This window comes from Pseudomonas sp. PS1(2021), from assembly GCF_020405165.1.
In the GTDB taxonomy this organism is placed as follows: domain Bacteria; phylum Pseudomonadota; class Gammaproteobacteria; order Pseudomonadales; family Pseudomonadaceae; genus Pseudomonas; species Pseudomonas aeruginosa.
Genome location: NZ_CP084484.1, coordinates 112,541 through 170,211, shown reverse-complemented (window position 1 = coordinate 170,211; position 57,671 = coordinate 112,541). Strand labels below are relative to the sequence as shown.

Annotated in this window: 46 protein-coding genes (2 of these 46 running past the window's edge); 29 read left to right on the top strand and 17 right to left on the bottom strand. The window is 67.0% G+C overall.

The window, feature by feature from the left end; all coding sequences use genetic code 11:
• From LE197_RS00750 to mexP, 7 genes are all read right to left on the bottom strand, one after another.
• Positions 1-808, bottom strand: the 5' portion of a protein-coding gene (locus LE197_RS00750) for an HOASN domain-containing protein (RefSeq protein WP_003110004.1). It extends 179 nt beyond the left edge of the window; 808 of the gene's 987 nt are visible here — the first part of the coding sequence; its start codon is at positions 806-808; its stop codon lies off the left edge, out of view.
• Between the two features lie 32 nt (positions 809-840).
• A complete protein-coding gene (locus LE197_RS00745) occupies positions 841-1,833 on the bottom strand; it encodes an HOASN domain-containing protein (RefSeq protein ID WP_058202242.1) in 993 nt (330 codons plus the stop codon).
• Entirely contained in the window at positions 1,769-1,972 is a 204-nt protein-coding gene (locus tag LE197_RS00740) for a hypothetical protein (protein ID WP_226034122.1), read from the bottom strand. The genes LE197_RS00745 and LE197_RS00740 overlap by 65 nt, the downstream gene beginning before the upstream one ends.
• 306 nt (positions 1,973-2,278) lie before the next feature.
• A complete protein-coding gene (locus tag LE197_RS00735) occupies positions 2,279-2,473 on the bottom strand; it encodes a heavy-metal-associated domain-containing protein (protein ID WP_003092060.1) in 195 nt (64 codons plus the stop codon).
• 597 nt (positions 2,474-3,070) lie between these two features.
• Entirely contained in the window at positions 3,071-4,546 is a 1,476-nt protein-coding gene (gene opmE, locus LE197_RS00730; RefSeq protein WP_151155373.1) for a multidrug efflux transporter outer membrane subunit OpmE, read from the bottom strand.
• Complete coding sequence (gene mexQ, locus LE197_RS00725) at positions 4,543-7,704, bottom strand: multidrug efflux RND transporter permease subunit MexQ (RefSeq protein ID WP_003092062.1); 3,162 nt, start codon at positions 7,702-7,704, stop codon at positions 4,543-4,545. Before mexQ ends, opmE begins: the two co-directional genes overlap by 4 nt.
• The gene (gene mexP / locus LE197_RS00720; protein ID WP_151155371.1) at positions 7,701-8,858 is read right to left on the bottom strand and encodes a multidrug efflux RND transporter periplasmic adaptor subunit MexP; all 1,158 of its coding nucleotides are present in this window, start codon (positions 8,856-8,858) and stop codon (positions 7,701-7,703) included. Before mexP ends, mexQ begins: the two co-directional genes overlap by 4 nt.
• 376 nt (positions 8,859-9,234) lie before the next feature.
• On the opposite strand from mexP, the gene gloA reads away from it, so the two are divergent.
• On the top strand, positions 9,235-9,621 hold the full coding sequence (gloA, locus tag LE197_RS00715) for a lactoylglutathione lyase (protein WP_003110007.1): 387 nt from the start codon (positions 9,235-9,237) through the stop codon (positions 9,619-9,621).
• Positions 9,622-9,712: 91 nt separating this feature from the next.
• On the opposite strand, the gene LE197_RS00710 is transcribed toward gloA, so the two are convergent.
• Together LE197_RS00710 and motY are read right to left on the bottom strand one after the other, a co-directional pair.
• Positions 9,713-10,930 (bottom strand): argininosuccinate synthase, encoded by a 1,218-nt coding sequence (locus LE197_RS00710; protein ID WP_003092065.1) that lies wholly within the window; start codon positions 10,928-10,930, stop codon positions 9,713-9,715.
• 117 nt (positions 10,931-11,047) lie between these two features.
• Complete coding sequence (motY, locus tag LE197_RS00705) at positions 11,048-12,013, bottom strand: flagellar protein MotY (protein ID WP_003104269.1); 966 nt, start codon at positions 12,011-12,013, stop codon at positions 11,048-11,050.
• Positions 12,014-12,145: 132 nt separating this feature from the next.
• Between motY and pyrC the strand changes: the two genes are divergently transcribed.
• Positions 12,146-13,192: a dihydroorotase gene (gene pyrC, locus LE197_RS00700; protein ID WP_003092068.1), complete on the top strand. Its 1,047-nt coding sequence runs from the start codon at positions 12,146-12,148 to the stop codon at positions 13,190-13,192.
• Positions 13,189-13,863 carry a ribonuclease T gene (gene rnt, locus LE197_RS00695; protein WP_003092070.1) on the top strand — a complete coding sequence of 225 codons (675 nt, stop codon included), beginning with the start codon at positions 13,189-13,191 and terminating at the stop codon, positions 13,861-13,863. Before pyrC ends, rnt begins: the two co-directional genes overlap by 4 nt.
• A gap of 178 nt (positions 13,864-14,041) precedes the next feature.
• Here rnt and LE197_RS00690 read toward each other — a convergent pair whose 3' ends face one another.
• On the bottom strand, positions 14,042-14,644 hold the full coding sequence (locus LE197_RS00690; protein WP_003092073.1) for a peroxiredoxin: 603 nt from the start codon (positions 14,642-14,644) through the stop codon (positions 14,042-14,044).
• A gap of 259 nt (positions 14,645-14,903) precedes the next feature.
• Between LE197_RS00690 and LE197_RS00685 the strand changes: the two genes are divergently transcribed.
• Together LE197_RS00685 and bfrB are read left to right on the top strand one after the other, a co-directional pair.
• Positions 14,904-15,125 carry a bacterioferritin-associated ferredoxin gene (locus tag LE197_RS00685; RefSeq protein ID WP_003092075.1) on the top strand — a complete coding sequence of 74 codons (222 nt, stop codon included), beginning with the start codon at positions 14,904-14,906 and terminating at the stop codon, positions 15,123-15,125.
• Between the two features lie 209 nt (positions 15,126-15,334).
• On the top strand, positions 15,335-15,811 hold the full coding sequence (bfrB, locus tag LE197_RS00680; RefSeq protein ID WP_003092078.1) for a bacterioferritin BfrB: 477 nt from the start codon (positions 15,335-15,337) through the stop codon (positions 15,809-15,811).
• Positions 15,812-15,877: 66 nt separating this feature from the next.
• Here the strand turns inward: bfrB and LE197_RS00675 are convergent, their stop codons facing one another.
• From LE197_RS00675 to LE197_RS00665, 3 genes are all read right to left on the bottom strand, one after another.
• Positions 15,878-17,029, bottom strand: coding sequence for an MFS transporter (locus LE197_RS00675; RefSeq protein ID WP_015649282.1), 1,152 nt, complete (start codon positions 17,027-17,029; stop codon positions 15,878-15,880).
• Positions 17,030-17,111: 82 nt separating this feature from the next.
• Positions 17,112-17,438 carry a Grx4 family monothiol glutaredoxin gene (grxD, locus tag LE197_RS00670; RefSeq protein ID WP_003092082.1) on the bottom strand — a complete coding sequence of 109 codons (327 nt, stop codon included), beginning with the start codon at positions 17,436-17,438 and terminating at the stop codon, positions 17,112-17,114.
• Between the two features lie 112 nt (positions 17,439-17,550).
• Entirely contained in the window at positions 17,551-19,659 is a 2,109-nt protein-coding gene (locus LE197_RS00665; protein ID WP_151155369.1) for a molybdopterin oxidoreductase family protein, read from the bottom strand.
• Positions 19,660-19,957: 298 nt separating this feature from the next.
• Here LE197_RS00665 and LE197_RS00660 point away from each other — a divergent pair, with 298 nt between their 5' ends.
• A complete protein-coding gene (locus LE197_RS00660) occupies positions 19,958-22,945 on the top strand; it encodes an autotransporter domain-containing protein (RefSeq protein ID WP_003104263.1) in 2,988 nt (995 codons plus the stop codon).
• A gap of 393 nt (positions 22,946-23,338) precedes the next feature.
• Here the strand turns inward: LE197_RS00660 and LE197_RS00655 are convergent, their stop codons facing one another.
• Entirely contained in the window at positions 23,339-23,770 is a 432-nt protein-coding gene (locus LE197_RS00655) for a hypothetical protein (protein ID WP_003104261.1), read from the bottom strand.
• A gap of 313 nt (positions 23,771-24,083) precedes the next feature.
• Here LE197_RS00655 and argF point away from each other — a divergent pair, with 313 nt between their 5' ends.
• From argF to LE197_RS00540, 23 genes are all read left to right on the top strand, one after another.
• Complete coding sequence (argF, locus tag LE197_RS00650; protein WP_003092090.1) at positions 24,084-25,001, top strand: ornithine carbamoyltransferase; 918 nt, start codon at positions 24,084-24,086, stop codon at positions 24,999-25,001.
• 4 nt (positions 25,002-25,005) lie between these two features.
• Positions 25,006-26,088 carry an ABC transporter ATP-binding protein gene (locus LE197_RS00645; protein ID WP_196752319.1) on the top strand — a complete coding sequence of 361 codons (1,083 nt, stop codon included), beginning with the start codon at positions 25,006-25,008 and terminating at the stop codon, positions 26,086-26,088.
• Between the two features lie 106 nt (positions 26,089-26,194).
• Entirely contained in the window at positions 26,195-26,974 is a 780-nt protein-coding gene (gene yaaA, locus LE197_RS00640; RefSeq protein WP_003092094.1) for a peroxide stress protein YaaA, read from the top strand.
• A 901-nt stretch (positions 26,975-27,875) separates the two neighbouring features.
• The gene (algD, locus tag LE197_RS00635) at positions 27,876-29,186 is read left to right on the top strand and encodes a GDP-mannose 6-dehydrogenase (RefSeq protein WP_003110461.1); all 1,311 of its coding nucleotides are present in this window, start codon (positions 27,876-27,878) and stop codon (positions 29,184-29,186) included.
• A 139-nt stretch (positions 29,187-29,325) separates the two neighbouring features.
• Positions 29,326-30,810: a mannuronan synthase gene (alg8, locus tag LE197_RS00630; RefSeq protein WP_003119545.1), complete on the top strand. Its 1,485-nt coding sequence runs from the start codon at positions 29,326-29,328 to the stop codon at positions 30,808-30,810.
• Between the two features lie 82 nt (positions 30,811-30,892).
• The gene (alg44, locus tag LE197_RS00625; protein WP_003092101.1) at positions 30,893-32,062 is read left to right on the top strand and encodes an alginate biosynthesis protein Alg44; all 1,170 of its coding nucleotides are present in this window, start codon (positions 30,893-30,895) and stop codon (positions 32,060-32,062) included.
• A 13-nt stretch (positions 32,063-32,075) separates the two neighbouring features.
• On the top strand, positions 32,076-33,503 hold the full coding sequence (gene algK, locus LE197_RS00620) for an alginate biosynthesis TPR repeat lipoprotein AlgK (RefSeq protein WP_003112887.1): 1,428 nt from the start codon (positions 32,076-32,078) through the stop codon (positions 33,501-33,503).
• Complete coding sequence (gene algE / locus LE197_RS00615) at positions 33,500-34,972, top strand: outer membrane porin AlgE (RefSeq protein ID WP_003092105.1); 1,473 nt, start codon at positions 33,500-33,502, stop codon at positions 34,970-34,972. Before algK ends, algE begins: the two co-directional genes overlap by 4 nt.
• A 20-nt stretch (positions 34,973-34,992) precedes the next feature.
• Positions 34,993-36,624, top strand: coding sequence for a mannuronan 5-epimerase AlgG (gene algG, locus LE197_RS00610; protein ID WP_003110465.1), 1,632 nt, complete (start codon positions 34,993-34,995; stop codon positions 36,622-36,624).
• Between the two features lie 12 nt (positions 36,625-36,636).
• A complete protein-coding gene (gene algX, locus LE197_RS00605; RefSeq protein WP_003092107.1) occupies positions 36,637-38,061 on the top strand; it encodes an alginate biosynthesis protein AlgX in 1,425 nt (474 codons plus the stop codon).
• A gap of 3 nt (positions 38,062-38,064) precedes the next feature.
• On the top strand, positions 38,065-39,168 hold the full coding sequence (gene algL, locus LE197_RS00600) for an alginate biosynthesis protein AlgL (protein ID WP_003092108.1): 1,104 nt from the start codon (positions 38,065-38,067) through the stop codon (positions 39,166-39,168).
• A 240-nt stretch (positions 39,169-39,408) separates the two neighbouring features.
• A complete protein-coding gene (locus LE197_RS00595; RefSeq protein ID WP_003159522.1) occupies positions 39,409-40,971 on the top strand; it encodes an MBOAT family O-acyltransferase in 1,563 nt (520 codons plus the stop codon).
• A gap of 14 nt (positions 40,972-40,985) precedes the next feature.
• Positions 40,986-42,161, top strand: a complete 1,176-nt coding sequence (algJ, locus tag LE197_RS00590; RefSeq protein ID WP_003092111.1) for an alginate O-acetyltransferase — start codon at positions 40,986-40,988, stop codon at positions 42,159-42,161.
• A 72-nt stretch (positions 42,162-42,233) separates the two neighbouring features.
• Positions 42,234-42,884: an alginate O-acetyltransferase AlgF gene (gene algF, locus LE197_RS00585; protein ID WP_003092112.1), complete on the top strand. Its 651-nt coding sequence runs from the start codon at positions 42,234-42,236 to the stop codon at positions 42,882-42,884.
• 197 nt (positions 42,885-43,081) lie between these two features.
• Positions 43,082-44,527 carry a mannose-1-phosphate guanylyltransferase/mannose-6-phosphate isomerase gene (locus LE197_RS00580; RefSeq protein ID WP_226033850.1) on the top strand — a complete coding sequence of 482 codons (1,446 nt, stop codon included), beginning with the start codon at positions 43,082-43,084 and terminating at the stop codon, positions 44,525-44,527.
• A 387-nt stretch (positions 44,528-44,914) separates the two neighbouring features.
• On the top strand, positions 44,915-46,063 hold the full coding sequence (gene arnB, locus LE197_RS00575) for a UDP-4-amino-4-deoxy-L-arabinose aminotransferase (RefSeq protein WP_003130049.1): 1,149 nt from the start codon (positions 44,915-44,917) through the stop codon (positions 46,061-46,063).
• The gene (gene arnC, locus LE197_RS00570; protein ID WP_003112880.1) at positions 46,060-47,079 is read left to right on the top strand and encodes an undecaprenyl-phosphate 4-deoxy-4-formamido-L-arabinose transferase; all 1,020 of its coding nucleotides are present in this window, start codon (positions 46,060-46,062) and stop codon (positions 47,077-47,079) included. The genes arnB and arnC overlap by 4 nt, the downstream gene beginning before the upstream one ends.
• Positions 47,076-49,064 (top strand): bifunctional UDP-4-amino-4-deoxy-L-arabinose formyltransferase/UDP-glucuronic acid oxidase ArnA, encoded by a 1,989-nt coding sequence (gene arnA, locus LE197_RS00565; protein WP_151155367.1) that lies wholly within the window; start codon positions 47,076-47,078, stop codon positions 49,062-49,064. The genes arnC and arnA overlap by 4 nt, the downstream gene beginning before the upstream one ends.
• Positions 49,061-49,948, top strand: coding sequence for a 4-deoxy-4-formamido-L-arabinose-phosphoundecaprenol deformylase (gene arnD / locus LE197_RS00560; RefSeq protein WP_003112878.1), 888 nt, complete (start codon positions 49,061-49,063; stop codon positions 49,946-49,948). Before arnA ends, arnD begins: the two co-directional genes overlap by 4 nt.
• Complete coding sequence (arnT, locus tag LE197_RS00555; protein WP_012613746.1) at positions 49,945-51,594, top strand: lipid IV(A) 4-amino-4-deoxy-L-arabinosyltransferase; 1,650 nt, start codon at positions 49,945-49,947, stop codon at positions 51,592-51,594. Before arnD ends, arnT begins: the two co-directional genes overlap by 4 nt.
• Positions 51,591-51,938 (top strand): EamA family transporter, encoded by a 348-nt coding sequence (locus LE197_RS00550; protein ID WP_003112876.1) that lies wholly within the window; start codon positions 51,591-51,593, stop codon positions 51,936-51,938. The genes arnT and LE197_RS00550 overlap by 4 nt, the downstream gene beginning before the upstream one ends.
• Complete coding sequence (arnF, locus tag LE197_RS00545; protein ID WP_023109747.1) at positions 51,935-52,348, top strand: 4-amino-4-deoxy-L-arabinose-phosphoundecaprenol flippase subunit ArnF; 414 nt, start codon at positions 51,935-51,937, stop codon at positions 52,346-52,348. The genes LE197_RS00550 and arnF overlap by 4 nt, the downstream gene beginning before the upstream one ends.
• Positions 52,345-53,739, top strand: a complete 1,395-nt coding sequence (locus LE197_RS00540; protein ID WP_003117510.1) for a UDP-glucose 6-dehydrogenase — start codon at positions 52,345-52,347, stop codon at positions 53,737-53,739. Before arnF ends, LE197_RS00540 begins: the two co-directional genes overlap by 4 nt.
• A 152-nt stretch (positions 53,740-53,891) precedes the next feature.
• Here the strand turns inward: LE197_RS00540 and LE197_RS00535 are convergent, their stop codons facing one another.
• The 3 genes in view from LE197_RS00535 to ptsP are tightly spaced (at most 1 nt apart) and all read right to left on the bottom strand, a layout consistent with a single transcriptional unit that may run on beyond the window.
• Positions 53,892-55,649, bottom strand: a complete 1,758-nt coding sequence (locus tag LE197_RS00535) for a PTS fructose-like transporter subunit IIB (protein ID WP_003107161.1) — start codon at positions 55,647-55,649, stop codon at positions 53,892-53,894.
• Between the two features lies 1 nt (position 55,650).
• Positions 55,651-56,595: a 1-phosphofructokinase gene (pfkB, locus tag LE197_RS00530; protein WP_003110474.1), complete on the bottom strand. Its 945-nt coding sequence runs from the start codon at positions 56,593-56,595 to the stop codon at positions 55,651-55,653.
• Positions 56,595-57,671 carry the 3' end of a phosphoenolpyruvate--protein phosphotransferase gene (gene ptsP, locus LE197_RS00525; protein ID WP_151155365.1) on the bottom strand. 1,794 nt of this gene lie beyond the right edge of the window, so 1,077 of the gene's 2,871 nt are visible here — the last part of the coding sequence; its start codon lies beyond the right edge, outside the window; the stop codon is at positions 56,595-56,597. Before ptsP ends, pfkB begins: the two co-directional genes overlap by 1 nt.

The window sequence follows — 57,671 nt, the reverse complement described above, 5'->3', positions numbered from 1 at the left end:
ACTCCGCCTGGTCCTCGCTCAGGCCGGCCTGGAGCAGGGCCCGATAGAGCTTTTCGTGGTTCCCCGGCACGACCAGTTCGGTGATGTAGAACACCGCCAGCCCCCAACCGACCTCGGCATGCCGGAAGGCACGGGCACGATTGTTCAGGTAGGCGATTTCCTCGGGCATCGTCGACACGGCCTGGAAGTCCGCCTCCAGGCCGATGGCCTCGAGCAGCTTGGCCAGCAGGCGCGGATGCGAACCCTTTTCGTCTTCCTCGCCCAACTCGCCATAGAGGTAACGCGCGAGCGCCGCGGCCTCGTCCACATCGGTCAGGTTGACCAACAGGTCGGCCGCATCGCGGTACAGGCGGAAGGTGCGGAACCACTGGTGACGGAGGAACACCTGGAGCTGCGCGCGGGAGGCCGAGCCGGAGAACACGTACTGCGACATCGGGTGCCGCTCGCGGGACTGCGCGGCGATTTCCTGTTCGAGACGCTTCTGGAAATCCTCCTCGGACAGCGCCCTGGAAAGATCGGCGGCGGGCATGAAACGCTCTTCGACGCGATAGATCGCCCGGGCCAGCCAGCGCCGGGTCTGGGCGGTCGCCACGTCGTCGCTCAACGAAAGGACGTAGAGCAACTGCTGGTACGCGGCATAGGCCTGGCGGTCGCCCTTGAGCCCTGCCTCGGCCAGCGCGGCCAGCTTGCTCGCGGCGCTATCGATCTGGCGGGAAGTAGCGTGGACGGCCAGCGCATCGGCAACGATGCGTGCTTCATCGATGGGCAGGTTCTGCAACTGCGGCAGGGAAAAATTGCGGGTATTCATCCTGTACTCCTTGTTCTTGTTCTGGATAGGCATCAGGCCATGGCCAGGGAATTCGCCTGCATCTGCTCCCAGAGCAGGTCGAAGTAGGCCCGGTTGATTTCGAAGTGGCGCGCCAGCGACTGCATGAACTTGCGCTGGAAGTCTTCGCTCGGCGCGAACTTGGCGATCAGCGCCCACATCTCCTCGGTATCGATCTCGTCCTGGGTGCCGTGCAGGCGATGGAACTCGCTGGGTTGCTCGGGCACGCCCAGGCGCTGCAGGAGTTCGTAGATACGCCGGTGGTTGACGCAGCTCACCGACTCGACCGCGTACAGGAGCGCAAGGCCCCAGGCGACATCGGTGTGCCGCACGCAACGGATACGGTTGTTGAGGTAGGCCTTCTCCAGCGGATGCAGCGCCGGGAAATCGATGCGCAGCGGAATGTCGAAGTAGGTCATCAGGTGGGACAGCAACGCGGGGTGCGAGCGCTCCGGCGTCTCCGCCCCGGCCTCGCCGTAGAGGTTGCGGTAGAACACCGAGGCGTCCTCGATGTTTTCGAAACGGAAGGCCAGCTCCGCCAGGAGGCTGTAGAAGTTGTAGGAACGGACCCAATGGTGTTCCAGGAAGAAGCGCACGTCCTCGACCGGCGGCGTGCCCTGGAACAGGTGGACCGACATGGGATGGCGCACCCGGCTGCGCGCCTCGATCTCGGCGTCGACCTTCTTGCGGAACTCCTCCACCGGGACGGCGCTGAAACCGGCCGGCTCGGGAGCGAAACGATCCTCGACCAGGTAGACCTGGCTCGCCATCCAGCGGCGGGTCGGCTCCGTATGCGGATCGCTGCCTACGTGCAGTTCCAGGAGCAACGCCTGGTACTGCGCGTAAGCCGAAGCATCACCGCCCAGGCCTTTGGCCGTGACCGCGAGAATCGCCTCGAGCGCGAGCGTGATCTGGTCCAGGGAGGCACCCGGTTTCAAGGCTTCAGCCAGGAGAGCCGATGCATTTCGGGCAGGTTCCGACATTGTCCGCTGGGGGCGGATATTCATATCGGAGGAAGAATTGCAGCATTGCTGTAACGGATTTGAAGTCATTTGGATCACCCTTGTTTTTGTTGTTGTGCGGGGCGACCGTAAAGCTTGCCACGGTGGCAAGGTCAAGCAATGCAGCGGCCATGTCGGCGGACAACGGAGTTCGCCGAAAGGTGCTCTTCGATAACACTGGATGCGCTGCGAAAAACCCCGATCTAAAGGCCTGCGAATCCATCGGAGAATAACTTTTAGGGTTTCCTGTCAGCGCCTCTTGCCGTTCACATAACTGTCACCTCGCGGCCGACTGAAATATTGATTTACAAATTCCAAAGAGTTCTTTCCACAATAGCCAAGCGCCATTGATGGCATATGGAACGCGGACTTCAATGAAAATCATTTTCCTATTGCCGGCACTGGGCGAAACGCTACTATCCGACCCTACGCCTGCGTCATGCCCATGCACTCAACGGCCCTCCGGATAACCGGCCTCGCTCAACGCCTCGAGGAATGCGTGCTTGTCCAGAGTGCTCTCGACCCTGGCCTCGCGCCGAGGAGGATCGGTCTCTACGCGCGCCTGGGGATCGACGCCGTGCAGGATACGGGTGACAGTCTTGGCACAACCGCCGCAGGTCATGTTCGGAATATGGAAAGAAAACATCGCAACCTCCTGGTTTGTTGACTCCTGCGAACCATGAGTCCTGCCATCGTGACAAGGTCAACTCATAAATCTCTCAGGCAAACCAAACTTTCAAAAATTCATATGAATAGTTCCAGAGGTTATTCCGCAAACTTAAAACAACGAGCAAAGCCAAGTTCGAACATATAGAACAACTCCGCCCGACAACCGAGATACCGCGTCAGCCAGCTCCACTCACCACTGAAGAACCTCTCGACGATATGTATTCGACGTCTCCGTGCGGCGCGAGCGCAGAGGCACAGGAGTGACTTCATCCAATAAGAAACGGCGGGCAGCCGGAACGTACCTGAAGAACAATGAGGAAGTAATACTTCCCCACTCTTCTGAACATTGAAGTCCCGAGCAGATACTTTCCATCTGCCCTCTTCACTCATCCATCTGAATGAACTACCGAAAAAGAGTTCGGAACCGACTTATCGATAAGGCGGACAGGGACGAGCGATCCGCGCCAGGCAATCCGTACTCCCGGGGTTCGCCAAATAACCGGAGGACGCGCCGCACGGCCCTCGACCTAGGCAGTCGAGCGAAGGCCGGCGGCCGGAAACCGCCGGCGGCTGATCAGGAGCGACTGTCGCGCTGCCGTGCCACGCCTGGAGAGGTATCGTCGGTAGCCACGCCACAGCGCCGCGCCCCCGCGCAGGCTTCCCAGCCACCACCCAGCGCCTTGTAGATACCCACGACGGCAAGGCGCTGCTCGGTGCGCGCGATGCTCAATGCGCGCCGGCTGAGGTAGTCCGAGCGTTCCGCCTCGAGCACGTCCAGGTACTCGCCGTCCCCCTGGACGAAGCGTTCCCGGGCCAGGCGCGCCGCCTCGCGATTGGCCGTCGCCTCGAGCAGGCGCAGGCGGAGCCTGTCAGCGGCAGCGCCATAGCCGTTGAAGGCATCATCGGTCTCCTGCAGGGCGCGCAGCACCGTCCGGTCGTAGAGGATCAATGCCTCCTGCGCACGGGCCTCGCTGGCGGCGATCCGCGCCCGCACGCGACCGCGGTCGAGTAGCGCCCAGCGAATCACCGGGTTCAGGACGTTGAAGGACGTACCACTCTCGTCCAAAGCATCGAGATTGCCGGCGACCAGGCCAATCGAGCCGCGTACCTCGACCCGCGGATACAGCCCCGCGGTCTCGACGCCGATACGTGCGGTCGCGGCCGCCAGGTTGCGTTCGGCCGCGGCGATGTCGGCGCGACGCGCCAGCAGTCCCGCCGGGTCGCCGACCCCGAGGGTGCGGAGCGTCAGCCTTTCCCCGGAGGCACGGGCGACCGGCGGGCTGAAGGCCTGCGGGGCTTCCGCGAGGAGAACGGCCAGCGCATTGCGGGTGGCGGCGCGGCGCCGTTCGAGGTCGGGCACGGCCGCCTCGACGTTGTGCAATAACGCTTCGGCGCGCAACCGGTCGAACTCGTGGGCGGAGCCGGCGCTGACCAGGCGTTCGACCATCTCCAGGCTGTCGCGCTGGTTGCCGGCGATGTCATGGACCACCGCAAGTTCGGCCTCGATGCCCTGTAGCTGGAACCAGGTCATGGCAACCGTAGCCGCGACGCTCGCCTGCACGTTGCGCAGCAGGGCCTCGCGCGAGCCCGCCTGCGCCTCGGCGGCCTCCACCGAGCGCCGCACCCGGCCGAACAGGTCGATTTCCCAGGAAGCATCCAGCGCGCCGCGATAGGTCTCGATGTCGCGCTGCTGGCCGGCCGGTGTTTCCACCTCGCCGCGCCGCCGGGCCTGGTAATCGAACGCCGGGCCGCCGCGCGGCAGGAACTCTTCGCGGTTCTCGCGCAGCAGCGCCTTCGCTTCGTCCAGGCGCGCGCCGGCAAGGGCGATGTCGAGGTTCGCCGCGAGCGCCCGCTGGATCAGAGACTCCAGGGCTGGCTCGTCGAACCCGCGCCACCACTCGACCTCCACGCCACCGCCATCGATACCCGCCGGCATCGCGCCGAAGCTGGCCGGTGCGGACGCGCTCGGCGGCGCATAGTCGGGCCCCACCGCGGCACAGCCGCCCAGCAGGATCAGCGCGCTCAACGAAGACCGCAGGTATGGGTTCATGGACGGCCTCCCTCCAGATGCGCCAGGCTGCCGCCGGCGCGTCGCTCCAGGCGCGCCGCCAGTGCCCGTACCAGTACGTAGAACACTGGCGTGAGGAACAGGCCGAACAGCGTCACCCCGAGCATCCCGGCGAATACCGCGACGCCCATGGCCTGGCGCATTTCCGCTCCGGCGCCGCTGGCCATGACCAACGGCACCACGCCGGCGATGAACGCCAGCGAGGTCATCAGGATCGGCCGCAGGCGCAGGCGGCAAGCCTCGACCACCGCCTCCAGCGCACGGGCGCCCTCGGCCTCCAGCGTGCGGGCGAACTCGACGATCAGGATCGCGTTCTTCGCCGCCAGGCCAACCAGCACCACCAGCCCGATCTGGACGAACACGTTGTTGTCGCCGCCCACCAGCCACACCCCGGCGATCGCGCTGAGCAGGCACATCGGCACGATCAGCAGGACCGCCAGCGGCAACAGCCAGCTGTTGTACTGCGCAGCGAGGATCAGGTAGGCCAGCAGCACGCACAGCGGGAAGATGAACAGCGCGCTGTTACCGGCCAGCTTCTGCTGGTAGGTCAGGTCGGTCCATTCGAAGGTCATGCCCTCGGGCAGCACTTCGCCGGCCAGGCGCTCCATCAACGCCACCGCCTGTCCCGAACTGACGCCGGGAAGCGCGCCACCGCTGATATCGGCCGACGGATAGCCGTTGTAGTGGATCACCCGGTCGGGACCGGAGCTGGGCGTCACGGTGACGAACGAGGACAGCGGCAACATCGCCCCGGCGGCATTGCGTACCTGCAGGCGCCCGATGGCTTCGGCCTGCATGCGGTGCGGCGCATCGGCCTGGGCAGTGACCTTGTAGGTGCGCCCGAAGCGGTTGAAGTCGTTGATGTACAGCGAGCCGAGGTAGACCTGCAATGCCTCGAACACATCGGCCAGGCGAACGCCCTGGCTCTTCACCTTGGTGCGGTCGACCACCACCTCGAGCTGCGGGGCATTGATATCGAAGCTGGTCATCAAGCCCCCGAGCTGGCCGGACTCAGTGGCCTTCATCATCAGCACCTGGGTCTGCCTGGCCAGGGCTTCCAGCCCGGCGCCGCCGCGATCCTCGACCTGCATCTTGAAGCCGCCGATGGTTCCCAGCCCCGGTACCGGCGGCGGTGGGAAGACCCCGAGGAAGCCGTCGGGAATGCTGGCGAACTTGGCTTGCAGGCGCCCGGCGATGGCCAGCGCGCCGAGATCGGCGGAGGTGCGCGATTCGAACGGGTCGAGCATGAAGAACATGACCGCGGCGTTCGGCACGTTGACGAAGCCGTTCACCGACAGGCCCGGGAAGGCCACGACGCTCTCCACCCCCGGCTCGTCGAGGCCGATCCGGGACATCTGCCTGACCACCGCATCGGTACGCTCCAGCGACGCTCCGTTCGGCAACTGGGCGATGCCGACCAGATAGTACTTGTCCTGCATCGGCACGAAGCCCGGTGGCACCGCCTGGAAACCGACCCAGGTCAGGCCAAGCAGGCCCCCATACACCACCAGGGCCAGGCCGCTCACCCGCACCACCTTGCGCACCGCGTTGCCGTAGGCCTCGGGGGCATTTCGCAACGGTCGGCCGAGGACCTGGAGCAGTCGCTGGAAGCGCCCCGCCACCGCATCTCCGGCCGGCCGCGGACGCAACAGCAGGCCCGCCAGGGCCGGGCTGAGGGTCAGCGAGTTGAGCGCCGACAGGATGGTGGAGATGGCGATGGTCAGGGCGAACTGACGATAGAACTCGCCCTGCAGGCCACTGAGAAAGGCCGTGGGGATGAACACTGCCGCCAGCACCGAGGTAATCGCCATGATCGGTCCGGTGACCTCGTCCATCGCACGCCGCGCGGCCTGGAGCGGCGGCTCGCCGTTCTCGATGTGGCGCTCGACGTTTTCCACCACCACGATGGCGTCATCGACGACGATGCCGATCGACAGCACCAGGCCGAACAGCGACAGGGTATTCAGCGAGAAACCCATCAGATGCATGATGGCGAAGGTGCCGACCAGCGAGACCGGCACGGCCATCAGCGGAATCAGCGAAGCACGCCAGCTACGCAGGAACAGCACCACCACCACCACGACCAGCAGGATCGCCTCCAGCAGGGTGGTGGCCACGGTCTGCAACGAAGCGCGGACGAACACCGTCGGGTCGTAGGCGATGCGCGCGCTCAGGCCGGCCGGGAAGTTGCCTTCGAGCCTCGCCACGGTGGCACGCACCGCCTCGGCGGTATCCAGCGCGTTGGCTCCGGGGCTCTGGACGATCTGCAAGGCCACCGCCGGTTCGCCGTCCAGCAGGCTGCGCAGTGCATAGGCATCGCCGCCCATCTCGATCCGCGCGACGTCGCGCAGGCGCGTCACCTGGCCGTCGGCGCCGGTGCGGACGATGATGTCGCCGAACTGCTCTTCGTCGCTCAGGCGCCCGAGGGTATTCACCGTGACCTGGAAGGCCGCGGTGGAGTCCGGCGCCTGGCCGACGGCGCCGGCCGCCACCTGGACGTTCTGTTCGCGAACCGCGGCGATCACCTCGCCCGCCGTCAGCCCGCGCGCGGCGATCAGGTCGGGGTCGAGCCACAGGCGCATGCTGTATTCGCCGGCGCCCCACACCACCACATCGCTGATCCCCGGCAGGCGCAGCAGTTCGTCGCGTACCTGGAGGTAGGCGTAGTTCGAGATGTACAGCGGGTCGTAGCGTTGTTCCGGCGACAGCAGGTGCACCACCATGAGGATGTCCGGCGAGGTCTTCTGGGTGACCACGCCCTGCCGCTGCACCTCGTCGGGCAGGCGCGAGAGCACCCGCGAGACCCGGTTCTGCACCTGGATCTGGGCCATGTCGGGATCGATGTGCTGGTCGAAGGTGATGGTCAGGATCATTCGCCCGTCGGTGGCCGACTGCGAGGACATGTACAGCATCCCCTCGACCCCGGTGATCGCCTGCTCCAGCGGCGTCGCCACCGTCTGCGCGATCACGTCGGGGTTGGCGCCGGGATAGGCGGTGGTCACCTGCACGGTCGGCGGCGTCACCGCCGGGTATTCGCTCAGCGGCAACTGGAAGAACGAAACGATACCTCCGATCATCATCAGCACCGAAAGAACGATGGCGAAGATCGGCCTATCGATGAAGAAGCGTGGGAATGTCATTGTGCGGCCCCCACGGTCTTCGACAGGTCGACGGGCGTGCCATCGATTTCCGCAAGGCGCGGTGTGATCTGCATGTCCGGCCGGACCAGGCCCTTGACGACGATGCGCTCGCCCGGCTGCAGGCCCTGGCGGACGACCCGCAGGCCTTCGACCATCGGGCCGAGTTCCACCGGCCGGTACTGGGTCTTGTTGCCTTCGTCGACGACCAGCACATAGCGCCTGCCCTGGTCGGTGCCGATGGAATGGTCGGCGACCAGCACCTGCGCGCGAGGCTTGCCGGTCTCCAGCCTGACCTTGGCGAACAGCCCCGGCGTCAGTTGCCCGTCCGGGTTGTCCACCACCGCCCGAACCCGGACCGTGCCGGTCCCGCGGTCGGCGGCGTTGGCGAGGAAATCGAGGCGACTGCTTCGTCCATAGGACTCGTCGGTGAGCAGCGCCACCTTGACCCTGGGGGCCTGCTCGCCTTCCCTGCCGCGGGTCGGCGCCAGGGCCTGCAGGTAGGTGCGCTCGTCGACATCGAAGTACACGTACAGCGGATCGACCGAAACGATGCTGGTCAGCGCGGTGACGCCATTGGTGACGTAGTTGCCCTCGGTGACCTGGATATGCCCGACACGCCCGCCGATCGGTGCCGTCACCCGCGTGAAGCCGAGATCCAGTTGCGCCGCGTCGAGGGCGGCCCTGGCCGCATCGACCTGGGCCTTGCTGGCATTGCGCGAGGCGATGGCGCTGTCGAGCCGCTCCCGGGCGACGACCTTCCGCGCATACAGCAGCTCGGCTCGCTCGTGTTCGGTGCGCGCCAGCAACGCCGCGGCCTCGGCCTCGCGCAGGCGTGCCCTGGCGGCATCCTGCGCCGCCTTGAACACGCGCGGGTCGATGAGGAACAGTTGCTGGCCCTTCTCTACCAGGCGGCCTTCCGGCACCGTAACGTCCTGGATGTAGCCGGCGACGCGCGGCCGCAGTTCTACCTGCTCGACAGCGGTCAGCGAGCCGGTGAACTCGGCGTAGGGTGTCACCGGGCGAACCACCACCTCGGCGACGGGAACGCTTGGCGGGGCGCTCGCCGCCCCCGGCGGCGCCGATTCCCCGCAGCCAGCGATAAGGGCCGCGACACCTAGCGTCGCGGTGATGCGGATGAAGTGTCTGAGATTCATTGTTGTGCCTTCCTGGTCTGAGCCTGCGTGGCCTGGCTGGACGAAACCGCTTCCGTGGCCGGTTATCGACCTTGACACCTTGGCAAGGTCAACCCCCCTTTTTTCCGACCTCATGGCGAAGGCGCAGCGAGCTTTCGGCCGGTCACCGGGGGCGGGACGCCTGGCACGCTCGGAGACGCAGCGGGCAGCCCGGGAGGGTGGCGGAGGCAGGCCGACCGGCTATCGACGGCCGGCCCAGGGAAGAGGCGAAACGCCCCGTAGGAAGGGAAGTCCGGCAAAGGGCCGGTCGCCGGGACGGGGACGATCCCGATCTCGCAGCCGGTTGCCGGCCACATGGTAAAATCCGCCTTTGACCGTGAAGCTCGAGGCAATGAAAATGCGCATTCTCCATACCATGATCCGGGTCGGAAACATCGATCGCTCGATCGATTTCTATACCCGGGTGCTAGGCATGACCCTGCTCAGGAAGAACGACTATCCCGACGGCCAGTTCACCCTCGCCTTCGTCGGCTATGGCAACGAGGCGGATTCCGCGGTGATCGAGCTTACCCACAACTGGGGCGTGGATGCCTACGAGATCGGCACCGGCTACGGCCATATCGCCATCGAGGTCGACGACGCCTACCAGGCCTGCGACGACATCCGCAACAACGGCGGCCAGGTCACCCGCGAAGCCGGGCCGATGAAGCACGGTACCACCGTGATCGCCTTCGTGACCGACCCGGACGGCTACAAGATCGAACTGATCCAGAAGTCTTCCTGAACGGCCCCGGCTATCGCTTTCAGCAATCAGGAACGAAGAACCCCGGCTCATGGCCGGGGTTCTTCGTTCCATCGCAGGCAGCGCGCGTCGGTCAGGACAGCGTGCGGCCCTTGTTCGCGGCGATGCGCATGCGCAGCGCGTTGAGCTTGATGAAGCCCGCGGCATCGGCCTGGTTGTAGGCGCCGCCGTCTTCCTCGAAGGTCGCGATGTTGGCGTCGAACAGCGAGTCGTCGGACTTGCGGCCCACCACCACGACGTTGCCCTTGTACAGCTTCAGGCGCACTACGCCGTTCACGTTGACCTGCGAGGCGTCGATCATCTGCTGCAGCATCAGGCGCTCCGGGCTCCACCAGTAGCCGGTGTAGATCAGGCTGGCGTACTTGGGCATCAGCTCGTCTTTCAGGTGGGCCACTTCGCGGTCCAGGGTGATCGACTCGATGGCGCGGTGGGCCTTGAGCATGATGGTGCCGCCGGGGGTCTCGTAGCAGCCACGGGACTTCATGCCGACATAGCGGTTCTCGACGATGTCGAGGCGGCCGATGCCGTTGATCCCGCCGACGCGGTTCAGCTCGGTGAGCACCTCGGCCGGGGTCATGTCCTTGCCGTCGATGGCGACGATGTCGCCCTTGCGGTAGGTCAGCTCGATGTAGGTCGGGGTGTCCGGCGCGTTTTCCGGGGAAGCGGTCCACTTCCACATGTCTTCTTCGTGCTCGGTCCAGGTATCTTCCAGCACGCCGCCTTCGTAGGAGATATGCAGGAGGTTGGCGTCCATCGAGTACGGCGACTTCTTCTTGCCGTGGCGCTCGATCGGGATGCCGTGCTTCTCGGCATAGTCCATCAGCTTCTCGCGGGACAGCAGGTCCCACTCGCGCCAGGGCGCGATCACCTTGACGCCGGGCTTCAGCGCGTAGGCGCCCAGCTCGAAGCGGACCTGGTCGTTGCCCTTGCCGGTGGCGCCGTGGGAGATGGCGTCGGCGCCGGTCTCGTTGGCGATCTCGATCAGGCGCTTGGCGATCAGCGGACGAGCGATGGAAGTGCCCAGCAGGTACTCGCCTTCGTAGACGGTGTTGGCGCGGAACATCGGGTAGACGAAGTCGCGGACGAATTCTTCGCGCAGGTCGTCGATGTAGATTTCCTTGACGCCCATCGCGCGGGCCTTGGCGCGAGCCGGTTCGACTTCCTCGCCCTGGCCGAGGTCGGCGGTGAAGGTCACCACTTCGCAGTTATAGGTATCTTGCAACCACTTCAGAATTACCGAGGTATCCAGGCCGCCGGAATACGCCAGGACTACCTTCTTCACATCCGCCATGCCATCACTCCACGGGGGTCGTCACGAAAAGCGACAATTCTACGCAGGGCATTCGGGAAATTACAGAGGGGCGACAGCTTTAGACGCAAAAGCGACAGATTCTATCGTTTGCGCGACTCAAACCGTGGGTTTTCCCTGAAGCGAGGCGGCCGGAGGCTTCGGTGCGGCAGGTTCTGCCGCGGGCGGCGCCGGCTTGTCCTCGGCCTTCGGCGCTTCCGTCGCCGGCTCGACCACCGCCTCGCGCGACAGGTGCACGGTGACCCGGCGGTTGCGCGCACGGTTGGCGGCGCTGTTGTTGGCCACCAGCGGGTAGCGCTCGCCGTAGAAGCGCACGTTGATCTGGCTTTCCGGCACCCCGTTGCTCTTCAGGTACTCCTGCACCGCCAGCGCGCGGCGGCGCGACAGGTCGCGGTTGGTCAGGCGGTTGCCGCTGTTGTCGGAGTGCCCGTCGAGTTCGATCCGGTTGATGCTCGGATCGGCCTTGAGCAGTTGCAGGATGATGTCCAGCTTGGCTCGCGCCACGTCGTTCAGCGCCGTGCCGCCGTCGGGGAAGCCGACCTGGGCCAGCTTGACCTGGTCGAAGTTCACCGGCAGCAGCTTGGCGATGCAGGCCTGGTACTGGCTGTAGACGCTGGCGAAGCGCGCCGGCAGCAGGCGCACCTCCAGGCGATCGCCCTGCCAGGTGCGATGGCGGACCAGCGGGCTGCGCCCCTCGAGCAGGCCGGTGAGCAACCGACCGGCCTGTTGCTGGCTGCTGTTGAACGGCACCTCGCCGCTGCCGATGCTGACCTGGCCAAGGTTGATGTCGCCCTGCCCCGGTCGCCAGGGCGGCGCGGCAGCCAGCAGGGTCGCCGACCCGCGCCCCAGCCACTGGGCCTCGGGCTTCAGGCGGAAGGTCGCCTGCTCGCCGGCACGCCGGACGAACTCGCCGACCCCGAAATTCGCCACCGGCTGCGACAGGCGGCATTCGAACTGGTCGCCTTCGACCTTCCACTCGACGCTCTCCAGCCGCGTCTGGAAGGTCACCGCCAGCGCCGGCAGGCTGCTGAGCAGGAAAGGCAATAGAAGAAGGCGCGGCTGCACGACGGCGGGCTCCGGGAAAGCGTCCAAATACGAAGGATGTATCGGACGGCCCGGACAAAACTTGATAGCGAGTGCCCCGCCCCCCCTTTTCCGGTAGCATTTCCCCCCACGAAATCCCGTCCTGGAAGCCCCATGTCCGACCGTCTCACCCTCCTGCGCCCCGACGACTGGCACATTCACTTGCGTGACGGTGCCGCGCTGGCCAATACCGTCGGCGACGCCGCCCGCACCTTCGGCCGCGCCATCGTCATGCCGAACCTGGTGCCGCCGGTGCGCAACGCCGCCGAAGCCGACGCCTACCGGCAGCGCATCCTCGCCGCCCGCCCCGCCGCCAGCCGCTTCGAGCCGCTGATGGTGCTGTACCTCACCGACCGCACCAGCGCCGAGGAAATCCGTACCGCCAAGGCCAGCGGCTTCGTGCATGCCGCCAAGCTCTATCCGGCAGGCGCCACCACCAACTCGGACTCTGGCGTGACCCGCATCGACAATATCTTCGAAGCGCTCGAGGCGATGGCCGAGGTCGGCATGCCGCTGCTGGTGCATGGCGAGGTGACCCGCGCCGAGGTCGACGTATTCGATCGTGAGAAGCAGTTCATCGATGAGCACCTGCGCCGGGTGGTCGAGCGCTTCCCGACCCTGAAGGTGGTCTTCGAGCACATCACCACCGGCGACGCCGCCCAGTTCGTCCGGGAAGCCCCGGCCAACGTCGGCGCGACCATTACCGCCCATCACCTGCTGTACAACCGCAACCACATGCTGGTCGGCGGTATCCGTCCGCACTTCTATTGCCTGCCAATCCTCAAGCGCAACACCCACCAGGAAGCCCTGCTGGACGCCGCGGTGAGCGGCAATCCGAAATTCTTCCTCGGCACCGACTCGGCGCCGCACGCCCGCCACGCCAAGGAAGCCGCCTGCGGTTGCGCCGGCTGCTACAGCGCCTACGCCGCCATCGAGCTGTATGCCGAGGCCTTCGAACAGCGCAATGCGCTGGACAAGCTGGAAGGCTTCGCCAGCCTGCACGGCCCGGACTTCTATGGCCTGCCGCGCAACACCGACCGGATCACCCTGGTCCGCGAGGAATGGCAGGCGCCCGCCAGCCTCCCCTTCGGCGACTTCGACGTGGTGCCGCTGCGCGCCGGAGAGACACTCCGCTGGAAACTGCTGGAGGCCGGGGCATGAGCGAAGACAACTTCGACGACGAATTCGACGGCAGCCTCCCCAGCGGCCCGCGCCATCCGATGGCGCGCCGCTTCCGCGGCTACCTGCCGGTAGTGGTGGACGTCGAGACCGGCGGCTTCAACTCGGCCACCGACGCGCTGCTGGAAATCGCCGCGACCACCGTCGGCATGGACGAGAAAGGCTTCCTGTTCCCGGAACACACCTACTTCTTCCGCATCGAGCCCTTCGAAGGCGCCAACATCGAGCCGGCCGCGTTGGAATTCACCGGCATCAAGCTCGACCACCCGCTACGCATGGCGGTGCAGGAGGAAGCGGCACTCACCGAGATCTTCCGCGGCATCCGCAAGGCGCTGAAGGCCAATGGCTGCAAGCGGGCGATCCTGGTCGGCCACAACAGCAGCTTCGACCTCGGTTTCCTCAATGCCGCCGTGGCGCGTACCGGGATCAAGCGCAATCCGTTCCATCCCTTCTCCAGCTTCGACACCGCCACCCTGGCTGGCCTCGCCTACGGCCAGACGGTCCTGGCCAAGGCCTGCCAGGCCGCCGGCATGGAGTTCGACAACCGCGAGGCGCACTCGGCACGCTACGACACCGAGAAGACCGCCGAGCTGTTCTGCGGCATCGTCAACCGCTGGAAGGAAATGGGCGGCTGGATGGATGACGACGACTGAGCCTCGGCCCACTTAGGCGGATAACGCCAGGACGTTATCCGTCCTACGCGACCGGTCAGGCAATCTCCCCCTCTTCGGAGCGAGGCGCGTGACCTGGGATGGGGCTGCCGGCCCTCGCGAGCCCATGAAAAAGCCCCGCCGAAGCGGGGCTTTTTCCAACGCGCGAAGCACGCTCTTCTTACAGCTTGCTGGCGTTCTCGGCCAGGTACTTGGCCACGCCTTCGGGCGATGCGGTCATGCCCTTGTCGCCCTTCTTCCAGTTGGCCGGGCAGACTTCGCCGTGCTCCTCATGGAACTGCAGGGCATCGACCAGACGCAGCAGCTCGTCCATGTTGCGGCCCAGCGGCAGGTCGTTGACGATCTGCGAGCGCACAACGCCTTCCTTGTCGATCAGGAACGCGCCACGGAAGGCCACGCCGCCGTCGGACTCGACGTCATAGGCCTTGGCGATCTCGTGCTTGGTGTCGGCCGCCAGAGTGTACTTGACGGCGCCGATGCCGCCCTTGTCCACCGGGGTGTTGCGCCAGGCGTTGTGGGTGAAGTGGGAGTCGATGGAAACGCCGATCACCTCGACGTTGCGCGCCTGGAATTCCGGGATGCGGTGGTCCAGGGCGATCAGCTCGGACGGGCAGACGAAGGTGAAGTCCAGCGGATAGAAGAACACCAGGCCGTACTTGCCCTTGATGGCCTCGGACAGGGTGAAGCTCTCGACGATCTCGCCATTGCCCAGTACCGCGGCAACGTTGAAGTCAGGCGCTTTCTTACCTACGAGTACGCTCATTCCATGTCTCCTTTAAGCGGAAGGTTGAAGGACGGCACCGCAGCCTGCCGGCTCCTCGTGAAGCCTCGATGGCAGGGGCGCCGTTCCCCGGGAAACAACCATCATACACCCCGCCCCAGCCGGCGCTAAGTCTTTGTCCGACAAAGCCATTTGTCGGGGGGCGAAAAAAACCCGACTAAAACGCTCCAGGGAACTTTGACAATCATTCTCATTATTATTAGTATCTTTTCCAACTCAACTTCCCAGTAGCCAGATCGCCATGTACGTCTGCCTCTGCCAAGGTGTTACCGACAACCAGATCCGCGATGCCATCTACGAAGGCTGCTGCAGCTATCGTGAGGTTCGCGAAGCCACCGGCGTCGGTACCCAGTGCGGCAAGTGCGCATGCCTGGCCAAGCAGGTGGTACGCGAAACCCTCAACGACCTGCAGAGTGCCCAGCCGGTACCGGCGTTCGGGACTACGGCGTTCGTCGCTGCCTGAAAAATATTTTTTATCCCTCTTTCAGAAGAACCGGGCCTGGCGCCCGGTTTTTTTATGCCTTCAATTCAATGACTTAGCGGCAGAACGCGGAAAGAAAACATTCGTATTCATATTCTTTTTCCCTTATATTTCAATAACTTAGGTTTGACACCCTGCTTCGTCGCGGCCAAACTTGGCGAATCACACCCACTACGACGGCAGGATTCGGCATGAAAGGCGACAAGAAAGTCATCCAGCACCTCAACAAGATCCTCGGCAACGAGCTGATCGCGATCAACCAGTACTTCCTCCACTCGCGCATGTGGAACGACTGGGGCCTGAAGCGCCTCGGCGCCCACGAGTACCACGAGTCGATCGACGAGATGAAGCATGCCGACAAGCTCATCGAGCGCATCCTCTTCCTCGAAGGCCTGCCCAACCTGCAGGACCTCGGCAAGCTGCTGATCGGCGAGAACACCCAGGAAATGCTGCAGTGCGACCTGAACCTGGAGCTGAAGGCGACCAAGGACCTGCGCGAAGCCATCGTGCATTGCGAGCAGGTGCACGACTACGTCAGCCGCGACCTGCTGAAGGACATCCTGGAGTCGGAAGAAGAGCACATCGACTACTTGGAAACCCAGCTGGGCCTGATCCAGAAAGTCGGCCTGGAGAACTACCTGCAGTCGCACATGCACGAAGACGACTGATCGGGAACCACGACGAAGCGCCGGCGGCCTGCCCCGCCGGCGCTTTTTTCTTGCCGCCAGAAAGCCTCAGGCGCTGCGCGGCCTGCGCCGGACCAGATCGGCGCGCAGGGCCAGCAACAGGCAAAGACCGACCAGTACCAGCAATGCCCAGCGCAGGCCGATCTCGTGGGCCAGCAGGCCGATCAGCGGCGGTCCCATCAGCAGTCCGCCATACCCCACGGTAGAGACGGCGGCGACCCCGATCACCGGATCGATGCCCGGCTGGTTGCCAGCAGCGCTGATCACGATCGGCACCATCACCGACAGTCCCAGGCCAACCACCCCGAAACCGGCGATGCTCAGCGCCGGCCAGGGGCTGAACAGCGCCACCAGCATGCCCAGCGTGGCCAGCGAACCCAGGCCGCGCAGCAACGGCGCATCGTCGATGCGTCCGCGCAGGCGGTCGCCGAACAGCCGCCCCACCACCATCGCCGCGGAAAACGCCGCGAAGCCCAGCGCCGCCACCCGCTCGGAAGCATCCAGAACGCTGTGCAGGAACAGCGCGCTCCAGTCAGCCACGCCGCCCTCGGAAACGAACGCGCAGAGAATCAGCAGGCCCAGGCCGAGCAAGGCCCGCGGCGGCAAGGTGAAGCCGCCGCCCTTGCGCGCGCCCGCCTTGCTCGGGTCCGGCGGAAGCAACGCGCGTACGAAGAATGGCAGGCTCAGCAGGCCGAGTGCGGAGAGAATGAGGAAGTGCCAGAACGGCGTCAGTCCGGCCAGGGCCGCGGCGCTCAACGCACCGACCAGGCAACCGAGGCTGTACATGCCATGCAGCATGGACATGCAGGGCTTGCCGAGCAGGCGCTCGACATCCACCGCCTGGATGTTCATCGCCACGTCCATCCCGGCGAAGCTCACGCCCAGCACGTAGAAGGCCAACGCCAGTTGCCACCAGCCCTGGCTCAGGCCGAGCAGCGGAAACACCAGCAGCATGATCAGGCAACCGCCGATCACTACGCTGCGGCTGCCGATGCGCTGGACCAGGAAACCGCTCAACGGGAACGCCGTGAGCGCGCCGACCCCGACGCCGAGCAGGGCCTGGCCGAGCGCGCGCTCGTCCAGCTGGGTCTGCTCCTTGAGCGCCGGGATGCGTCCCATCAGGTTGCCGATGACCAGCCCGGCCATGGCGAAGAAATAGATGCAAGCCAGGCGACCCTGGCGAGGATTGACTTCCGACATGGAGGCTCCCGGTTTCCTTGCTGGTTTCTCCGGACAAAAAAGAAACCCCGCACAAGGCGGGGCTCTTCGTCGGATGCGCGGATCAGGCGTTGGCTTTGGCCGCCGCGTCCTTGACCAGGGTCTGCAGTTCGCCCTTCTCGAACATCTCGGCGAGGATGTCGCTGCCGCCGACCAGTTCGCCATTGACCCACAGCTGCGGGAAGGTCGGCCAGTTCGCGTACTTCGGCAGGTTGGCGCGGATTTCCGGGTTCTGCAGGATGTCGACGTAGGCGAACTTCTCGCCACAGGCCATCAGCACCTGGGCCGCGCGCGAGGAGAAACCGCACTGCGGGGCGTTCGGCGAACCCTTCATGTACAGCAGGATGGGGTTGTTGGCGATCTGCTCTTTAATGGTTTCGATGATGTCCATGGCTTACCTCAACAGGAACGTTTCGACACGGTAACTCGGCAAATAATGACCGGTATTGTATCGGAAAGCCTAGCGCGACGCTCGGCTTTACTCTCGCGTTCCGTCGACCCGCTCAGGCCGCTTCCACCTCCACCGGCAGGCCGTTGAGCGCGGCGTTGCCCGACAGCAGGTCGAGATGACGCTCGTCGGTCAGGTCGTTGGCGCTGGCGCCGGCCTGGGCGCGGGCGATCGCCAGTTGCACGCCGGGCCGCGCGTGGCCCCAGCCGTGCGGCAGGCTGACCACCCCGGGCATCATCTCGCTGCTCGCCGCCACCTCCACCTCGACGCTGCCGACCCGCGAGCGCACCCGCACCCGCTGCCCGTCGACCAGGCCGCGACCCTCCAGATCGCGCGGGTGCATCAGCAACTGGTGACGCGGCTTGCCCTTCACCAGGCGATGGTAGTTGTGCATCCAGGAATTGTTGCTGCGCACGTGGCGTCGTCCGATCAGCAGCAACTGGTCGGACGCAGGCAGTGGCTGTGCGGCGAAGCGTTGCAGGTCGTCGACGAACAGCGGCGGCGCGGCCTGGATGCGCTGGCCGGCGGTCTTCAGGCGCGGCGCCAGGTTCGGCCGCAGCGGCCCGAGGTCGATGCCGTGGGGATGTTCGCGCAGAGTGGCCAGGCTCAGCCTGTGCTCAGAACGGTCGCCGTAGGCGCCCGCGCGCAGGCCGAGGTCGATCATCTGCTGCGGCTCCAGGGTCGGTTTCAGCTCCAGGCCGTTGCGCGCGGCGAAGGCCCGCGCCAGGCCGACGAAGATCTCCCAGTCGTGCAGCGCACCCTCGGGACGCGGCAGCACGGCCTCGTTGAAACGGGTCACGTTACGCACGGCGAAGACGTTGAAGGTGGTGTCGTAGTGATCGTGCTCCAGCGGCGCGGTGGGCGGCAGGATGAGATCGGCGTAGCGGGTCGTCTCGTTGATGTAGAGGTCGATGCTGAGCATGAACTCCAGGCCGTCCAGGGCCTGTTCGAGCCGCCTCCCGTTGGGCGTGGACAGCACCGGGTTGCCGGCTACCGTGACCAGCGCGCGCACCTGCCCCTCGCCTTCACCGAGGATTTCTTCCGCCAATGCCGCCACCGGCAGTTCGCCGCCATATTCCGGCAGCCCCGAGACGCGGCTGCGCCAACGGCCGAAGTGGCCACCCGAGGTACTCGCCACCAGGTCCAGGGCCGGCGAGGTGCACAGCGCGCCACCGACCCGGTCGAGGTTGCCGGTGACCAGGTTGATCAGTTGCACCAGCCACTGGCAGAGCGTGCCGAAGGCCTGGGTGGAAACGCCCATCCGGCCATAGCAGACCGCCCGTTCGGCGGCGGCGAAATCCCGCGCCAGTTGGCGAATGCTTTCGGCCGGCACGCCACAGCGCGCGCTCATGGACTCGGCGTCGAAGACCGCGACCGCCTCGCGCACCCGCTCCAGCCCGTCGACCGGCAGCGGCGTGGGGCGACCGAGGTTCTCCTCGAACAGGGTGTTGAGTATCCCGAGCAACAGCGCCGCATCCTGGCCGGGACGAATGAACAGGTGCCGGTCGGCGATAGCCGCGGTCTCGCTGCGCCGGGGATCGACCACCACCAACCGGCCGCCGCGGGCCTTCAGCGCCTTCAGGCGCTTCTCCACGTCCGGCACGGTCATGATGCTGCCGTTGGACGCCAGCGGGTTGCCGCCGAGCACCAGCATGAAGTCGGTGTGGTCGATGTCGGGGATCGGGATCAACAAACCATGGCCGTACATCTGCTGGCTGACCAGGTGATGCGGCAACTGGTCGACGGAAGTCGCGGAGAAGCGGTTGCGCGTTTTCAGCAGGCCGAGGAAGTAGTTGCTATGGGTCATCAGGCCGTAGTTGTGCACGCTCGGATTGCCCTGGTAGACCGCCACCGCATCGTTGCCATGGCGCTCGCGGATCTCGCCGAGGCGGCTGGCCACCAGCGCGAAGGCCTCGTCCCAGCCGATCGGCTGCCACTCGCTGCCGACCCGGCGCAACGGCTGGCGCAGGCGGTCGGGGTCGTCCTGGATGTCCTGCAGGGCCACCGCCTTGGGACAGACATGGCCGCGGCTGAAGCTGTCCTGCGGGTCGCCCTTGATCGAGCGGATCCGCGGCACGCCGCCCTCGTCGCTCTCGGTCTCGATGGCGAGCCCGCAGATGGCCTCGCAGAGATGGCACGCACGGTAGTGGAGGGTCTTGCTCATGGCTCGCCTCTTCATTGTCGTCGCCGGCCGTCGCGGCCCGGCGCGTACGCGAGGACCAGACGACCGGTCTAGTCGTCGAATCGGCACTATGCGGCGCCTTCCGCCGCCGCGCCAGCAGCGTCAGTCGGCTGAAACGCCAGGCATCAGGCTGGCCGATGGGCGCGGTAGAGGGGAGGCGTGCCGTTTGTCCGGCTGTCAACTATCCACCTGGGAATTCCGGCGCGGCGAAAGCCGGTGCTAAACCTTGTCTCTTCGAGTCCACCCCTGTCCGACAAGACCAATAAAGCGTGGAGACCGCATGACCGACGACCACTCCTTCCGCCCTCGCCCCACCTCGTTGTCAGCCGCCCTGCTGCTGGGCGCCTGGATCGCACAGCCGGCCACGGCCGCCTATGTCGAAGCCGGTCGGCCCGGCGATCCGGCCAGTTGGCGCTCCGCCGAATACCAGCAGGACTGGGGCCTGGAACGGATGCGGGCCGACCAGGCCTATGCCGCCGGCATCGACGGCCAGGGCGTGAAGATCGGCGAGATGGACTCCGGTTTCGACCCGAGCCATCCGGATACTCCCGCCTCGCGCTACCAGCCGGTGACGGCCAGCGGCACCTATGTCGACGGCACGCCGTTCAGCGTCAGCGGCGCGATGAACGGCAACAACGACTCCCACGGTACCCACGTCGGCGGCACCCTCGGCGCCTCGCGCGACGGCGTCGGCATGCACGGGGTGGCCTACGCGGCACAGGTGTATGTCGCCAACACCAACCAGAACGACAGCTTCCTGTTCGGCCCGACGCCCGACCCGAACTATTTCAAGGCCGCCTACCAGGCGCTGGCCGACGCCGGGGTGCGGGCGATCAACAACAGTTGGGGCAGCCAGCCCAAGGACGTCAGCTACGAGACCCTCGACGGCCTGCACGCCGCCTATGCCCAGCACTACGGGCGCTCCACCTGGCTGGACGCCGCCGCCGGCGTCTCCCGCCAGGGCGTGATCAACGTCTTCAGCGCCGGCAACAGCGGCTACGCCAACGCCAGCGTGCGCTCCGCCCTGCCCTACTTCCAGCCGGACCTGGAAGGCCACTGGCTGGCCGTGTCCGGCCTCGACCAGCAGAACGGCCAGCGCTACAACCGCTGCGGCATCGCCAAGTACTGGTGCATCACCACGCCCGGCCGCCTGATCAACAGCACCATGCCCGGCGGCGGCTACGCCAACAAGTCCGGTACCTCGATGGCCGCGCCCCACGCCACCGGCGCGCTGGCCCTGGTCATGCAGCGCTATCCGTACCTGAACAACGAGCAGGCGCTGCAGGTTCTGCTGACCACCGCCACCCAGCTCGACGGCACGCCGACCGGCGCCCCCACCGACACCGTCGGCTGGGGCGTGCCGGATCTCGGTCGGGCGATGCATGGGCCTGGACAATTGCTCGGCCGCTTCGAGGCCAACCTCCCGGCCGGCCTGCGCGACGAATGGAGCAACCCGATTTCCGATAGCGCCCTGCTCCAGCGCCAGGCCGAGGACGCCGCCGAGCACGCGGCCTGGCAGCGGACGCTGAAGGACAAGGGCTGGGAAAACGGCTTGCCGGCCGGTGCCAGCCAGCAGGAACGCACCGACTATGCCATCGGCATGGCCCGCGACCAGGCCGCCGCCCAGCGCCAGTACCAGGGCAGCCTGGTCAAGGCCGGTGCCGGCAGCCTGGTCCTGAGCGGCGACAGCACCTATCGCGGGCCGACCCTGGTCGATGGCGGGCTGCTCAGCGTCGACGGTTCGCTGCTGTCCGCCGTCGAAGTCAATGCCGGCGGCACCCTCGGCGGCAGCGGCAGGATCGGCGGCCTGCTGGCGCGCTCCGGCGGCACGGTGGCCGCGGGCAACTCCATCGGCACCCTGGAGGTCGCCGGGGACCTGCGCTTCGAATCCGGCTCGACCTACGCGGTGGAGCTTTCGGAAAGCGCCAGCGACCGGATCGTCGCCAGCGGCAAGGCGAGCATCGCGGGCGGCAACGTCACCCTGGCCATGGAAAACAGCCCCGACCTGCTCAGCCAGTCCCAGGTCGAGAGCCTGGTCGGCCGCCGCTACGACATCCTCGACGCCGCCGGCGGCATCGACGGGCGCTTCGACGCGGTATTGCCGAACTACCTGTTCCTCGGCGGCACCCTGGACTACGCGGCCAACGCCATCCGCCTGGATATCGGACGCAACGGCACGACCCTCGCCAGCGTCGCGCAGACGCCCAACCAGGCGGCGGTCGCTGGGGCCGTGGAAACGCTCGGCGCCGGCAACCCGGTCTACGAAAGCCTGCTCCTGTCGGAAAACGCCGCAACCGCCCAACGGGCCTTCCAGCAATTGTCCGGGGAAATCTACCCGGCGCTCGCCGGCCTGTTGCTCAACGACAGCCGCTATCTGCGCGACAGCGTCGGCGAACGCCTGCGCCAGACCAGCGACGGCGAGGCCGGCGGGGAGGCTCCCGAAGGCTGGTTCAAGGCGCTCGGCTCCTGGGGCAAGAGCGCCGATGGCAGCCACGGTAGCGAAGGCTACCGGCATTCGGTCGGCGGCTTCCTGCTCGGCGTCGACAGCCAGGTCGCCAGCGACACGCGCCTCGGCCTGGTGGCCGGCTACAGCAACAGCTCGCTGAACATGGACAGCAGCCTGCAATCCTCCGCCAGCATCGACAGCTACCACCTCGGCGCCTACCTCGGCCGGCAATTGCAGCAATGGCGCCTGAGCCTCGGCGCAGCGCACGCCTGGCACCGCGCCGAGGTCAAGCGCGACCTGCAATACGGCGCCGTGGCCGGCAAGCAGAAGGCCAAGCTCGACGCACAGAGCAGCCAGTTGTTCGCCGAGGCCGCCTACGCGCTGGGTTGGCGCAGCCTGGAGCTGGAACCCTTCGCCGGGCTGGCCTACGTGCACGTCGCCAGCGATGACTTCCGCGAACGCGGTAGCGCCGCGGCCCTGGAGGGTGGCGACGACAACCTGGACGCCGCCTTCACCACCCTGGGCCTGCGCGCGAAACGGCATTTCGAGCTGGATGCCGGACGCCGCCTGGCGCTCTCCGGCACCCTCGGCTGGCGCCACAACCTGAGCGACACCACCCCGCAACGCCACCTGGCGTTCGCCAGCGGCAGCCAGCCATTCAGCGTGGAAAGCGTGGCCCTGTCCCGCGACGCCGCGCTGCTCGGCGTCGACGCCAGCCTCGCGGTGAATCGCGAAGTGAGCGTGCGGCTGGGCTACAACGGCCTGCTGGGCAGCCGCGAGAAGGACCATGGCGTCGGACTGGCCGTCGACTGGCGTTTCTGACTTCGGTTACGAGGGCATGCCAGCCGTTGGATGGGTTCCGGCGGGCGGCAAGGGGAAAAAGCCACTTCATTGCCCTCGGTCACGAAACCGCTGCAAATATGAGAAAAAGACCTAACTAAAGGATTCATGCGAAATGCATAGCGCTATACTGTCCATCCAGCGCTGTACTATCCCTTCCAGCGCTGATCGCGACCCGGTGCCCGCACCACCGTGCCGCACGAGCCCCGGAGATCCGCACCTCCGGGGCTCACCTTTTGCTCCTCTCGCACCCTCCTTCCCCGGCTGAGCCCCTCCCCCTGCAAATCCGCGACGAATGGCTGCAATCCGGCAATCCGATGAACGAGCGGCCGAACCGCGGGCGCCCAGGCTGCCTGCGCACAGTCGCTGAACGGGTCAGGCCTGGCGGAAGAAGATCATGCCGAACAGCACCGCCAGGGCGCTGAGGAACGACAACCCGGTTTGCCCCAGGACCATCAGGATCGCGGCCGCCGCCGTGCTCAGCGCATGCCAGCCCCAGAGCAGGCACGACAGGTTGAGGACGATGCCGGCCAGGGCCAGGTGACGCTTGCGGCTGCGCCTGAGCAGGCCGGCCAGGCCCAGCACCAGGCCGCAGGTCGATACCGCGAAGACCGCCAGCAAGGCGGCGAACAGGCCGAGCAGATGGTTCTCGTCGCTGAGGTCGATCCGCTCGCCGAGCGCCAGCGCCATCACCGCCAGCGCGATGGCGACCCCGGCCAGGGCGAGGAACAGCGACAGGCCGCCCAGCCGCGATTGGCGCAATGGCCGTGCCGGCGGCGCGGCGGCGAGTGTTTCTCCCGTGTGCATGTTCGACCTCCCTGGTCCGAAACCCGCCTCCTCCATGAAGGTATTCGGGCGCGCACAGCATAAAGCGTCGCCCCGCCCAACCGATAGATCGACGAGGCGGGACTTTGGCGGCGGGACAACGGCGAAGACCCGGGAAAAACCCCGTAACCCGCGCCTTCCAAGCCCTCCTTGTGTTTCCGCGACATTTCCTTATAAGATCGCGCCTTCCCCTATTTTCCCGCACGTTGCGGTCCCGCCGCAGGTCCAGTCCCGTTTTCTCTCGCGAAAGCCGGCCAGTGCCTCGGCCAGCAGTAAAAATAAAAGGTAGTCAGCGATGAGCGTACGGCACTTTCTCTCGTTTATGGATTACAGCCCCGAAGAGCTGATCGGTCTGATCCGCCGCGGCAGCGAGCTGAAGGACCTGCGCAACCGAGGCGTGCTCTACGAGCCGCTGAAGAGCCGGGTCCTGGGCATGGTCTTCGAGAAGGCTTCGACCCGTACCCGCCTGTCCTTCGAAGCCGGGATGATCCAGCTCGGCGGCCAGGCGATCTTCCTCTCCCCGCGCGACACCCAGCTCGGCCGCGGCGAGCCGATCGGCGACAGCGCCCGGGTCATGTCGCGGATGCTCGACGGCGTGATGATCCGCACCTTCGCCCACGCCACCCTGACGGAATTCGCCGCGCACTCGAAGGTGCCGGTGATCAACGGCCTGTCCGACGACCTGCACCCCTGCCAGTTGCTCGCCGACATGCAGACCTTCCACGAGCACCGCGGCAGCATCCAGGGCAAGACCGTGGCCTGGATCGGCGACGGCAACAACATGTGCAACAGCTATATAGAAGCGGCGCTGAAGTTCGACTTCCAGCTGCGCGTGGCCTGCCCCGAGGGCTACGAGCCGAAGGCCGAGTTCGTCGCCCTTGCCGGCGACCGCCTGCGCGTCGTCCGCGACCCGCGCGAGGCGGTGGCCGGCGCGCACCTGGTGAGCACCGACGTGTGGGCCTCGATGGGCCAGGAAGACGAAGCCGCCGCGCGCATCGCCCTGTTCCGTCCCTACCAGGTGAACGCCGCGTTGCTCGATGGGGCCGCCGACGATGTACTATTCATGCACTGCCTGCCGGCCCACCGCGGCGAGGAAATCAGCGAAGAGTTGCTGGACGACCCGCGCTCGGTAGCCTGGGACCAGGCAGAGAACCGTCTGCACGCGCAGAAGGCCCTCCTCGAATTGCTGATCGAACACGCCCATTACGCCTGAGCCCATGAGCCACGACCTGCTGCTGAACCTGAAAGATCTCGCCTGCGGCTACGCCTCGCAGAAAGTGGTGCAGGACCTCGACCTGCACCTCAATGCCGGAGACATCGGCTGCCTGCTGGGTCCTTCGGGATGCGGCAAGACCACCACCCTGCGCGCCATCGCCGGCTTCGAACCGGTGCTGGCCGGGCAGATCGAGCTGGGCGGCGAAGTCATCTCGCGTCCCGGCTTCACCCTGGCGCCGGAGAAACGCCGGATCGGCATGGTGTTCCAGGACTACGCGCTGTTCCCCCATCTCAGCGTGGCCGACAATGTCGGCTTCGGCATCCGCAAGCATCCACAACGCGAGCGCCTGGTGCGCGAGCTTCTGGAGCTGGTCAAGCTCGACCACCTCGCCGCGCGCCACCCCCACGAACTCTCCGGCGGCCAGCAACAACGGGTGGCCCTGGCCCGCGCGCTGGCGCCCGAACCGCTGTTGCTGCTGCTCGACGAACCCTTCTCCAACCTCGACGTGGAACTGCGCCGCAGCCTCAGCCAGGAGGTTCGCGAGATCCTCAAGGCACGCGGCACCAGCGCGATCCTGGTGACCCACGACCAGAAAGAAGCCTTCGCCGTCTGCGACCACATCGGCGTGTTCAAGGAAGGTCACCTGGAACAGTGGGACACTCCCTACAACCTCTACCACGAGCCGCTGACGCCCTTCGTCGCCAGCTTCGTCGGCCAGGGCTACTTCATTCGCGGCCAGTTGCTCAGCCCCGATACGGTGCAGACCGAACTCGGCGTGATCCGCGGCAATCGCGCCTACAGCCTGCCTTCCGGCAGCGCGGTAGACGTCCTGCTGCGCCCGGACGACCTGGTGCACGCGCCGCAGGGCGAGCTGAAGGCGCGGATCGTCGGCAAGACCTTCCTCGGCGCCGCCACCCTGTACCGCCTGCAATTGCCCACCGGTACCCAGCTGGAATCGATCTTCCCCAGCCATGCCGACCACCAGCCGGGCGATGACGTCGGTATCCGCGTCGCCGCCGACCACCTGGTGGTGTTCGCCGCCCGGGGCAGCGTCGCCGCGCACCTCGCTCCCGTCCAGGCCTGATACCTCGGCGCCGTTCGGTCGGCGGCGCCTTTCCCTATCGACCGCATAGGTGGAGCCGGACGTCTCCAGCCCCTACAATCGCCCGACGATTCGAGGAGCCTGAACGATGCTGATGGTGATTTCCCCCGCCAAGACCCTGGACTACGAGACCCCGCCGGTCACCCACCGCTTCACCCAGCCGCAATACCTGGACCACGCCCAGGAACTGATCCAGCAACTGCGCCAGCTCACGCCACTGCAGATCAGCGAACTGATGAAGCTTTCCGACAAGCTCGCCGGCCTGAATGCCGCTCGCTACGCCAGCTGGCATCCGGAGTTCACCCCGGAGAACGCCAAGCAGGCGTTGCTCGCCTTCAAGGGCGATGTCTACACCGGCCTCAACGCGGAAGACTTCGGCGAGGACGATTTCGCCTTCGCCCAGGATCACCTGCGCATGCTCTCCGGTCTCTACGGCGTGCTGCGCCCGCTCGACCTCATGCAGCCCTATCGACTGGAAATGGGCACCCGCCTGGCCAACGCCCGTGGCAAGGATCTCTACGCCTTCTGGGGCGAGCGTATCAGCCAGTGGCTGAACGAAGCGCTGGCCGCCCAGGGCGACGACGTGCTGCTCAACCTGGCCTCCAACGAGTACTTCGGCGCGGTGAAGCGCAAGGCGCTGCAAGCGCGGGTCATCGACACCGAGTTCAAGGACCTGAAGAACGGCCAGTACAAGATCATCAGCTTCTACGCCAAGAAGGCTCGCGGCATGATGGCTCGCTACGTGATCCGCGAGCGCCTGCGCGACCCGGCCGGGCTGAAGGACTTCAATGCCCACGGCTATTACTTCAGCGCCGAGCAATCCGGCCCGGATCAGCTGGTATTCCTCAGGGACGCCCCGCAAGACTGATCTCCCCGGCCCGCCGTCCTGGCGGGCCGCTCCTCTTTCGGCACGCCGACGCCTCCTGGCGCTACCGTTCGTCCCTCCGACACCCCTGCTGCGTCGCCTTTCTCCCCGGAAAAGCCCTTGTGGCGAATAGGCCTACTCAACCGTTCGTCTGCAAGTCATGCGGAACTGCATCACATTTTTTCACGCCCAGCCCACAGACTTTTCCCCAATTCAAGGCGGAAATGCCATCTCCGGCGTAATCCATTGGCCATTACCAGCCTCCCGCCATTACATGCAAATTACGATTGCAAAGTGCATGGGTCGAAGATTAAGGAATCCTTAAGGTTTGCTTAAGGCGGTAAAAGCGGCTTCTGTTTCATTCCGGTGACGCGGAACTTTCAGCCGCCATGCATTCTGCAACTAGTGGCCATTGGCAGGCATTTAACGGAAAGGCCATCAAGTTGGTATCAAGTGATATCAAACGGATATTTCCAAATATTTCGCGAGCGGGACAAACGGCCGGAACTTCCCTCGCAGAGAAAACATCCTATCACCGCGATGCCTATCGATAGTTATGGGCAGAGCAACTTGAAACCGTCTCGAATAATCGGACTCCGCTCCGAGGGACAAACTCAACCTGTTGAAATTAAAGGCCTTTAGAAACTTGAATTCTATGGACCGAACTAAAACGAAGCATCCAAGGTCGGGTTATGCACCGTTATTGAAACCCACCTGAAACATTAAAGGGCATGAACTTATAACTTGCCCTATTAGAGTGCCGAACAACTAAGCACTCTATTCGAAACTGCCTGAAGGCGGATCAAGGGCTCTGGATCGGGGCTCGTAGTAACGGCTCGCCAGATAGGGAAGTGGCCATACGGCCACCTCATTAACGGCGCGACAAACAATCGAGGTGAATGCGATGCGAATCAGCATCTTTGGTTTGGGCTATGTCGGTGCAGTATGTGCTGGCTGCCTGTCGGCACGCGGTCATGAAGTCATTGGTGTGGATGTCTCCAGCACCAAGATCGACCTGATCAACCAGGGCAAGTCGCCCATCGTCGAACCGGGCCTGGAAGCGTTGTTGCAGCAAGGCCGGCAGACCGGACGGCTGTCGGGCACCACCGACTTCAAGAAGGCCGTGCTGGACTCCGACGTATCGTTCATCTGCGTCGGCACGCCGAGCAAGAAGAACGGCGACCTGGACCTGGGCTACATCGAGACCGTCTGCCGCGAGATCGGCTTCGCCATCCGCGAGAAGTCCGAACGCCACACCGTGGTGGTGCGCAGCACCGTACTGCCGGGCACCGTCAACAACGTGGTGATCCCGCTGATCGAGGACTGCTCGGGCAAGAAGGCCGGGGTCGACTTCGGCGTCGGCACCAACCCCGAATTCCTCCGCGAGAGCACCGCGATCAAGGACTACGACTTCCCGCCGATGACCGTGATCGGCGAACTGGACAAGCAGACCGGCGACCTTCTCGAGGAAATCTACCGCGAGCTGGACGCGCCGATCATCCGCAAGACCGTCGAGGTCGCCGAGATGATCAAGTACACCTGCAACGTCTGGCACGCCGCCAAGGTCACCTTCGCCAACGAGATCGGCAACATCGCCAAGGCGGTCGGCGTCGACGGCCGCGAGGTGATGGACGTGATCTGCCAGGACCACAAGCTCAACCTGTCGCGCTACTACATGCGTCCCGGCTTCGCCTTCGGCGGCTCCTGCCTGCCCAAGGATGTACGCGCCCTCACCTATCGCGCCAGCCAGCTGGACGTCGAGCACCCGATGCTCGGTTCGTTGATGCGCAGCAACTCCAACCAGGTGCAGAAGGCCTTCGATCTCATCACCAGCCACGACACCCGCAAGGTCGGCCTGCTCGGCCTGTCGTTCAAGGCCGGCACCGACGATTTGCGCGAAAGCCCGCTGGTGGAGCTGGCCGAGATGCTCATCGGCAAGGGCTACGAGTTGCGCATCTTCGACCGCAACGTCGAATACGCGCGTGTCCACGGGGCCAACAAGGAATACATCGAGTCGAAGATCCCGCACGTCTCCTCACTGCTGGTCTCCGACCTCGACGAAGTGGTGGCGAGTTCCGATGTGCTGGTGCTGGGCAATGGCGACGAGCTGTTCGTCGACCTGGTGAACAAGACCCCGAGCGGCAAGAAGCTGGTCGACCTGGTGGGCTTCATGCCGCACACCACCACTGCCCAGGCCGAGGGCATCTGCTGGTAGCGGGCCGCCCCCTGGCCCCGTGAGCCGGTAAAGAACCTCTTTATCGCCCTCGGACCGAAGGCCGTCTCCGCGGCGTGCGCCATAACAACAACAAGCGCACGCCGGCGTCGAGGCCAAGGTCCCCAGCCCGATGGAACTGATGATGGAAACTTACAAACGTGGCCTCGCCGAAGCCACCGGCTGGCTGGTGTTCCTCAGCCTGCTGATGGTGCTCGCGCTGGCAGTGCCGAAGACCGTGTTCGACGCCGACTCCAAGGATTTCATCCTGCTTATCGGCGCCGTCGGCATCTGGCGCTACTCCATGGGCGGCGTGCACTTCCTGCGCGGCATGCTGTTCCTCCACGTGGTCTACCCGTACTACCGCCGGCGCGTGCGCCAGTTGGGCAGCGCGGCCGACCCGTCGCACGTGTTCCTGATGGTCACCAGTTTCCGCATCGACGCCCTGACCACTGCCATGGTCTATCGCTCGGTGATCCGCGAAGCCATCGACAGCGGCTACCCGACCACCGTGGTCTGCTCCATCGTCGAGATGTCCGACGAGGTCCTGGTCCGTTCTCTGTGGGAGAAGATGAACCCGCCGGACCGGGTCAGCCTCGACTTCGTGCGGATTCCCGGCACCGGCAAGCGCGACGGCCTGGCCTATGGCTTCCGCGCGATTTCCCGGCACCTGCCGGACGACGACGCGGTGGTCGCGGTGATCGACGGCGACACCGTGCTCGACCACGGCGTGGTGAAGAAGACCGTGCCCTGGTTCAAGCTCTTCCCCAACGTCGGCGGCCTCACCACCAATGAATTCTGCGAAGTGCAGGGCGGCTACGTGATGAGCGAGTGGCACAAGCTGCGCTTCGCCCAGCGCCACATCAACATGTGCTCGATGGCCCTGTCCAAGCGCGTACTGACCATGACCGGACGGATGTCGGTGTTCCGCGCCCGGGTGGTGACCAACCCCGAGTTCATCACCGACGTCGAGAACGACCACCTGGAGCACTGGCGCCTGGGTCGCTTCAAGTTCCTCACCGGCGACGACAAGTCCAGCTGGTTCAGCCTGATGCGCCTGGGCTACGACACCTTCTACGTGCCCGACGCGGCGATCAACACGGTCGAGCACCCGCCGGAGAAGAGCTTCATCAAGGCCAGTCGCAAGCTGATGTACCGCTGGTACGGCAACAACCTGCGGCAGAACTCGCGCGCGCTCAAGCTCGGCGCGCGGCGCCTGGGCTGGTTCACCATGCTGGTGCTGTTCGACCAGCGCGTCTCGATGTGGACCAGCCTGCTCGGCCTGGTGGTGGCGATCCTCGCCAGCCTCAAGTACAGCATCGCCTTCCTGCTGGTGTACCTGCTCTGGATCGGCCTCACCCGCCTGGTGCTGACCCTGCTCCTCTCGCTCTCCGGGCACCGCATCGGCCCGGCCTATCCGCTGATCCTCTATTACAACCAGATCGTCGGCGCGCTGGTGAAGATCTACGTGTTCTTCCGCCTCGACCGGCAGTCCTGGACCCGCCAGCCGACCAAGCTGGAGCGCGGCCTGGCCAGCTTCCAGCGCTGGTTCAACGCCTGGTCGTCGCGGGCCATGACCTTCTCTGCCGCCAGCATCTTCGTCGCCGTGCTGCTGACCATCGTATGACCACCGAATCGACTACGGACAACGCCAGGGCCGCGGCCCGCGCGCAAATCGACCCAGATTGGACCGAACAGGACCCGACACCATGAATACAGCCGTCAACGTCAACGTCGTGCACGAATCCGAAGCCCAGCGCCAGTTCGCCCGGGTCAAGCTGCCGGCGCGCATCCGCTACATCGGCGCCAACCGCGAAGGCGTCGACGCACGCCTGCTGGATCTCTCCGCCGGCGGCTTCGCCTTCACCGCGAGCGGCGCGCCGATCCAGCCCGGCGACCTGTACAAGGGCAAGCTGCTGTTCCAGGTCGACAGCATCAGCTTTTCCCTCGAAGTGGAGTTCCAGGTGCGCTCGGTGGACCCCGCCAGCCGCCGCGTCGGCTGCGAGTTCCAGAACCTCAAGCCGCGCGAGGTGGCGGCCCTGCGCTACCTGATCACCTCCTACCTGGCCGGCGAGGTGATCGGCGTCGGCGACATGCTCAATACCCTCCAGCGCGAGAACTTCACCAAGGCCCGCAAGCAGGGCGGCGGCAACGGCGGGATGGGCTTCTTCGGCCGGGTCCGGGCGGTGACCCTGAGCACCGCGATCTTCGTCGTCGGGGTCGGCGCCTTCGCCTTCATCCTCAACCAGATGTACAACCTGTACTTCGTCACCCATGCCGATTCCGGCGTGGTCAGCGTCCCCAACCAGCAGATCACCATGCCCCGCGAGGGCACCGTGCAGAGCCTTCTCGGGCCCAACGCGGAAGTCGCCAAAGGCGCGCCGATCGCTACCTTCTCGGCCAACCTGCTGGACATGCTCAAGGGCAACCTGACCGAGGAGCAGCTCAACCCGGGCAACATCGAGAAGCTCTTCGGCCACCAGATGAAAGGGACCCTGACCAGCCCCTGCGACTGCCGCGTGGTCCAGCAACTGGTAGCCGACGGGCAATACGCCAACAAGGGCCAGGTGATCTTCACCCTCGCGCCGCGCGACAGCGTGGCCAGCATCGAGGCGCGCTTCCCCTACCGCAACGCCGCCGAGCTGGCGCCGGGCACCCGGGTGAACTTCCAGGTCGCCGGCGACGGCGTCAACCGCAGCGGCCGCATCGTCAACACCGCGCCGGTGGACGGCGACCTGTCCTCGGAAATCCGCGTGCAGATCCAGCCCGACCAGCCGCTCGACGCCCAGTACGCCGGCCGCCCGGCCGAGGTCAGCATCGGCGGCCTGCCCGGCCGCACCCTGCTGAACAAGGCCGTGACCCTGGCCACCGCTCGCTGACCGGTACCCGACCATGAAGATGCCCATCCTCCCTCCCCTGCCCCTGGCGTCCCGGCACCTGCTGCTGGCCTCGGCCATCGCCCTGGCCGCCGGCTGCGCCGGACTGCCCGACCAGCGCCTGGCCCAGGAGGCCCTGGAGCGCGGCGACCTCGCCACCGCCCAGAGCAACTACCAGGCCCTGGCCGCGATGGGTTACGCCGACGCCCAGGTCGGCCTCGCCGACATGCAGGTCGCCAGCGGCGACAGCGCCCAGCAGGCCAAGGCCGAAAAGCTCTACCGCGAGGCCGCGCAGACCTCGCCGCGGGCCCGCGCGCGCCTTGGCAAGTGGCTGGCGGCCAAGCCCGGCGCCAGCGACGCCGAGCACCGCGAGGCCGAGCGCCTGCTCAGCCAGGCCTTCGAACAGGGCGAGGACAGTGCCCTGGTGCCGCTCATCGTGCTCTACCTGCAATACCCGCAGTCCTGGCCGGAAATCGACCCGCAGCAGCGCATCGACCAGTGGCGCGCGCGCGGACTGCCGCAGGCCGACCTGGCGCAGATCATCCTCTACCGCACCCAGGGCACCTACGCCCAGCACCTGGGCGAGATCGAGCAGGTCTGCCAGCGCTGGCTGCGGCGCATGGACGTGTGCTGGTACGAACTGGCCACGGTCTACCAGATGCAGGGCAACGCGGAAAAGCAGAAGGTCCTGCTCGAACAGCTGCGCGCCGCCTACAAGGCCGGCCGGGTGCCCGGCGAGCGGGTCGACTCGGTGGCCGGGGTGCTCGCCGACGGCGAACTCGGCCAGCCCGACCCGCAGACCGCCCAGGCGCTGCTGGAAGAGATCGCGCCGAGCTACCCCGCGGCCTGGGTCAGCCTGGCCAAGCTGCTCTACGACTATCCCGACCAGGGCGACCTGGAAAAGATGCTCGGCTACCTGAAGAACGCCCAGGACGCCGCCCAGCCACGCGCCGAACTGCTCCTCGGGCGCCTCTACTACGACGGCAAGTGGGCGCCGCAGGACCCGCGCAAGGCCGAGCGGCACCTGCTCAAGGCCGCCGCCAGCGAACCCCAGGCCAACTACTACCTGGGGCAGATCTACCGCCGCGGCTTCCTCGGCAAGGTCTATCCGCAGAAGGCCGTCGACCACCTGATCCTCGCCGCCCGCGCCGGCCAGGCCAGCGCCGACATGGCCCTGGCCCAGCTCTGGTCGCAGGGCCGCGGCATCCAGCCGAACCGGGTCAACGCCTACGTCTTCGGCCAGCTCGCCGTGCAGCAGCAGGTACCGCAGGCCAGCGACCTGCTCGGGCAGATCGAAGCGCAACTGCCGCCGGCCGAACGCAGCCAGGCGCAGCAATTGCTCAAGCGCGAACAACAGAGCCGCGGCAACAACTGGCAGGCCACCGTCAGCCTGCTGCAGAGCCAGGACTCGCCGATCAACGAAGAAGAGCCAGAAAGCCTATGAACAGCTCCCGTTCCGTCAACCCGCGGCCGTCCTTCGCGCCGCGCGCCCTGTCCCTGGCCATCGCCCTGCTGCTCGGCGCGCCGGCGTTCGCCGCCAACAGCGGCGAGGCGCCGAAGAACTTCGGCCTGGACGTGAAGATCACCGGCGAATCGGAAAACGATCGCGACCTCGGCACCGCTCCCGGCGGCACCCTCAACGACATCGGTATCGACCTGCGGCCCTGGGCCTTCGGCCAGTGGGGCGACTGGAGCGCCTACTTCATGGGCCAGGCGGTGGCCGCCACCGACACCATCGAGACCGACACCCTGCAATCGGACACCGACGACGGCAACAACAGCCGCAACGACGGTCGCGAGCCGGACAAGAGCTACCTCGCCGCACGCGAATTCTGGGTCGACTACGCCGGCCTCACCGCCTACCCCGGCGAGCACCTGCGCTTCGGCCGCCAGCGCCTGCGGGAAGACAGCGGCCAGTGGCAGGACACCAACATCGAGGCGCTGAACTGGAGCTTCGAGACCACCCTGCTCAACGCCCACGCCGGGGTCGCCCAGCGTTTCAGCGAATACCGCACCGACCTCGACGAACTGGCTCCGGAGGACAAGGACCGCACCCATGTGTTCGGCGACATTTCCACCCAGTGGGCGCCGCACCACCGCATAGGCGTGCGCATCCACCACGCCGACGACAGCGGCCACCTGCGCCGCCCCGGCGAGGAAGTCGACAACCTCGACAAGACCTATACCGGCCAGCTCACCTGGCTCGGCATCGAGGCTACCGGCGATGCCTACAACTATCGTTCGAGCATGCCGCTGAACTACTGGGCCAGCGCCACCTGGCTGACCGGCGACCGCGACAACCTGACCACCACCACGGTCGACGACCGGCGCATCGCCACCGGCAAGCAGAGCGGCGACGTCAATGCCTTCGGCGTCGACCTCGGCCTGCGCTGGAACATCGACGAGCAATGGAAGGCCGGCGTCGGCTACGCCCGCGGCAGCGGCGGTGGCAAGGACGGCGAGGAGCAGTTCCAGCAGACCGGGCTGGAGAGCAATCGCTCCAACTTCACCGGCACCCGCTCGCGCGTGCACCGCTTCGGCGAAGCCTTCCGCGGCGAACTGAGCAACCTCCAGGCAGCCACCCTGTTCGGCTCCTGGCAACTGCGCGAGGACTACGACGCGAGCCTGGTCTACCACAAGTTCTGGCGCGTCGACGACGACTCCGACATCGGTACCAGCGGCATCAACGCCGCCCTGCAACCGGGCGAGAAGGACATCGGCCAGGAACTCGACCTGGTGGTGACCAAGTACTTCAAGCAAGGCCTGCTGCCGGCCTCGATGAGCCAGTACGTCGACGAGCCCTCGGCGCTGATCCGCTTCCGCGGCGGCCTGTTCAAGCCGGGCGACGCCTACGGGCCGGGCACCGACTCGACCATGCACCGCGCCTTCGTCGACTTCATCTGGCGCTTCTGAGCCCCGCGAGGAAACCGGACATGCCCGACATTTCCCTTTCGATCCCCCGCCGCCGGCTCCCGCGCCTGCGCCCGCTGGCCGCGGCAGTGCTCGGCGCGGTGCTGCTGCACGGCCAGGCGTGGGCGGCGCAGCCGGTGGAGAAACCGCAGCCGGTCCCGGCGCAGGCCGGCAACGAGCCGGGCCTGACCCAGGGCCTGAAGGAAACCGGCAACTACACGGTGACCACCGCGCCGGCCGAACCGTTGCACCTGGACCCGCCGAAACTGCCCGACCTCTCCGGCTACACCGCCGCCGCGGTGGAAGCCAAGATCGTGCGCAAGCCGGGTGGCCGCGCCAGCGTGCAGCGCATGGTCCAGCAGCAGCCGCTGAAGGAGTTCACCGGTGGCAGCAACCGCCTCGCCGAATGGGTCAAGCGCCAGCGCCAGATGCCCCAGGCGATCTTCATCGAAGGCGGCTACGTGAACCTCGCCCAGCTCGCCGGCAAGCTTCCCGCCAGCGCGCTGGAACAGGTCGAGCCGGGGGTGTTCGTCGCCCGCCTGCCGATCGTGGTCAGCCAGGGCGCGACCCTCGACATCGACAAGCAGGTCAAGGAACTGCGCCTGTCCCAGGAGCGCGGCGCGTTCCTGGTCAACGACGGCATGCTGTTCGTCCGCGACAGCAAGGTCACCGGCTGGAGCGAATCGAAGAAGGAGCCGGCCTGGTTCAAGACGCCCAACGAGTTCCGTCCGTTCCTGATCTCCTGGGGCGGCGCCGAGGTGTACCTGAGCAACAGCACCTTCACCAGCTTCGGCTACAACGCCTCCAAGGCCTACGGCATCTCCATCTCGCAGTACAGCCCGGGCATGGACAAGCAGATGAAGCGCCCGCGCCCCAAGGGCTGGGTGATCGACTCGACCATCGTCGACAGCTGGTACGGCTTCTATTGCTACGAGGCCGACGACCTGGTGGTGAAGGGCAACACCTACCGCGACAACATCGTCTACGGCATCGACCCGCACGACCGTTCGCACCGCCTGATCATCGCCGACAACACCGTCCACGGGACCAGGAAGAAGCACGGCATCATCGTCTCGCGGGAAGTCAACGACAGCTTCATCTTCAACAACCGCAGCTACGAGAACAAGCTTTCCGGGATCGTCCTCGACCGTAACAGCGAGGGCAACCTGGTGGCCTACAACGAGGTCTATCGCAACCATTCCGACGGCATCACCCTCTACGAGAGCGGCGACAACCTGCTCTGGGGCAACCAGGTCCTGGCCAACCGCCGCCACGGCATCCGCGTGCGCAACAGCGTGAACATCCGCCTCTACGAGAACCTCGCGGCGGGCAACCAGCTGATCGGCGTGTACGGCCACATCAAGGACCTCACCAACACCGACCGCAACATCGCCCTCGACCCATTCGACACCAAGGTCTCGCTGATCGTGGTCGGCGGCAAGCTCGCCGGCAACGGCTCCGGCCCGCTCTCGGTGGATTCGCCGCTGAGCCTCGAACTGTACCGGGTGGCGATGCTCGCCCCGACCAAATCCTCCGGCATCAGCCTGCCCGGCGTTCTCGGCGAGAAGCAGGACCAGATCCTCGACCTGCTGGTGCGCCAGGACAAGGCGGTGCTGATCGACCCCGTGGAAAGCCAGGCCGAACTCCAGGACTGAGGACCCAGACGCATGAAAACCCGCACTTCCCGACTGTTCCGCCTGAGCGCCCTGGCCGCCGGCCTCTGCCTGGCCCAGGCAGCCCTGGCCGCCGACCCCGGCGCGGCGCCGAGCTACCAGGCGCTGCCGGCCGGCAACCTGTGCCCGGCCGCCGCCGACGACTCGCGCTACAACACCAAGTACCTGGGCTTCTTCACCCACCTGGTGCAGGCCCAGGACGACTGGCTGTTCCGCACCACCTACGACCTGCGTACCGACTTCGGCACCAGCGCCGAAGGCTGGCGCGAACTCCGCGCACTGCGCGACGAACTCAAGCGCAAGGGCATCGAGCTGGTGGTGGTCTACCAGCCGACCCGCGGCCTGGTGAACCGCGAGAAGCTCAGCCCGGCGGAAAAGGCCGGCTTCGACTACGAGCTGGCGAAGAAGAACTACCTGGCGACCATCGCCCGCTTCCGCCAGGCCGGCATCTGGACCCCGGACTTCTCGCCGCTGTTCGACGAGAAGGAGGAGCACGCCTACTACTTCAAGGGCGACCACCACTGGACTCCCCATGGCGCCCGGCGCAGCGCGAAGATCGTGGCCGAGACGCTGAAGCAGGTGCCCGGCTTCGAGGAGATCCCGAAGAAGCAGTTCGAAAGCAAGCGCGTCGGCCTGCTGTCCAAGCTCGGCACCTTCCACAAGGCCGCCGCGCAACTCTGCGGCAACAGCTACGCCACCCAGTACGTCGACCGCTTCGAGACCGAGCCGGTGGGCGCCAGCGACAGCGGCGACCTGTTCGGCGACGGCGGCAACCCGCAGATCGCCCTGGTCGGCACCTCCAACAGCGGCCCGGCCTACAACTTCGCCGGCTTCCTGGAGGAGTTCAGCGGCGCCGACATCCTCAACAACGCGGTGTCCGGCGGCGGCTTCGACAGTTCGCTGCTGGCGTACATGACCAGCGAGGAATTCCACAAGAACCCGCCGAAGATCCTCATCTGGGAATTCGCCACCCACTACGACATGGCGCAGAAGAGCTTCTACCGCCAGGCCATGCCGCTGGTGGACAACGGCTGCTCCGGCCGGAAGACCGTGCTCAGCCGCAAGGTCAAGCTGCGCCAGGGCCGCAACGAGGTGCTGCTGAACAGCGCCGCGCTACCGATCCGTAGCGGCAGCTACGTCGCCGACGTGACCTACAGCGACCCTTCGGTACACGAGTTGAAGAACACCATCTGGTACATGAACGGCCGCCGCGAGCAGTTGAAGATCGAGCAGTCGAAAGCCGTCGATACCGGCGGCCGCTACGTCTTCCAACTGCGCAACGACAGCGACTGGGCCGACCAGCAGTTCCTTTCCCTGGAAATCGAAGCGCCGGAGGACATGCCCCAGGGCCTGGAGGTCCAGGCCAGCATCTGCCAGGCGGCGCCCGCCAAGGCCAGCCAGTCGGTGGCCGGGAGGTAAACGATGAAAACGTCCCACCTGATCCGTATCGCCCTGCCCGGTGCCCTCGCCGCGGCATTGCTCGCCAGCCAGGTCAGCCAGGCCGCCGACCTGGTACCCCCGCCCGGCTACTACGCGGCGGTCGGCGAGCGCAAGGGCAGCGCCGGCAGTTGCCCCGCGGTGCCGCCGCCGTATACCGGCAGCCTGGTCTTCACCAGCAAGTACGAAGGCTCCGATTCGGCGCGGGCGACCCTCAACGTCAAGGCGGAGAAGACCTTCCGCTCGCAGATCAAGGACATCACCGACATGGAGCGCGGCGCTACCAAGCTGGTCACCCAGTACATGCGCAGCGGCCGCGACGGCGACCTGGCCTGCGCACTGAACTGGATGAGCGCCTGGGCCCGCGCCGGCGCCCTGCAGAGCGACGACTTCAACCACACCGGCAAGTCCATGCGCAAATGGGCGCTGGGCAGCCTCTCCGGCGCCTACATGCGCCTGAAGTTCTCCAGCTCGCGGCCGCTCGCGGCCCACGCCGAGCAGAGCCGGGAAATCGAGGACTGGTTCGCCCGGCTCGGCACCCAGGTAGTCCGCGACTGGAGCGGCCTGCCGCTGAAGAAGATCAACAACCATTCCTACTGGGCGGCCTGGTCGGTGATGTCCACCGCGGTGGTGACCAACCGCCGCGACCTCTTCGACTGGGCGGTGAGCGAGTTCAAGGTCGCCGCCAACCAGGTCGACGAGCAGGGCTTCCTGCCCAACGAACTCAAGCGCCGCCAGCGCGCCCTCGCCTACCACAACTATGCGCTGCCACCGCTGGCGATGATCGCCGCGTTCGCCCAGGTCAACGGCGTCGACCTGCGCCAGGAGAACCACGGCGCCCTGCAGCGCCTGGCCGAGCGGGTGATGAAGGGAGTCGACGACGAGGAAACCTTCGAGGAGAAGACCGGCGAGGACCAGGACATGACCGACCTCAAGGTCGACAACAAGTACGCCTGGCTGGAGCCCTACTGCGCCCTCTACCGCTGCGAGCCGAAGATGCTCGAGGCGAAGAAGGACCGCGAGCCGTTCAACAGTTTCCGCCTCGGCGGCGAAGTGACGCGGGTGTTCAGCCGCGAAGGGGGAAGTTGAGGGCGTGGCGGGAAGCGGGCGCACAGGCCGGGGCCACGCGCCCCTCTACCCCGCTCGCCGACCAGGCGTCCCACCAGGCGCCACACCCCGACCCATGCGCGACAGACGCGGGCGGGCGCAACACCTTAGGCAACACCACGGGGAGGAAAACGGCGGGTCGTCCCGCCTTTCCTCGAGCGCTCCAGGGCGCGGAAAGGCAGGGCCGACCTGAATGGTTGACGCTCTAGAGAGAGAGACGGCATGGTCTTTTCTTCAAACGTGTTCCTGTTCCTGTTCCTGCCGGTCTTTCTCGGCCTGTACTACCTGAGCGGCGAACGTTACCGGAACCTGCTGCTGCTGATCGCCAGCTACGTGTTCTACGCCTGGTGGCGGGTGGACTTCCTCCTGCTGTTCGCCGGGGTCACCGTCTTCAACTACTGGATCGGCCTGCGCATCGGCGCCGCCGGCGTACGCACCAGGGCCGCGCAACGCTGGCTGATCCTCGGCGTGGTGGTCGACCTCTGCGTGCTCGGGTACTTCAAGTACGCCAACTTCGGCGTCGACAGCCTCAACGAGATCATCACCTCGTTCGGCATGCAGCCGTTCGTGCTGACCCACATCCTGCTGCCGATCGGCATCTCCTTCTACACCTTCGAGTCGATCAGCTACATCATCGACGTCTACCGCGGCGATACCCCGGCGACCCACAACCTGATCGACTTCGCCGCCTTCGTCGCGATCTTCCCGCACCTGATCGCCGGCCCGGTGCTGCGCTTCAAGGACCTGGTCGACCAGTTCAACCACCGCACCCACACCGTCGACAAGTTCGCCGAAGGCTGCACCCGCTTCATGCAGGGCTTCGTCAAGAAGGTGTTCATCGCCGACACCCTGGCCGCCCTCGCCGACCACTGCTTCGCCCTGCAGAACCCGACCACCGGCGACGCCTGGCTCGGCGCCCTGGCCTACACCGCGCAGCTCTACTTCGACTTCTCCGGCTACAGCGACATGGCCATCGGCCTCGGCCTGATGATGGGCTTCCGCTTCATGGAGAACTTCAACCAGCCCTACATCAGCCAGTCGATCACCGAGTTCTGGCGGCGCTGGCACATCAGCCTGTCGACCTGGCTGCGCGACTACCTCTACATCAGCCTGGGCGGCAACCGCGGCAGCACCTTCCAGACCTACCGCAACCTGTTCCTGACCATGCTCCTCGGCGGCCTGTGGCACGGCGCCAACTTCACCTACATCATCTGGGGCGCCTGGCACGGCATGTGGCTGGCGATCGAGCGGGCCCTCGGAGTGAACGCCGCGCCGCGCGTGCTCAACCCGTTGAAGTGGGCGTTCACCTTCCTCCTGGTGGTGATCGGCTGGGTGATCTTCCGCGCCGAGAACCTGCAGGTCGCCTGGCGCATGTACGAAGCCATGTTCAGCTTCGGCACCTGGCAGCTCTCCGAACTGAACCGCGCCAACCTCACCGGCCTGCAGGTCGGCACCCTGGTCCTGGCCTACCTGGTGCTGGCGTTCTTCGGCCTGCGCCAGTTCTACAACCAGCCATTGCAGACCAAGGCGCCCAAGGCCGCGGCGAACAGCGACGAAGTGGCCGCCGACGGCCCGGCCAGTGCCCAGCCGCGTGCCCCGCGCGAGGCCGCCGGCGACCCGGCGGCGATCGCCTACTCGCCGAGCGGCGCGCTGGTCTACCAGCCGAGCTGGCTCAGCCAGTTGCCCGTCCTGGCCACCCGCCTGGCGCTGCTCCTGCTGTTCGCCGCCTCGGTGCTGAAGCTCTCCGCGCAGAGCTACTCGCCATTCCTCTACTTCCAGTTCTGAGCGAGGCCCACGCCATGACACAGAGCATTTCCCGCCCCCTGCAATACGCCTATATCGCCGCCTTCGGCGGGCTGCTGCTGGGGCTCGCCGGATGGTCGCTGAAGAGCGTGCCGGGCTTCTCCGCCGCGGCCGATACGCCACTGCTCAACGGCAAGCTGGCGCACGCCTTCGAAGCCCACTACGACAAGGAATTCCCGATCAAGCGCCTGGGCACCAACCTCTGGGCCGCACTCGACTACACGCTGTTCCACGAAGGCCGCCCCGGCGTGGTGATCGGCAAGGACGGCTGGCTGTTCACCGACGAAGAGTTCAAGCCGGCACCGAGCGGCCAGCAACTGGAAGACAACTGGGCACTGGTACGCGGCGTGCAGCGCGAGCTGAACCGGCGCGGCGTCAAGCTGGTGCTCGCGGTGATCCCGGCCAAGGCCCGCCTGTATCCCGAGCACATCGGCCGCGAGCAGCCGGCCGCGCTGCACGACAGCCTCTACCAGGACTTCCTGGCCCGCGCCCGCGCCGCCGGCATCGACAGTCCCGACCTGCTCGGCAGCCTGCGCCAGGCCAAGGACAACGGCGCGGTGTTCCTGCGCACCGACACCCACTGGTCGCCGCTCGGCGCGGAAACCGTGGCCCAGCGCCTCGGCGCGGAGATCCGCGAGACGCACCTGCTGGATGTGCCGGCGCAGAACTTCGTCACCCGCGTCGGCGAAGAACGCACGCACAAGGGCGACCTGCTCAGCTTCCTGCCGCTGGACCCGCTGTTCGACGAACTGCTGCCGCGTCCGGAGCAGTTGCAGCAACGCACCACCGAAGCCGCGCCGGCACTGCCGGGCGGCCAGCAGTCCGGCGCGGGCGACGACCTCTTCGGCGATAGCCAGCAACCGCGCCTGGCGCTGGTCGGCACCAGCTACAGCGCCAACCCCAGGTGGAACTTCGAAGGCGCGCTGAAACAGGCGCTGTCCGCCGACCTGATCAATTACGCGAAGGAAGGCAAGGGCCCTCTCGAACCGATGCTGGAACTGCTGCAGGACGAAGGCTTCCGCAAGGACCCGCCGCAACTGCTGGTCTGGGAGTTTCCCGAGCGCTACCTGCCGATGGCCAGCGACCTCAGCCAGTTCGACGCCGACTGGGTCGCCCAGCTGAAGGCCAGCGGCGGCCGCGATGAGCGCCTGGCCGCCAGCCGCAACGATTGAACGAACACAGCCAAGGCTGTTTACCCACGGGGCCGAGCGCCCCGCTGAAGAAGAAGCAACGGAGGAATACCCATGAACCCGATGACCCGCCGCCACACCTGGACCCGCCTGGCCTGCGCACTTTCCCTCGGCGTCGCCGCATTCGCCGCGCAGGCCGACGAGGGCGCCCTGTACGGGCCCCAGGCACCCAAGGGCTCGGCCTTCGTCCGCGCCTACAACGCCGGCAACAGCGAACTCGACGTGTCGGTCGGCAGCACCAGCCTGAACGACGTCGCGCCGCTCGGTTCCAGCGACTTCAAGTTCCTCCCCCCCGGCAGCTACACCGCCCAGGTCGGCCAGCAGAGCCTGCCGGTCAAGCTCGACCCGGACAGCTACTACACCCTGGTCAGCCAGCCCGGCGGCAAGCCGCAGCTGGTGGCCGAGCCGCCGTTCAAGAACAAGCAGAAGGCGCTGGTACGGGTGCAGAACCTCAGCGGCTCGAAGCTGACCCTGAAGACCGCCGACGGCAAGACCGACGTGGTCAAGGACGTCGGCCCGCAAAGCCACGGCGACCGCGAGATCAACCCGGTGAAGGTGAACCTGGCGCTGTTCGACGGCAGCAAGAAGGTCAGCGACCTGAAGCCAGTCACCCTGGCCCGCGGCGAGGTGGTCTGCCTGTACGTCACCGGCAGCGGCGGCAAGCTCGCGCCGGTCTGGGTCAAGCGCCCGGTGAAGGCGGACTGAGACCGACCGGGAGAGGCTCGCCCCCTCCCGGCATTCCACACAACAAGACCGGCCCGACACCGGCGCACCAACCGTCAGCGCTCCCGCAGAAGGAGCGCACTGGAGAGGTCACCCGGGGCTCCGTGGAGCCCGGTAACGAGATATCCCGCCGCGCGGCGGGATCCCTAGACAGACGCATCGCTTCAAGGAGAAACAACATGATCCCAGTAATCCTTTCCGGTGGCAGCGGCTCGCGACTCTGGCCTCTTTCCCGCAAGCAGTACCCCAAGCAGTTCCTCGCCCTCACCGGCGACGACACCCTGTTCCAGCAGACCATCAAGCGCCTGGCCTTCGACGGCATGCAGGCACCGCTGCTGGTGTGCAACAAGGAGCACCGCTTCATCGTCCAGGAACAGCTGGAGGCACAGAACCTGGCGAGCCAGGCGATCCTCCTCGAACCCTTCGGCCGCAACACGGCGCCGGCGGTGGCCATCGCCGCGATGAAACTGGTCGCCGAAGGCCGCGACGAACTGCTGCTGATCCTTCCCGCCGACCACGTGATCGAGGACCTGCGCGCCTTCCAGCAGGCCCTGGCGCTGGCCACCAACGCCGCCGAAAAGGGCGAGATGGTGCTCTTCGGCATTCCCGCCAGCCGCCCCGAGACCGGCTACGGCTACATCCGCGCGAGCGCCGATGCGCAACTGCCGGAAGGCGTCAGCCGGGTGCAGAGCTTCGTCGAGAAGCCCGACGAAGCCCGCGCCCGCGAGTTCGTCGCCGCCGGCGGCTACTACTGGAACAGCGGCATGTTCCTGTTCCGCGCCAGCCGCTACCTGGAAGAACTGAAGAAGCACGACGCCGACATCTACGACACCTGCCTGCTGGCCCTGGAGCGCAGCCAGCACGACGGCGACCTGGTGAACATCGACGCCGCCACCTTCGAATGCTGCCCGGACAACTCCATCGACTACGCGGTGATGGAGAAGACCTCACGCGCCTGCGTGGTGCCGCTGTCCGCCGGCTGGAACGATGTCGGCAGCTGGTCGTCGATCTGGGACGTGCACGCCAAGGACGCCAACGGCAACGTCACCAAGGGCGACGTGCTGGTCCACGACAGCCACAACTGCCTGGTGCACGGCAACGGCAAGCTGGTCTCGGTGATCGGCCTGGAGGACATCGTGGTGGTGGAAACCAAGGACGCCATGATGATCGCCCACAAGGACCGGGTGCAGGACGTCAAGCACGTGGTCAAGGACCTCGACGCCCAGGGCCGTAGCGAGACCCAGAACCACTGCGAGGTCTACCGCCCGTGGGGCTCCTACGACTCGGTGGACATGGGCGGCCGCTTCCAGGTCAAGCACATCACCGTGAAGCCCGGCGCGCGGCTCTCGCTGCAGATGCACCACCACCGCGCCGAGCACTGGATCGTGGTTTCCGGGACCGCCCAGGTGACCTGCGACGACAAGACCTTCCTGCTCACCGAGAACCAGTCGACCTACATCCCGATCGCCTCCGTGCACCGCCTGGCCAACCCCGGCAAGATCCCGCTGGAGATCATCGAGGTGCAGTCCGGCAGCTACCTCGGCGAGGACGACATCGAGCGCCTGGAAGACGTCTACGGGCGCACCGCCGAACCGGCCCTGCAAGTGGTCGCCGGCAGCCGCTGAAGCGTCGACCCGGCCCCCTGGCGGAGCGATCCGCCAGGGGGCTGTTTTTTTCCGACAACCTACGGGATTGACTTTCCCTGGCCCTCCCCATGTTTCCATGAAGTTTCCGGAATATTCACGGGGAGCGGACATCGAGTATTAATGAACCCTTAAAGAAACAGGACTCGGGTTATTAATAAAAGCCACTCAGAAAACACCCGAGATCCTTTCCAACCAACCCTGCAAGCCCCTGAAAAAGAGGCTTCCGGCTTTATCCTCCAGTTTCTTCGAGTTCGTTCAGTCTTCATTCAGCCGTTGTTAAGCGAGTCTTAACAAACGTTCAGGCAGCATTCAGCGACATATAAATAACCTCTTCGTACCGCCCTCCCAGTACCGAGGCTTCATTACATGTCACTGGACTTTCTGCCATTCTCCCGGCCAAGCATCGGCGAGGACGAAATCGCCGCCGTGGAGCAGGTCCTGCGTTCCGGCTGGATCACCACCGGGCCGAAGAACCAGGAGCTCGAACAGCGCTTCGCCGAACGCCTCGGCTGCCGCCACGCGGTGGCGCTATCCTCGGCCACCGGCGCCCTGCACGTCACCCTGCTGGCGCTGGGCATCGGCCCCGGCGACGAAGTGATCACGCCGTCGCTGACCTGGGTCTCCACCGCCAACGTCATCACCCTGCTCGGCGCCACCCCGGTGTTCGTCGACGTCGACCGCGACACCCTGATGTGTTCGGCGCAGGCAGTGGAAGCCGCCATCGGCCCGCGCACCCGCGCCATCGTGCCGGTGCACTACGCCGGCTCCACCCTGGATCTCGAAGGCCTGCGCACGGTCGCCGGGCGCCACGGCATCGCCCTGGTCGAGGACGCCGCCCACGCGGTCGGCAGCGAATACCGCGGGCGCCCGGTAGGCTCCCGCGGCACGGCGATCTTTTCCTTCCACGCGATCAAGAACCTGACCTGCGCCGAAGGCGCGATGTTCGTCAGCGACGACAGTGCCCTCGCCGAACGGGTCCGCCGCCTCAAGTTCCACGGCCTCGGGGTCGATGCCTACGACCGCCTGAGCCATGGACGCAAGCCGCAGGCGGAAGTGATCGAGCCCGGTTTCAAATACAACCTGGCCGACCTCAACGCCGCCCTCGCGCTGGTCCAGCTCAAGCGCCTGGACGCGCTCAACGCGCGCCGCCAGGCCCTCGCCGAACGCTACCTGGAGCGCCTCGCCGGCCTGCCGCTGGCGCCGCTCGGCCTGCCCGCGCACAAGCAGCGCCATGCCTGGCACCTGTTCATCCTGCGCATCGACGCCGAGGCCTGCGGCCTGGGCCGCGACGCCTTCATGGAAGCCCTGAAGGCGCGCGGCATCGGTAGCGGCATCCATTTCATCGCCAGTCACCTGCACCACTACTACCGCCAGCGCCAGCCGCGCCTGAGCCTGCCCAACAGCGAGTGGAACTCGGCCCGCCTGTGCTCCATCCCGCTGTTCCCCGACATGCGCGACGACGACATCGAGCGCGTCGCCCGCGCCATCGAGGACATCCTGGAGAAACGTCGATGAAGCCCTATCCGATCGACCTGGTCTCGGTGGTGATCCCGGTCTACAACGAGGAAGCCAGCCTGCCCGAACTGCTGCGCCGCACCGAGGCCGCCTGCCTGGAGCTGGGCCGCGCCTTCGAGATCGTGCTGGTCGACGACGGCAGCCGCGACCGCTCCGCGGAACTCTTGCAGGCCGCCGCCGAACGCGACGGCAGCGCCGTGGTGGCGGTGATCCTCAACCGCAACTACGGCCAGCACGCGGCGATCCTCGCCGGCTTCGAACAGTCCCGTGGCGACCTGGTGATCACCCTCGATGCCGACCTGCAGAACCCGCCGGAGGAAATCCCGCGCCTGGTGGAGCGCGCCGCGCAGGGCTACGACGTGGTCGGCAGCATCCGCGCCGAGCGCCAGGACTCGGCCTGGCGGCGCTGGCCTTCGCGCCTGGTGAACCTGGCGGTGCAGCGCTCCACCGGGGTCGCCATGCACGACTATGGCTGCATGCTGCGCGCCTACCGGCGCAGCATCGTCGAAGCGATGCTGGCCTGCCGCGAACGCAGTACCTTCATCCCGATCCTGGCCAACGGCTTCGCCCGGCATACCTGCGAGATCCGCGTCGCCCACGCCGAGCGCGCCCACGGCGAATCGAAATACAGCGCGATGCGCCTGCTCAACCTGATGTTCGACCTGGTCACCTGCATGACCACCACGCCGCTGCGCCTGCTCAGCCTGGTCGGCGGCGGCATGGCCCTGGCCGGCTTCCTCTTCGCCCTGTTCCTCCTCGTGCTGCGCCTGGCCTTCGGCGCCGCCTGGGCCGGCAACGGCCTGTTCGTGCTGTTCGCCGTGCTGTTCATGTTCAGCGGCGTGCAGTTGCTCGGCATGGGCCTGCTCGGCGAGTACCTCGGGCGCATGTACAGCGACGTGCGCGCGCGGCCGCGCTTCTTCATCGAGCGCGTGGTCCGCGCCACGCCCTCCGCGCTTCCCTCGGCCCTACAGCGGGCCGGTTTCACCTCTTCATCCAGCGAGCCTTCCACGCCATGACCTCGAAAGCCGTCGTCTTCGCCTACCACGACATCGGTTGCACCGGTATCGAAGCCCTGCTCAATGCCGGCTACGAGATCGCCGCCGTCTTCACCCATGCCGACGACCCACGGGAAAACACCTTCTACGCCTCGGTCGCACGCCTCTGCGCCGAGCGCGGCATTCCGCTGCACGCGCCCGAGGACGTGAACCATCCGCTGTGGCTGGAGCGCATCCGCCAACTGCGCCCGGACTTCCTGTTCTCCTTCTACTACCGCCGCCTGCTCGGCGCCGAGCTGCTCGCCTGCGCCGCACGCGGCGCCTACAACCTGCACGGTTCGCTGCTGCCGCGCTACCGCGGACGCGCCCCGGCGAACTGGGTGCTGGTCAACGGCGAAACGCAGACCGGGGTGACCCTGCATCGCATGATCGAGCGCGCCGACGCCGGGCCGATCCTCGCCCAGCAGGCCGTCGCCATCGACCCCGAGGACACCGCCCTGAGCCTGCACGGCAAGCTGCGCAAGGCCGCCGGCGCCCTGCTGCGCGACAGCCTGCCGCTGCTCGCCCTCGGCGTGCTGCCGGAAGTCGAGCAGGACGAGAGCCAGGCCAGCCACTTCGGCCGGCGCACCCCGGCGGACGGCCTGCTCGACTGGCACAGGCCGGCACGGCAGTTGTACGACCTGGTGCGCGCGGTGACCCAGCCCTACCCTGGCGCCTTCTGCCAGGTCGGCGAACAGAAGCTGATCGTCTGGAGCGCCGAGGTGGTCGCCGGCAACCACGGTCGCGAGCCGGGCAGCGTACTGTCCTGCGACCCGCTGCGGATCGCCTGCGGCGAGGACTCGCTGGTGCTGCGCTTCGGCCAGCGCGGCGAGCGCGGCCTGTACCTGGCCGGCACGCAACTGGCCACCGAGCTGGGCCTGGTCGAGGGCGCGCGCCTGCGTGGCGCGGCGTCCGGCCCGAAGCGCCGCACGCGGGTGCTGATCCTCGGGGTCAACGGCTTCATCGGCAACCACCTGTCCGAACGCCTGCTGCGCGACGGTCGCTACGAGGTCCACGGCATGGACATCGGCTCCGACGCCATCGAACGGATCAAGGCCGACCCGCATTTCCACTTCGTCGAAGGCGACATCGGCATCCATTCGGAGTGGCTCGAATACCATGTGAAGAAATGCGACGTGATCCTGCCGCTGGTGGCCATCGCCACGCCCATCGAGTACACGCGCAACCCGCTGCGGGTGTTCGAACTGGACTTCGAGGAAAACCTGCGGATCGTCCGCTACTGCGTGAAATACGGCAAACGCGTGGTGTTCCCTTCCACCTCCGAGGTCTACGGCATGTGCCAGGACCCGGACTTCGACGAAGACCGCTCGAACCTGGTGGTCGGGCCGATCAACAAGCAGCGCTGGATCTACTCGGTGTCCAAGCAGTTGCTCGACCGGGTGATCTGGGCCTACGGCCAGCAGGGCCTGCGCTTCACCCTGTTCCGTCCGTTCAACTGGATGGGCCCGCGCCTGGACCGCCTGGATTCGGCGCGGATCGGCAGCTCGCGGGCGATCACCCAGCTCATCCTGCACCTGGTCGAAGGCACGCCGATCCGCCTGGTCGACGGCGGCGCGCAGAAGCGCTGCTTCACCGACGTCGACGACGGCATCGAGGCCCTCGCGCGGATCATCGACAACCGCGACGGCCGCTGCGACGGGCAGATCGTCAACATCGGCAACCCGGACAACGAGGCGAGCATCCGCCAGCTCGGCGAGGAACTGCTGCGCCAGTTCGAGGCCCACCCGCTGCGCGCGCAGTTCCCGCCCTTCGCCGGCTTCCGCGAGGTGGAGAGCCGCAGCTTCTACGGCGACGGCTACCAGGACGTGGCCCACCGCAAGCCGAGCATCGACAACGCCCGGCGCCTGCTCGACTGGCAGCCCACCATCGAACTGCGCGAGACCATCGGCAAGACCCTCGACTTCTTCCTCCACGAAGCGCTCCGCGAGCGCGAGGCACAGGCGTGATCCAGGCCGGCCTGCGCATCGACGTCGACACCTTCCGCGGCACCCGCGACGGGGTGCCGCGGCTGCTCGAGCTGCTCGACGAAGCCGGGCTGAAGGCGACCTTCTTCTTCAGCGTCGGCCCGGACAACATGGGCCGCCACCTCTGGCGCCTGGCGCGCCCGGCGTTCTTCTGGAAGATGCTCCGCTCGCGCGCCGCCAGCCTGTATGGCTGGGACATCCTGCTGGCCGGCACCGCCTGGCCGGGCAAGCCGATCGGCCGCGAACTCGGCCCGCTGATGCGGCGGACCCAGGCCGCCGGCCACGAGGTCGGCCTGCACGCCTGGGACCACCATGCCTGGCAGACCCACGCCGGCGTCTGGAGCGTGCAGCAGCTCGGCGAGCAGATCCGCCGCGGCAGCGATTGCCTGGCGGACATCCTCGGCCAGCCGGTGCGTTGTTCCGCCGCCGCCGGTTGGCGCGCCGACGGCCGGGTGGTCGAGGCCAAGCAGCCCTTCGGCTTCCGCTACAACAGCGACTGCCGCGGACGCGGCGCGTTCCGCCCGCGCCTGGCCGACGGCAGCCCCGGCATCCCGCAGGTGCCGGTGAACCTGCCGACCTTCGACGAGGTGGTCGGTCCCGGCCTGCCGCGCGAGGCCTACAACGACTTCATCCTGGAACGCTTCGCCGCTGGCCGCGACAACGTCTACACCATCCACGCCGAGGTCGAGGGGCTGCTCCTCGCCCCGGCGTTCCGCGAACTGCTGCGGCGCGCCGAACGGCGCGGCATCCGCTTCCGACCGTTGGGCGAACTGCTGCCGGACGATCCGCGCAGCCTGCCGCTGGCCGAACTGGTGCGCGGCCGCCTGGCCGGCCGCGAGGGCTGGCTGGGAGTGCGCCAGCCATGAGCCGCCGCCAGACCTGTTCGCTGCTGCTGATCGCCTTCGGCCTGTTCTACCTGGTTCCATTGAGCAACCATGGCCTGTGGATTCCCGACGAGACCCGCTACGCGCAGATCAGCCAGGCGATGCTGCTGGGCGGCGACTGGGTGTCGCCGCACTTCCTCGGCCTGCGCTACTTCGAGAAGCCGGTCGCCGGCTACTGGATGATCGCCCTCGGCCAGGCGGTCTTCGGCGAAAACCTGTTCGGCGTGCGCATCGCCTCGGTCGTCGCCACCGCCCTCAGCGTCCTGCTCGCCTACCTGCTGGCCCGCCGCCTGTGGCGCGACCCGCGCACCAGCCTGGCATGCGCGCTGCTCTACGCCAGCTTCGGCTTGATCGCCGGGCAGTCCGGTTATGCCAACCTCGACCCGCAATTCACCTTCTGGGTCAACCTGAGCCTGGTGGCGCTGTGGCATGCCCTCGACGCGCGGAGCCGCCGCGCGCGCCTGCTCGGCTGGACCCTGCTCGGCCTCGCCTGCGGCATGGGCTTCCTGACCAAGGGCTTCCTCGCCTGGCTGCTGCCGGTGCTGGTCGCCCTGCCCTACATGCTCTGGCAGCGGCGCTGGCGCGAGCTGCTTGGCTACGGCGCGCTGGCGGTGCTGGCGGCGCTGCTCGTCTGCCTGCCCTGGGCGCTCGCCGTGCATGCGCGGGAAGCGGACTACTGGCGGTTCTTCTTCTGGCACGAACACATCCGCCGCTTCGCCGGCGAAGACGCCCAGCACTCTCGCCCGTGGTGGTTCTACCTGCCGTTGCTGGCGGTCTCCTGCCTGCCCTGGAGCGGCCTGCTGCCGAGCGCGCTGCGCCAGGCCTGGCACGAGCGGCGCCAGGCACCGGTGGTCTTCCTGGCGCTATGGCTGCTGTTGCCGCTGGCGTTCTTCAGCCTGAGCCGGGGCAAGCTGCCGACCTACATCATGCCCTGCCTGCTGCCGCTGGCACTGCTCATGGGCCACGCCCTGGTGCAGCGGCTGCGCCTGGGGAACAGCGTCGCGCTGCGCGGCAACGGGCTGCTCAACCTGGGTCTGGCGCTCCTCGCGCTGGCGGCCCTGGCCTACCTGCAACTGCGCAAGCCGGTGTACCAGGAAGAACCCTTCGAGCTGTTCCTGGTCCTGCTGGTGATCGGCGCCTGGGCCGCCGCCGGCCTCGCCCAGTGGCGCTACCCGCTACGCGCCTGGGCCGCGCCGCTGCTGGCGAGCTGGGTGCTGATCGCGCTGCTGCCGGCAGCGATGCCCAACCATGTGGTGCAGAACAAGACCCCCGACCTGTTCGTCGCCGAACACCTCGACGAACTGACCGGCGCCCGCCATCTGCTGAGCAACGACCTCGGCGCCGCCTCGGCCCTCGCCTGGCGCCTGCGTCGTAGCGACGTGACGCTCTACGACACGCGCGGCGAGCTGAAGTACGGCCTCTCCTACCCCGAGCACAGCCAGCGCAGCGTGCCCTTGGCAGACATCCGCCAGTGGCTCTGGCGGGCACGCCAGGACGGCTCGGTTGCCGTGCTGCTGCGGATCAACAGCGCCAGCGACCGCTACCAGCTGGCGCTGTTGCCGGGCGACGGCGAACGCTACCGGAACGGCAACCTGGTCCTGGCGATCCTGCCGCAGGTGCGCCCATGAGCGCCGCGCTGCTGCTCGCCACCCTGCTCATGACCGGCCTCGGCCAGGTTGCGCAGAAGCTCACCGTGGAGCACTGGCGCCTGGTCGCCGCCGACGGCTGGACAGCGCGCCTGCGCAGTCCGTGGCCGTGGCTGGCGCTGCTCGCCCTCGGGCTCGGCCTGCTCTGCTGGCTGCTGCTCCTGCAACGGGTGGAAGTCGGCAGCGCCTATCCGATGCTGGCGCTGAACTTCGTCCTGGTCACCCTGGCGGCACGCTTCGTCTTCGATGAGCCGGTGGATCGCCGCCACCTCGCCGGCCTGTTGCTGATCGTCGCCGGCGTGGCCCTGCTCGGGAGGAGCGCATGAACGCGCTACGCGGCTGGCTGGCGGCGCTGGGCAGCGTGCTGCTGGCCAGCGCCGCCCAGCTCGGCATGCGCTGGGGCATGAGCCGCCTGCCGCTGCCTGAAGCCTGGGCCGGGCAAACGCCGGAGCGCGCCGCGTTGCTCGCGGTAGCCCTGGCGGTGGCGGCCTACGCCGCCTCCCTGCTGTGCTGGCTGGCCGCCCTGCGCCACCTGCCGCTGGGCCGCGCCTACAGCCTGTTGAGCGCCAGCTACGCGCTGGTCTACCTGCTGGCGGCGAGCCTGCCGGCGTTCGATGAAACCTTCAGTACCAGCAAGATCCTGGGCGTAGGCCTGGTGGTGCTCGGCGTGTTGACCGTCAACGCCCGCCGCACCGCTGCCGCGCCCGCGCATCATCCGTCGAGGAAAGCACCATGAAGATCAGCGTATTCGGCAGTGGCTATGTAGGACTGGTGCAGGCCGCCGTCCTCGCCGAAGTGGGCCACGATGTACTGTGCATGGACATCGACCGGAACAAGGTCGAACGCCTCGCGCAGGGCCTCGCCAGCATCTACGAACCCGGGCTCGACGCCTTGCTGCGCGAAGGCCTGGACAGCGGCCGCCTGCGTTTCAGCAGCGATGCGCGCCTGGCCGTGGAACACGGCCGGGTGCAGTTCATCGCGGTCGGCACCCCGCCTGGCGAGGACGGCGCGGCCGATCTCGGCGCGGTCTTCGCGGTGGCCGATGCCATCGCCGAGCACCGCCGCAAGCCCGTCATCGTGGTGGAGAAATCGACCGTCCCAGTAGGCACCGGCGACCGCCTGCGCGCGCACATCGAGCGGCGCCTGGAAGCCGACGGACGCGAGCTGGAATTCGAGATCGTCTCCAACCCGGAATTCCTCAAGGAAGGCTCCGCCGTCGCCGACTGCCGGCGCCCGGACCGCATCGTGGTCGGCTGCGACAACGAAGAGGTGCGCCAGGTGATGCGCGAACTCTACGAGCCGTTCAACCGCAACCACGACCGCATGCTGTTCATGGGCCTGCGCAGCGCCGAGCTGACCAAGTACGCGGCGAACGGCATGCTGGCGACCAAGATCAGCTTCATCAACCAGATCGCCGAACTGGCCGAACACCTAGGCGCCGACATCGAGGCGGTGCGCCAGGGCATCGGCGCCGACCCGCGGATCGGCTACCACTTCATCTACCCCGGCTGCGGCTACGGCGGCTCCTGCTTCCCCAAGGACATGCGCGCGCTGATCCACAGCGCCGAGCAGGCGCATTGCTCCAGCGACCTGTTGCAGGCAGTGGAAGCGATCAACCGGCGGCAGAAGCACAAGCTGTTCGAACGCATCCGGGTGTTCTACGACGGCGACCTGCGCGGCAAGACCTTCGCCCTCTGGGGCCTGGCCTTCAAGCCGAACACCGACGACATGCGCGACGCGCCCAGCCGCGAACTGATGGAAGCGCTCTGGCGCCACGGCGCGCAGGTGCGCGCCTACGATCCCGAAGCCATGCAGGAAACCCAGCGGCTCTATGGCCACGACGAACGCCTGAGCCTGATGGGCACCCCCGAGGCGACCCTGGGAGGCGCCGATGCGCTGGTCATCTGCACCGAGTGGCAGCAATTCAAGGCACCGGATTTCGAGCTGCTCAAGGAGCGCCTGAAGGCCCCGGTGATCTTCGACGGGCGCAACCTCTACGACCCCGAGCGCATGGCCCGCCACGGCTTCCACTACTACCCGATGGGACGCGGGCAGTCCTGCTCGTTGCCGATCAACGAGGCCAGCCTCGCACAGGAAGATGGCGTGCGCCTGTTGCGCCAGGCCTGAGGCCGCCCCAGGTCGGATCGACCGCTGGGGCGAATAACCGCTGCGGTTATCCGCCGGTTCGCCGGAGTATCGGCGGATAACGCCTGCGGCGTTATTCGCCCTACCCCCTGCCACGTAGCTCAGGTGGCGTAGGGCGCATGACCGCCTCGCGGCTATCCGCCAGCCGCCGGTTCCCGCGAGGACGAGGTCCCCAGCGCCAGCCCCGGCTCGGCGCCGCGCTTGAGCACGGCGTAGAGCAGCCCGGTAAGCAGGCTGCCGGCGACGATCGCCAGCAGGTACGCCAGGGCGTGGTTGATCGCGTTGGGCACCAGCATCACGAACAACCCGCCGTGAGGCGCCTGCAACTTGCAGCCGAAATACATCGACAGGGCGCCGGTCAGCGCGCCGCCGGCGATGCTCGCCGGGATCACCCGCAGCGGGTCCTTGGCGGCGAACGGGATGGCGCCTTCGGAGATGAAGCACAGCCCCAGCACCGAGGCTGCCTTGCCGGCCTGCCGCTCGCTCTCGGCGAACTTGCGCCGCGCCAGCAGGGTCGCCAGGCCCATGCCGATCGGCGGCACCATGCCCGCCGCCATCACCGCCGCCATCGGCGCGTAGCTGTGCGACGAGAGCAGGCCGACGGAAAAGGCGTAGGCGGCCTTGTTGACCGGTCCGCCGAGGTCGACGCACATCATCCCGCCGAGCAGCAGGCCGAGGAGGATGGCATTGGAGGTACCCATGCCGTCGAGGAACCCGGTCAGTGCCGCGAGCATCCCGGCCACCGGCTTGCCGACCACGTAGAGCATCAGCAGGCCGGTGACCAGGCTGGCCAGCAACGGGATGACCAGGATCGGCTTCAGCGCTTCCAGGCTCGCCGGCAGCCTCAGCCCGTGGCTGATGGCCCGCGCCGCATAGCCGGCGATGAAGCCGGCGACTATCCCGCCGATGAACCCGGCGCCGAGGGTCCCGGCGAGCAGGCCGCCGAGCATGCCCGGCGCCAGGCCCGGGCGGTCGGCGATGGAATAGGCGATGTAGCCGGCGAGCATCGGCACCATCAGGACGAAAGCCGTGTCGCCGACCGTCCTCAGCACCGCCGCCAGGCTGCCCGGCTGCTTGTAGGCATCGATGCCGAAGGCCAGCGACAGGGCGATCAGCAGGCCGCCCGCGACCACCATCGGCAACATGAACGACACCCCGGTCAGCAGGTGCTTGTACACCCCGCGCTTCTCGTCCCTGGCGACCACCGCGCTGGCTGCGCCCGCGCTCTCGACCTGCCCTTCCGCCAGCGCCCGCTCGAGCGTCGCGCGGGCCTGCTTGAGGGCCACGCCGGTGCCGCAACGGTAGATCTTCTTGCCGGCGAAACGGGCCGTGTCCACGTCGATGTCGGCGGCCAGCAGGACCACGTCGGCGGCGGCGATGTCCGCCGGGTCGAGCGGGTTGCGCGCGCCGACCGAGCCCTGGGTCTCGACCTGCAACGCGAAGCCCAGTTGCCCCGCCGCGAGCTGCAACGCCTCGGCGGCCATGAAGGTATGCGCCACGCCGGTCGGACAGGCGGTCACCGCGACGATCCGCGGTGCCGCTCCGGCCTCCGGCGCAACCAGGCCGGCCTCGTCCCCGGCGACCTCCACGCTCGCCAGGGCGGCGGCCCGCTGGAGGAAGGCGCGCGGATCGGCCAGCGCCTCGGCGGGACGCGCGCGATACACCGGCTTGCCGACGAAACGCGCCGCCGCCAGCGGCTCGACGCCGACCAGCAGGACCCAGTCGGCTTCGGCGATCTGTTCGGCGCTCAGTTCGCCCTCGGGCCTCGACCCGGCATTCGCCTCGACGCAGGTTTCCCAGCCCAGGCGCTCGGCGGCGCCCCGCAGCAGGCGCGCGGCGAGCACGCTGGTGACCTGTCCGCCAGGGCAGGCGGTGACGATCGCTAGTTTCATCTCAGGCCTCCTCGACCAATGGCTGCACCACGACGCCCGCTTCGATCCGCGCCAGGCGCTGCGGATCGCCGATGCCGAACTCGAACTGGGTCACCGCCAGACTGGCGATGGCGGTGGCCTGACGCAGCACCCGCTCGGCCGGCCAGCCGCTGGCCAGGCCGTGCAGCATGCCGGCCAGCAGGGAATCGCCGGCGCCCACCGTGCTGGCCACGTCCACCGCCGGCGGCCGCGCCTGCCAGGCACCCTCGGCGGCGAACCAGTTGACCCCCGCGGCGCCCTGGGAAATCACCACCTGGCCTACCCCGTCATGGCGCAGGCGTTCGGCCGCCTGGCGCTGTGCGACCAGGTCATCCATCGGCGCCGAGCAGAGATCGGCCAGTTCCTCGACGTTCGGCTTGATCATCCACGGCGCAGCCTTCACACCTTCGCGCAGGGCCGCGCCACTGCTGTCGAAGGCGACCTTCAGGCCGAGGCGCCGCAAGCGCCGCAGCAGTTCGCCCAGCCATTCCGGCTCGACCCCGCGCGGCAGGCTGCCGGCGACCACCGCCAGCTCGTGCTCCCCGGCAAGCCGGTCGAGGCGTTCGAGCAACGCAGCCTGGGCTCGCTCGTCGGCCTCCGGGCCCGGCCCGTTGAGGTCGCTGACGCGCCCGCCGCGCTCGGCCAGCTTGATGTTGCTGCGGGTTTCGCCCGGCACCCGGACGAACGCATCGGCGAAGCCACGACGCTGGAACATGGCGGTGAACGGCGGCTGGTTGTCTTCGCCGAGGAAGCCGCTGACCGTCAACCGATGGCCGAGGTCGGCAAGCACCTGGGCGACGTTCAGGCCCTTGCCGGCGGCCTGGGTCAGCACCGCCTCGCTGCGGTTAACCGCCCCCAGTTCCAGCTGGCGCAGGCGCACGGTGAGGTCCAGCGCCGGGTTCAGGGTAATCGTCAGGATCCGCGCCATTACTGCACCTCCGCTTCCACCAGGGCCCGGACCTCGGCGGCGCTCGCCAGGCCCAGGGCTTTGCGGGCCAGGCCGCGCGCAGCGACCAGCTGCAGTTCGCGCACGCCGGCCTTGACCAGAGCGATGCTGCGCGCCGAAACGCTCAGCTCGTCCACTCCCAGGCCGACCAGCAGCGGCAACGCCAGCGGGTCGGCCGCCAGTTCGCCGCAGACGCCGACCCACTTGCCCTCGGCATGGGCGGCGCGGACGGTCATGTCGATCAGTTGCAGCACCGCCGGATGCAGGCCGTCGGCCTGGGCCGAAAGACTCGGGTGGCCGCGATCGATAGCCAGGGTGTACTGGGTCAGATCGTTGGTGCCGACGCTGAAGAAATCCACCTCGCGGGCCAGCACCGGCGCGAGCAATGCCGCCGAGGGCACCTCGACCATGATCCCCAGTTGCAGGTCGGCCAGCGGGATTTCCTCGCGCAGGCGCAGCGCCAGGTCACGCGCCTGGCGCCATTCGTCGAGGCTGCCGACCATCGGGAACATCACCCGCAGCGGTCGCTCCCCGGCGGCGCGGAACAGCGCGCGCAACTGGGTCTCGAGGATCTGCGGTCGCTGCAGGGTCAAGCGGATACCGCGCAGGCCCAGATAGGGATTCTCTTCGTGGGGAATCGGCCAGTACGGCAGCGGCTTGTCCCCGCCGACATCCAGGGTCCGCGCCACCAGCGGACGTCCGTCGAGGGCGTCGAGCACCCGACGGTATTCCGCTTCCTGGGTCGCCAGGTCCGGCGCGCGGGCGTTGTTCATGAAGACGAACTCGGTGCGCAGCAGGCCGACGCCCTCGGCGCCCAGCACCACCGCGCACGCGGCGCCGGCGGTGTCGCCAAGGTTGGCGCAGACTTCCACCGCGTGGCCGTCGCGGGTCCGCGCAGGCTCCAGGCGCTGCGCGTCGGCGCGGGCCTGGCGCTGCTGGCGGGCGTCGCGCTCGGCGGCGGCCTGCTGCAACTGTTCGGTGCTCGGCGCCACCTGCAGCCAGCCGTGCTCGCCATCCAGCAGCAGTGCCGTGCCCGGCTCCAGGCCGAGCACCGCCGC

Bases quoted from the DNA above. Each gene is read 5' to 3' on its own strand.
- LE197_RS00580 (WP_226033850.1), top strand. From the start codon at position 43,082: ATGATCCCAGTAATCCTTTCCGGTGGCAGCGGCTCGCGACTCTGGCCT.
- gloA (WP_003110007.1), top strand. From the start codon at position 9,235: ATGCGCATTCTCCATACCATGATCCGGGTCGGAAACATCGATCGCTCG.
- mexQ (WP_003092062.1), bottom strand. From the start codon at position 7,704: ATGACATTCCCACGCTTCTTCATCGATAGGCCGATCTTCGCCATCGTT.
- algD (WP_003110461.1), top strand. From the start codon at position 27,876: ATGCGAATCAGCATCTTTGGTTTGGGCTATGTCGGTGCAGTATGTGCT.
- LE197_RS00535 (WP_003107161.1), bottom strand. From the start codon at position 55,649: ATGAAACTAGCGATCGTCACCGCCTGCCCTGGCGGACAGGTCACCAGC.
- LE197_RS00595 (WP_003159522.1), top strand. From the start codon at position 39,409: ATGGTCTTTTCTTCAAACGTGTTCCTGTTCCTGTTCCTGCCGGTCTTT.
- grxD (WP_003092082.1), bottom strand. From the start codon at position 17,438: ATGGACATCATCGAAACCATTAAAGAGCAGATCGCCAACAACCCCATC.
- LE197_RS00690 (WP_003092073.1), bottom strand. From the start codon at position 14,644: ATGAGCGTACTCGTAGGTAAGAAAGCGCCTGACTTCAACGTTGCCGCG.
- yaaA (WP_003092094.1), top strand. From the start codon at position 26,195: ATGCTGATGGTGATTTCCCCCGCCAAGACCCTGGACTACGAGACCCCG.
- arnA (WP_151155367.1), top strand. From the start codon at position 47,076: ATGACCTCGAAAGCCGTCGTCTTCGCCTACCACGACATCGGTTGCACC.
- LE197_RS00540 (WP_003117510.1), top strand. From the start codon at position 52,345: ATGAAGATCAGCGTATTCGGCAGTGGCTATGTAGGACTGGTGCAGGCC.
- rnt (WP_003092070.1), top strand. From the start codon at position 13,189: ATGAGCGAAGACAACTTCGACGACGAATTCGACGGCAGCCTCCCCAGC.
- algF (WP_003092112.1), top strand. From the start codon at position 42,234: ATGAACCCGATGACCCGCCGCCACACCTGGACCCGCCTGGCCTGCGCA.
- LE197_RS00655 (WP_003104261.1), bottom strand. From the start codon at position 23,770: ATGCACACGGGAGAAACACTCGCCGCCGCGCCGCCGGCACGGCCATTG.
- LE197_RS00735 (WP_003092060.1), bottom strand. From the start codon at position 2,473: ATGTTTTCTTTCCATATTCCGAACATGACCTGCGGCGGTTGTGCCAAG.
- bfrB (WP_003092078.1), top strand. From the start codon at position 15,335: ATGAAAGGCGACAAGAAAGTCATCCAGCACCTCAACAAGATCCTCGGC.
- argF (WP_003092090.1), top strand. From the start codon at position 24,084: ATGAGCGTACGGCACTTTCTCTCGTTTATGGATTACAGCCCCGAAGAG.
- alg8 (WP_003119545.1), top strand. From the start codon at position 29,326: ATGATGGAAACTTACAAACGTGGCCTCGCCGAAGCCACCGGCTGGCTG.
- LE197_RS00550 (WP_003112876.1), top strand. From the start codon at position 51,591: ATGAGCGCCGCGCTGCTGCTCGCCACCCTGCTCATGACCGGCCTCGGC.
- algG (WP_003110465.1), top strand. From the start codon at position 34,993: ATGCCCGACATTTCCCTTTCGATCCCCCGCCGCCGGCTCCCGCGCCTG.
- algJ (WP_003092111.1), top strand. From the start codon at position 40,986: ATGACACAGAGCATTTCCCGCCCCCTGCAATACGCCTATATCGCCGCC.
- arnT (WP_012613746.1), top strand. From the start codon at position 49,945: ATGAGCCGCCGCCAGACCTGTTCGCTGCTGCTGATCGCCTTCGGCCTG.
- LE197_RS00645 (WP_196752319.1), top strand. From the start codon at position 25,006: ATGAGCCACGACCTGCTGCTGAACCTGAAAGATCTCGCCTGCGGCTAC.
- algE (WP_003092105.1), top strand. From the start codon at position 33,500: ATGAACAGCTCCCGTTCCGTCAACCCGCGGCCGTCCTTCGCGCCGCGC.
- LE197_RS00685 (WP_003092075.1), top strand. From the start codon at position 14,904: ATGTACGTCTGCCTCTGCCAAGGTGTTACCGACAACCAGATCCGCGAT.
- LE197_RS00665 (WP_151155369.1), bottom strand. From the start codon at position 19,659: ATGAGCAAGACCCTCCACTACCGTGCGTGCCATCTCTGCGAGGCCATC.
- pyrC (WP_003092068.1), top strand. From the start codon at position 12,146: ATGTCCGACCGTCTCACCCTCCTGCGCCCCGACGACTGGCACATTCAC.
- alg44 (WP_003092101.1), top strand. From the start codon at position 30,893: ATGAATACAGCCGTCAACGTCAACGTCGTGCACGAATCCGAAGCCCAG.
- arnB (WP_003130049.1), top strand. From the start codon at position 44,915: ATGTCACTGGACTTTCTGCCATTCTCCCGGCCAAGCATCGGCGAGGAC.
- LE197_RS00710 (WP_003092065.1), bottom strand. From the start codon at position 10,930: ATGGCGGATGTGAAGAAGGTAGTCCTGGCGTATTCCGGCGGCCTGGAT.
- arnC (WP_003112880.1), top strand. From the start codon at position 46,060: ATGAAGCCCTATCCGATCGACCTGGTCTCGGTGGTGATCCCGGTCTAC.
- pfkB (WP_003110474.1), bottom strand. From the start codon at position 56,595: ATGGCGCGGATCCTGACGATTACCCTGAACCCGGCGCTGGACCTCACC.
- LE197_RS00660 (WP_003104263.1), top strand. From the start codon at position 19,958: ATGACCGACGACCACTCCTTCCGCCCTCGCCCCACCTCGTTGTCAGCC.
- arnF (WP_023109747.1), top strand. From the start codon at position 51,935: ATGAACGCGCTACGCGGCTGGCTGGCGGCGCTGGGCAGCGTGCTGCTG.
- LE197_RS00745 (WP_058202242.1), bottom strand. From the start codon at position 1,833: ATGAATATCCGCCCCCAGCGGACAATGTCGGAACCTGCCCGAAATGCA.
- algL (WP_003092108.1), top strand. From the start codon at position 38,065: ATGAAAACGTCCCACCTGATCCGTATCGCCCTGCCCGGTGCCCTCGCC.
- mexP (WP_151155371.1), bottom strand. From the start codon at position 8,858: ATGAATCTCAGACACTTCATCCGCATCACCGCGACGCTAGGTGTCGCG.
- algK (WP_003112887.1), top strand. From the start codon at position 32,076: ATGAAGATGCCCATCCTCCCTCCCCTGCCCCTGGCGTCCCGGCACCTG.
- opmE (WP_151155373.1), bottom strand. From the start codon at position 4,546: ATGAACCCATACCTGCGGTCTTCGTTGAGCGCGCTGATCCTGCTGGGC.
- LE197_RS00675 (WP_015649282.1), bottom strand. From the start codon at position 17,029: ATGTCGGAAGTCAATCCTCGCCAGGGTCGCCTGGCTTGCATCTATTTC.
- algX (WP_003092107.1), top strand. From the start codon at position 36,637: ATGAAAACCCGCACTTCCCGACTGTTCCGCCTGAGCGCCCTGGCCGCC.